The sequence below is a fragment of the Alteromonas aquimaris genome (assembly GCF_026183695.1).
Lineage (GTDB): Bacteria > Pseudomonadota > Gammaproteobacteria > Enterobacterales > Alteromonadaceae > Alteromonas > Alteromonas aquimaris.
The window spans coordinates 265,453-322,225 of sequence record NZ_JAPFRD010000009.1; the positions used below are offsets into that span (position 1 = coordinate 265,453).

Annotated in this window: 57 protein-coding genes, 1 pseudogene and 1 other annotated feature (2 of these 59 running past the window's edge); of the genes and pseudogenes, 25 read left to right on the top strand and 33 right to left on the bottom strand. The window is 45.7% G+C overall.

The window, feature by feature from the left end; translation table 11 throughout:
• The 4 genes from OPS25_RS07375 to fabB all read right to left on the bottom strand — a co-directional run.
• A protein-coding gene (locus OPS25_RS07375; RefSeq protein ID WP_265617027.1) for a FimV/HubP family polar landmark protein crosses the window boundary here: on the bottom strand, positions 1-2,442 show its 5' portion. It extends 1,239 nt beyond the left edge of the window; 2,442 of the gene's 3,681 nt are visible here — the first part of the coding sequence; it begins with the start codon at positions 2,440-2,442; its stop codon lies beyond the left edge, outside the window.
• Positions 2,443-2,858: 416 nt separating this feature from the next.
• The gene (locus OPS25_RS07380; protein WP_265617028.1) at positions 2,859-3,875 is read right to left on the bottom strand and encodes an aspartate-semialdehyde dehydrogenase; all 1,017 of its coding nucleotides are present in this window, start codon (positions 3,873-3,875) and stop codon (positions 2,859-2,861) included.
• Between the two features lie 75 nt (positions 3,876-3,950).
• Positions 3,951-5,102 (bottom strand): 4-phosphoerythronate dehydrogenase, encoded by a 1,152-nt coding sequence (locus OPS25_RS07385; protein ID WP_265617029.1) that lies wholly within the window; start codon positions 5,100-5,102, stop codon positions 3,951-3,953.
• Positions 5,103-5,192: 90 nt separating this feature from the next.
• On the bottom strand, positions 5,193-6,407 hold the full coding sequence (fabB, locus tag OPS25_RS07390; protein WP_265617030.1) for a beta-ketoacyl-ACP synthase I: 1,215 nt from the start codon (positions 6,405-6,407) through the stop codon (positions 5,193-5,195).
• Positions 6,408-6,595: 188 nt separating this feature from the next.
• Here fabB and mnmC point away from each other — a divergent pair, with 188 nt between their 5' ends.
• Positions 6,596-8,560 carry a bifunctional tRNA (5-methylaminomethyl-2-thiouridine)(34)-methyltransferase MnmD/FAD-dependent 5-carboxymethylaminomethyl-2-thiouridine(34) oxidoreductase MnmC gene (gene mnmC / locus OPS25_RS07395; protein ID WP_265617031.1) on the top strand — a complete coding sequence of 655 codons (1,965 nt, stop codon included), beginning with the start codon at positions 6,596-6,598 and terminating at the stop codon, positions 8,558-8,560.
• A 3-nt stretch (positions 8,561-8,563) separates the two neighbouring features.
• Here mnmC and OPS25_RS07400 read toward each other — a convergent pair whose 3' ends face one another.
• From OPS25_RS07400 to OPS25_RS07425, 6 genes are all read right to left on the bottom strand, one after another.
• Positions 8,564-9,637, bottom strand: coding sequence for a FlgO family outer membrane protein (locus tag OPS25_RS07400; protein ID WP_265617032.1), 1,074 nt, complete (start codon positions 9,635-9,637; stop codon positions 8,564-8,566).
• Positions 9,638-9,679: 42 nt separating this feature from the next.
• On the bottom strand, positions 9,680-10,513 hold the full coding sequence (locus tag OPS25_RS07405; RefSeq protein WP_265617033.1) for a FlgO family outer membrane protein: 834 nt from the start codon (positions 10,511-10,513) through the stop codon (positions 9,680-9,682).
• 5 nt (positions 10,514-10,518) lie between these two features.
• Complete coding sequence (locus OPS25_RS07410) at positions 10,519-11,181, bottom strand: FlgO family outer membrane protein (protein WP_265617034.1); 663 nt, start codon at positions 11,179-11,181, stop codon at positions 10,519-10,521.
• Positions 11,182-11,370: 189 nt separating this feature from the next.
• Positions 11,371-11,646 (bottom strand): YfcL family protein, encoded by a 276-nt coding sequence (locus tag OPS25_RS07415; RefSeq protein WP_265617035.1) that lies wholly within the window; start codon positions 11,644-11,646, stop codon positions 11,371-11,373.
• A 21-nt stretch (positions 11,647-11,667) separates the two neighbouring features.
• A complete protein-coding gene (locus OPS25_RS07420) occupies positions 11,668-12,807 on the bottom strand; it encodes an ATP-NAD kinase family protein (protein ID WP_265617036.1) in 1,140 nt (379 codons plus the stop codon).
• The gene (locus tag OPS25_RS07425) at positions 12,804-13,295 is read right to left on the bottom strand and encodes an elongation factor P hydroxylase (protein WP_265617098.1); all 492 of its coding nucleotides are present in this window, start codon (positions 13,293-13,295) and stop codon (positions 12,804-12,806) included. Before OPS25_RS07425 ends, OPS25_RS07420 begins: the two co-directional genes overlap by 4 nt.
• A gap of 193 nt (positions 13,296-13,488) precedes the next feature.
• On the opposite strand from OPS25_RS07425, the gene OPS25_RS07430 reads away from it, so the two are divergent.
• The 4 genes from OPS25_RS07430 (at position 13,489) to OPS25_RS07445 (ending at position 16,415) form a co-directional block, all read left to right on the top strand.
• Positions 13,489-14,202 (top strand): FFLEELY motif protein, encoded by a 714-nt coding sequence (locus OPS25_RS07430; protein ID WP_265617037.1) that lies wholly within the window; start codon positions 13,489-13,491, stop codon positions 14,200-14,202.
• Positions 14,189-14,647, top strand: coding sequence for an acyl-CoA thioesterase (locus OPS25_RS07435; RefSeq protein WP_265617038.1), 459 nt, complete (start codon positions 14,189-14,191; stop codon positions 14,645-14,647). Before OPS25_RS07430 ends, OPS25_RS07435 begins: the two co-directional genes overlap by 14 nt.
• Positions 14,647-15,756 (top strand): retropepsin-like aspartic protease family protein, encoded by a 1,110-nt coding sequence (locus tag OPS25_RS07440; RefSeq protein WP_265617039.1) that lies wholly within the window; start codon positions 14,647-14,649, stop codon positions 15,754-15,756. The genes OPS25_RS07435 and OPS25_RS07440 overlap by 1 nt, the downstream gene beginning before the upstream one ends.
• Positions 15,757-15,854: 98 nt before the next feature.
• Positions 15,855-16,415 carry a type 1 glutamine amidotransferase domain-containing protein gene (locus tag OPS25_RS07445; RefSeq protein ID WP_265617040.1) on the top strand — a complete coding sequence of 187 codons (561 nt, stop codon included), beginning with the start codon at positions 15,855-15,857 and terminating at the stop codon, positions 16,413-16,415.
• A 74-nt stretch (positions 16,416-16,489) separates the two neighbouring features.
• Here OPS25_RS07445 and OPS25_RS07450 read toward each other — a convergent pair whose 3' ends face one another.
• Positions 16,490-16,813, bottom strand: coding sequence for a four-helix bundle copper-binding protein (locus OPS25_RS07450; protein ID WP_265617041.1), 324 nt, complete (start codon positions 16,811-16,813; stop codon positions 16,490-16,492).
• 230 nt (positions 16,814-17,043) lie between these two features.
• Between OPS25_RS07450 and OPS25_RS07455 the strand changes: the two genes are divergently transcribed.
• Positions 17,044-17,394 carry a DUF2306 domain-containing protein gene (locus OPS25_RS07455; protein WP_265617042.1) on the top strand — a complete coding sequence of 117 codons (351 nt, stop codon included), beginning with the start codon at positions 17,044-17,046 and terminating at the stop codon, positions 17,392-17,394.
• 253 nt (positions 17,395-17,647) lie between these two features.
• On the opposite strand, the gene OPS25_RS07460 is transcribed toward OPS25_RS07455, so the two are convergent.
• Positions 17,648-18,334, bottom strand: a complete 687-nt coding sequence (locus OPS25_RS07460) for a hypothetical protein (RefSeq protein ID WP_265617043.1) — start codon at positions 18,332-18,334, stop codon at positions 17,648-17,650.
• Positions 18,335-18,344: 10 nt separating this feature from the next.
• Entirely contained in the window at positions 18,345-18,677 is a 333-nt protein-coding gene (locus OPS25_RS07465; RefSeq protein ID WP_265617044.1) for a PadR family transcriptional regulator, read from the bottom strand.
• 334 nt (positions 18,678-19,011) lie between these two features.
• Here OPS25_RS07465 and OPS25_RS07470 point away from each other — a divergent pair, with 334 nt between their 5' ends.
• Positions 19,012-20,712: a serine hydrolase gene (locus tag OPS25_RS07470; RefSeq protein ID WP_265617045.1), complete on the top strand. Its 1,701-nt coding sequence runs from the start codon at positions 19,012-19,014 to the stop codon at positions 20,710-20,712.
• A 47-nt stretch (positions 20,713-20,759) separates the two neighbouring features.
• Here the strand turns inward: OPS25_RS07470 and OPS25_RS07475 are convergent, their stop codons facing one another.
• A complete protein-coding gene (locus OPS25_RS07475) occupies positions 20,760-22,799 on the bottom strand; it encodes an NADPH-dependent 2,4-dienoyl-CoA reductase (RefSeq protein WP_265617046.1) in 2,040 nt (679 codons plus the stop codon).
• A gap of 122 nt (positions 22,800-22,921) precedes the next feature.
• On the opposite strand from OPS25_RS07475, the gene OPS25_RS07480 reads away from it, so the two are divergent.
• Positions 22,922-23,539, top strand: a complete 618-nt coding sequence (locus OPS25_RS07480) for a TetR/AcrR family transcriptional regulator (RefSeq protein WP_265617047.1) — start codon at positions 22,922-22,924, stop codon at positions 23,537-23,539.
• A gap of 32 nt (positions 23,540-23,571) precedes the next feature.
• Here the strand turns inward: OPS25_RS07480 and OPS25_RS07485 are convergent, their stop codons facing one another.
• A complete protein-coding gene (locus OPS25_RS07485) occupies positions 23,572-25,194 on the bottom strand; it encodes a GMC family oxidoreductase (protein WP_265617048.1) in 1,623 nt (540 codons plus the stop codon).
• Positions 25,195-25,327: 133 nt separating this feature from the next.
• On the opposite strand from OPS25_RS07485, the gene OPS25_RS07490 reads away from it, so the two are divergent.
• From OPS25_RS07490 to OPS25_RS07500, 3 genes and pseudogenes are all read left to right on the top strand, one after another.
• Positions 25,328-26,056: a DUF1439 domain-containing protein gene (locus OPS25_RS07490; protein ID WP_265617049.1), complete on the top strand. Its 729-nt coding sequence runs from the start codon at positions 25,328-25,330 to the stop codon at positions 26,054-26,056.
• A gap of 105 nt (positions 26,057-26,161) precedes the next feature.
• Positions 26,162-26,292 (top strand): annotated as a pseudogene (locus OPS25_RS07495) (IS110 family transposase); the annotation flags it as partial.
• Positions 26,293-26,477: 185 nt separating this feature from the next.
• Positions 26,478-26,621 (top strand): TA system antitoxin ParD family protein, encoded by a 144-nt coding sequence (locus OPS25_RS07500; protein ID WP_265617050.1) that lies wholly within the window; start codon positions 26,478-26,480, stop codon positions 26,619-26,621.
• Between the two features lie 242 nt (positions 26,622-26,863).
• Here the strand turns inward: OPS25_RS07500 and OPS25_RS07505 are convergent, their stop codons facing one another.
• From OPS25_RS07505 to OPS25_RS07515, 3 genes are read right to left on the bottom strand one after another with little or no spacing between them, the layout of a single operon-like run.
• Positions 26,864-28,303 carry a wax ester/triacylglycerol synthase domain-containing protein gene (locus tag OPS25_RS07505; RefSeq protein WP_265617051.1) on the bottom strand — a complete coding sequence of 480 codons (1,440 nt, stop codon included), beginning with the start codon at positions 28,301-28,303 and terminating at the stop codon, positions 26,864-26,866.
• 11 nt (positions 28,304-28,314) lie between these two features.
• Entirely contained in the window at positions 28,315-28,974 is a 660-nt protein-coding gene (locus tag OPS25_RS07510; RefSeq protein ID WP_265617052.1) for a TetR/AcrR family transcriptional regulator, read from the bottom strand.
• A complete protein-coding gene (locus OPS25_RS07515; RefSeq protein WP_265617053.1) occupies positions 28,975-30,183 on the bottom strand; it encodes a DUF445 domain-containing protein in 1,209 nt (402 codons plus the stop codon).
• Between the two features lie 206 nt (positions 30,184-30,389).
• On the opposite strand from OPS25_RS07515, the gene OPS25_RS07520 reads away from it, so the two are divergent.
• Positions 30,390-31,841 (top strand): DUF3336 domain-containing protein, encoded by a 1,452-nt coding sequence (locus OPS25_RS07520; RefSeq protein ID WP_265617054.1) that lies wholly within the window; start codon positions 30,390-30,392, stop codon positions 31,839-31,841.
• A 112-nt stretch (positions 31,842-31,953) separates the two neighbouring features.
• Positions 31,954-33,384, top strand: coding sequence for a hypothetical protein (locus OPS25_RS07525; RefSeq protein ID WP_265617055.1), 1,431 nt, complete (start codon positions 31,954-31,956; stop codon positions 33,382-33,384).
• 310 nt (positions 33,385-33,694) lie between these two features.
• Here the strand turns inward: OPS25_RS07525 and OPS25_RS07530 are convergent, their stop codons facing one another.
• The 4 genes from OPS25_RS07530 to fadR form a co-directional block, all read right to left on the bottom strand.
• A complete protein-coding gene (locus tag OPS25_RS07530) occupies positions 33,695-34,312 on the bottom strand; it encodes a hypothetical protein (protein ID WP_265617056.1) in 618 nt (205 codons plus the stop codon).
• A gap of 74 nt (positions 34,313-34,386) precedes the next feature.
• Entirely contained in the window at positions 34,387-34,746 is a 360-nt protein-coding gene (locus tag OPS25_RS07535; RefSeq protein WP_265617057.1) for a phasin-related domain-containing protein, read from the bottom strand.
• 89 nt (positions 34,747-34,835) lie between these two features.
• Positions 34,836-35,216 (bottom strand): VOC family protein, encoded by a 381-nt coding sequence (locus tag OPS25_RS07540; protein ID WP_265617058.1) that lies wholly within the window; start codon positions 35,214-35,216, stop codon positions 34,836-34,838.
• A gap of 95 nt (positions 35,217-35,311) precedes the next feature.
• A complete protein-coding gene (fadR, locus tag OPS25_RS07545; RefSeq protein WP_265617059.1) occupies positions 35,312-36,022 on the bottom strand; it encodes a fatty acid metabolism transcriptional regulator FadR in 711 nt (236 codons plus the stop codon).
• Between the two features lie 316 nt (positions 36,023-36,338).
• Between fadR and nhaB the strand changes: the two genes are divergently transcribed.
• The 3 genes from nhaB to OPS25_RS07560 are packed head-to-tail and all read left to right on the top strand — an operon-like array spanning position 36,339 to position 39,008.
• Complete coding sequence (gene nhaB / locus OPS25_RS07550; protein ID WP_265617060.1) at positions 36,339-37,925, top strand: sodium/proton antiporter NhaB; 1,587 nt, start codon at positions 36,339-36,341, stop codon at positions 37,923-37,925.
• A 19-nt stretch (positions 37,926-37,944) separates the two neighbouring features.
• Positions 37,945-38,463 carry a disulfide bond formation protein DsbB gene (gene dsbB / locus OPS25_RS07555; protein ID WP_265617061.1) on the top strand — a complete coding sequence of 173 codons (519 nt, stop codon included), beginning with the start codon at positions 37,945-37,947 and terminating at the stop codon, positions 38,461-38,463.
• Positions 38,460-39,008, top strand: coding sequence for a GNAT family N-acetyltransferase (locus tag OPS25_RS07560; RefSeq protein WP_265617062.1), 549 nt, complete (start codon positions 38,460-38,462; stop codon positions 39,006-39,008). Before dsbB ends, OPS25_RS07560 begins: the two co-directional genes overlap by 4 nt.
• A gap of 195 nt (positions 39,009-39,203) precedes the next feature.
• On the opposite strand, the gene OPS25_RS07565 is transcribed toward OPS25_RS07560, so the two are convergent.
• From OPS25_RS07565 to OPS25_RS07585, 5 genes are all read right to left on the bottom strand, one after another.
• A complete protein-coding gene (locus OPS25_RS07565; protein ID WP_265617063.1) occupies positions 39,204-39,725 on the bottom strand; it encodes a protein tyrosine phosphatase family protein in 522 nt (173 codons plus the stop codon).
• Between the two features lie 248 nt (positions 39,726-39,973).
• Positions 39,974-40,519: a hypothetical protein gene (locus tag OPS25_RS07570; RefSeq protein WP_265617064.1), complete on the bottom strand. Its 546-nt coding sequence runs from the start codon at positions 40,517-40,519 to the stop codon at positions 39,974-39,976.
• Between the two features lie 450 nt (positions 40,520-40,969).
• Positions 40,970-41,563 (bottom strand): acyl carrier protein phosphodiesterase, encoded by a 594-nt coding sequence (locus OPS25_RS07575; protein WP_265617065.1) that lies wholly within the window; start codon positions 41,561-41,563, stop codon positions 40,970-40,972.
• 515 nt (positions 41,564-42,078) lie between these two features.
• On the bottom strand, positions 42,079-42,435 hold the full coding sequence (locus tag OPS25_RS07580; protein ID WP_265617066.1) for a hypothetical protein: 357 nt from the start codon (positions 42,433-42,435) through the stop codon (positions 42,079-42,081).
• A 49-nt stretch (positions 42,436-42,484) separates the two neighbouring features.
• Entirely contained in the window at positions 42,485-42,817 is a 333-nt protein-coding gene (locus tag OPS25_RS07585) for a hypothetical protein (protein ID WP_265617067.1), read from the bottom strand.
• Between the two features lie 199 nt (positions 42,818-43,016).
• Positions 43,017-43,142, top strand: a sequence feature (His leader region).
• A 36-nt stretch (positions 43,143-43,178) separates the two neighbouring features.
• Here OPS25_RS07585 and hisG point away from each other — a divergent pair.
• From hisG to lepB, 9 genes are all read left to right on the top strand, one after another.
• A complete protein-coding gene (gene hisG / locus OPS25_RS07590) occupies positions 43,179-44,081 on the top strand; it encodes an ATP phosphoribosyltransferase (RefSeq protein WP_265617068.1) in 903 nt (300 codons plus the stop codon).
• Between the two features lie 9 nt (positions 44,082-44,090).
• Positions 44,091-45,395, top strand: coding sequence for a histidinol dehydrogenase (gene hisD / locus OPS25_RS07595; RefSeq protein ID WP_265617069.1), 1,305 nt, complete (start codon positions 44,091-44,093; stop codon positions 45,393-45,395).
• Positions 45,392-46,471 carry a histidinol-phosphate transaminase gene (gene hisC / locus OPS25_RS07600; protein ID WP_265617070.1) on the top strand — a complete coding sequence of 360 codons (1,080 nt, stop codon included), beginning with the start codon at positions 45,392-45,394 and terminating at the stop codon, positions 46,469-46,471. Before hisD ends, hisC begins: the two co-directional genes overlap by 4 nt.
• Entirely contained in the window at positions 46,471-47,541 is a 1,071-nt protein-coding gene (gene hisB, locus OPS25_RS07605; RefSeq protein ID WP_265617071.1) for a bifunctional histidinol-phosphatase/imidazoleglycerol-phosphate dehydratase HisB, read from the top strand. Before hisC ends, hisB begins: the two co-directional genes overlap by 1 nt.
• Entirely contained in the window at positions 47,541-48,143 is a 603-nt protein-coding gene (hisH, locus tag OPS25_RS07610) for an imidazole glycerol phosphate synthase subunit HisH (protein WP_407080221.1), read from the top strand. Before hisB ends, hisH begins: the two co-directional genes overlap by 1 nt.
• On the top strand, positions 48,140-48,889 hold the full coding sequence (hisA, locus tag OPS25_RS07615) for a 1-(5-phosphoribosyl)-5-[(5-phosphoribosylamino)methylideneamino]imidazole-4-carboxamide isomerase (protein ID WP_265617073.1): 750 nt from the start codon (positions 48,140-48,142) through the stop codon (positions 48,887-48,889). Before hisH ends, hisA begins: the two co-directional genes overlap by 4 nt.
• Positions 48,859-49,653 (top strand): imidazole glycerol phosphate synthase subunit HisF, encoded by a 795-nt coding sequence (gene hisF / locus OPS25_RS07620; protein ID WP_265617074.1) that lies wholly within the window; start codon positions 48,859-48,861, stop codon positions 49,651-49,653. The genes hisA and hisF overlap by 31 nt, the downstream gene beginning before the upstream one ends.
• Positions 49,654-50,286, top strand: coding sequence for a bifunctional phosphoribosyl-AMP cyclohydrolase/phosphoribosyl-ATP diphosphatase HisIE (hisIE, locus tag OPS25_RS07625; RefSeq protein ID WP_265617075.1), 633 nt, complete (start codon positions 49,654-49,656; stop codon positions 50,284-50,286).
• Positions 50,287-50,391: 105 nt separating this feature from the next.
• On the top strand, positions 50,392-51,030 hold the full coding sequence (lepB, locus tag OPS25_RS07630; RefSeq protein WP_265617076.1) for a signal peptidase I: 639 nt from the start codon (positions 50,392-50,394) through the stop codon (positions 51,028-51,030).
• Between the two features lie 3 nt (positions 51,031-51,033).
• Here the strand turns inward: lepB and soxR are convergent, their stop codons facing one another.
• From soxR to recR, 6 genes are all read right to left on the bottom strand, one after another.
• Positions 51,034-51,471, bottom strand: a complete 438-nt coding sequence (gene soxR, locus OPS25_RS07635; RefSeq protein WP_265617077.1) for a redox-sensitive transcriptional activator SoxR — start codon at positions 51,469-51,471, stop codon at positions 51,034-51,036.
• A 238-nt stretch (positions 51,472-51,709) separates the two neighbouring features.
• The gene (locus tag OPS25_RS07640) at positions 51,710-52,840 is read right to left on the bottom strand and encodes an alanine racemase (RefSeq protein ID WP_265617078.1); all 1,131 of its coding nucleotides are present in this window, start codon (positions 52,838-52,840) and stop codon (positions 51,710-51,712) included.
• The gene (locus OPS25_RS07645) at positions 52,840-53,238 is read right to left on the bottom strand and encodes an MAPEG family protein (protein ID WP_265617079.1); all 399 of its coding nucleotides are present in this window, start codon (positions 53,236-53,238) and stop codon (positions 52,840-52,842) included. The genes OPS25_RS07640 and OPS25_RS07645 overlap by 1 nt, the downstream gene beginning before the upstream one ends.
• A gap of 116 nt (positions 53,239-53,354) precedes the next feature.
• Complete coding sequence (gene adk / locus OPS25_RS07650) at positions 53,355-54,002, bottom strand: adenylate kinase (protein WP_265617080.1); 648 nt, start codon at positions 54,000-54,002, stop codon at positions 53,355-53,357.
• A 191-nt stretch (positions 54,003-54,193) separates the two neighbouring features.
• A complete protein-coding gene (gene htpG, locus OPS25_RS07655) occupies positions 54,194-56,116 on the bottom strand; it encodes a molecular chaperone HtpG (protein ID WP_265617081.1) in 1,923 nt (640 codons plus the stop codon).
• Positions 56,117-56,204: 88 nt separating this feature from the next.
• On the bottom strand, positions 56,205-56,773 hold the 3' portion of the coding sequence (recR, locus tag OPS25_RS07660) for a recombination mediator RecR (RefSeq protein WP_265617082.1). Its footprint extends 31 nt past the window's final position; only the last 569 of its 600 coding nucleotides appear in the window; its start codon lies off the right edge, out of view; the stop codon is at positions 56,205-56,207.

The following is a 56,773-nucleotide window of genomic DNA, read 5'->3' on the forward strand; positions in this document are numbered from 1 at the left end:
CTCTTCTGGCTCTCGCACAGAATCTTCAATATCCGGGGCTACTTCCTCTGTAATGTCGTCAGCCTGCTCAAGTGTTTCATCTTCCTGTCCCGCTGCTTCCTCGCCCGAGCTGTCCTCTTCTAGCTCTCGTTTAGAATCTTCAGCGCCTAGGCCAACTTCCTCTGTACTTTCATCAGCCTGCTCAGGCGTTTTTTCTTGATCATGTTCGAGGAGGTCATCTTTATCATTTTCTGGCGAAAACTCTTGCCCTTCGAACGAATCGTTTTGCGCGAGGCTCTCGTCTTCGAAATCAGCGTCCGATTCATCAAGTTCATCGCCTTCAAGTTCAGTTACTAATTCATCTGAAAGCGAGTCCAACTGATCTTCAGCTTCTGAGCTTTCTGCTTGCAGTTCAGCAAGCAGTTCATCAGCAAGCGGATCATTCAGGTCCGTTTCCTGGCCGGAATCGACCTCATTCTCTGCCTGTAATTCAGCTAGTAATTCATCAGACAAGGGATCATCGATTTCTTCGCTTTCAATTGCTGGCTCTTCGCTACCAGCTTGTTCTGACTGCGTTGGTTCAACTTCTTCAGCATTATCTTCCTCACCAGAGGTTGGCTCCCCTTCCAGCGCAGCGTCACCTTCCTGCAGTTCAGCAATAAGGTCATCGGAAAGCGGATCGTCAAATTCGTCTGCATTCGCCATGTCCTCTACATTGATTTCATCCAAATCGTCAGAGAGTGCATCAAGATCCTGAATAGCTTGAGGAGAAGGCGGCGACACTTCCGTTTCGTCATCATCAGTCCCGTCTCTGTCCTCGAGCATGTCTTCAGACAACCCGCCCATCATTTCAAGCTGCTCTATTTCGCCAAGGATCTCATCAGTTAATCGCTCCAGATCCTGATTTTGCTCGTTAATTTCTTTGTCGAGCTTCTCAAGCATATTTTCGTCAACAGCATCATCGCCTAACTGCTCTTCGAAGCTAGGTTTTTTTTGTTCTTCTTCGAGCAATTCGTCAATGCTTATTTCGGGCTTCTCGTCATCGTCTAGTTGAGGGGCAGCTTTTTCCTCCACTTCAGCGGATGGAGCCTCGGCTGATTCAAGCTCAGGCTCAGGATTGGTATCTGCTTCTTGATCAACTTCAGTTCCGTCTTCAGACTCTGATTCATCGGCTGTTTCCTCAAAGAGTTCGTTGCTGTCATCTTCAAACTCACCGAGATCGCCGGCAATATCATCTTCAGATAAATCTATTGCTGAATCTTCTTCCTCATTACCTATGGAAGAACTACTTAAATCCTCTTCATCAAATAAACTATCCAGCTCATCTTGTTCGAGCGAATCGTTACCCTCATCGAAATCGGTTTCGTCATCAGGGACCAACATGTCGTCATCAAGATCAGCGAAGTTTTCAAGTTCATCATCCAACGCATCTTCAAGTTCGTTTGACAATACATCATCTAACAAATCGTCATCGTTAAACAGTTCATCTTCTGACAGTTCTTCGTCATCAAAATCATCCACCAGCGAGGGTACGGAATCGTCTGCGTCGACAGCAGGCTTCGGTTGGGGCGGCGGTGTGGTGACAGCCGGCGCTGCCTCGGCCGCAGGTTGCTTACGTAAAAGGAAATACCCTAACCCACCAAGCAATAACAGTGTGATGATACTGGAACCAAGTATGAGCATGGTCGAATTAGAACTGCCAGAGGATTCTACTGGGCGTTGAACAGGCTGCTGCTCTCGCTGCTGCTGGATCAACTCAAGCAATTGCTTTTGCAGAGCGAGTTGCTCATCCATTTGGGCCTGAACATCTTCTTTTACCTGGTCGCGAAGGGTCTGAAGATCCTCATTAACTTTTTCCACTCGTTCATATAATTTGCGATTATCGTCAAGGATGGAGCGCACACTCTCCAATGACGAGGCAAACTGTTGCCTCAAATCGTCAAACTGACGGGATTGTTGTGCATCGAGGCGGGTGATTTTTTCCTCTATCGCAGATTTAGTAGTACTTAAATCTTCCTGGTTAACTAAAGGCACAGGTGGCTTTAGATTCCGAACACTGGTGCCGGGAACATTTGGCATGCGGGCGAATTCGGCATCATCTTGTTCTGCACGCTGGCGAGCTTTTTCTTTATCTATTCTTGCCGCATAGCGTTCTGAAGGTAATCGTAACGTTTCACCGTCAATCAGTAAATTTAGGTTGTTTTGTTCAAACGCATTCGGATTGAGTTCGTAAATGGCCACCATGACCTGATACACACTCAGGTTGGGGTTCTGGCGATAGCGATCGGCTATGCGCCACAAGGTATCCTGTGAGTCTATTGGCCCGTACACCACACCGGAGAATTGCTCCGTGGCGTCTTTTGGTCCTTTAAGGGGAGTCTCCCGTTCTTGCCCAGCAGATAAGGAAGGTACCGCCAACATTAACAACGTTAGTAGCAGCAAGCCGGTTAAATGCAATTTCATAGCGTTCCTATATGCCCTTAAGCGTCATGAGTAAGTTTGCCTCTTACCCAATCTGGCGGCCTCACTCGACATTGATTAAAGAGTGGGCAGCATTGTTGTTATTCTAACGTGTCGATAATCACGCGTTCTCAACATCGTTTTCCTGACGTTTAACTCTTATAGTGTGTTGTCATTCATTAGTTACCTGATTTCTTGCTCTGTTCAGGTGACAATATTTTGTCTTTTTACCTAACAACAAGAAAACAATGCAATTTATAATCCAGCTTGGTTATTTACCTTTACCAAACAAACTATAAACCACTTAGTGCCACCAATCTAGATTGGCTTCAATTTTCTCTCTAATTCATTTTTAAAGTGAATACAAAATGCCGCATCAATGCGGCATTTTTCTTTATCTATAGACCTTATCGGCCGGATTAATAAAAATCTTTGAGCAGAGTTTCTGCAATTTGCACACTATTTGTAGCAGCACCTTTGCGAATGTTGTCAGACACTACCCACATATTTATCCCGTTAGGGTGAGTAATATCGTTGCGGATCCTACCGACGTGCACCCAATCGTTTCCGCTGGCATTCGAAACCTGAGTAGGGAATTGTTCACGCGTTTCATACAGTTTTACCCCAGGCGCATTAGCGAGCAATTGCTTTACTTCTTCTGCGTCAATTGGCTGACGCGTTTCAATGTGCACCGCCTCACCGTGGCCATAAAATACTGGTACCCGCACAGCCGTCGCATTTACCAAAATACTGTCATCACCCATTATCTTCTGGGTTTCCCAAGACATTTTCATTTCTTCTTTGGTGTAATCGTTATCTAAAAACACATCAATTTGCGGTATCACATTAAAAGCGATCTGGCGACTGAATGACTCCGATTTAGCTTCGCGCGCATTCAACAAGTCAGCGGTTTGTTTAGCGAGTTCTTCCATGGCGCTCTTCCCCGCCCCTGAGACCGACTGGTAAGTACTCACATTAATCCGCTCGATACCCACCGCATCGTGAATAGGCTTTAATGCCACCAACATTTGGATGGTAGAGCAGTTCGGGTTGGCAATAATATTGCGATTACGAAAATCCGCTAAGGTATGGGCGTTCACTTCCGGAACGACTAACGGAATGTCAGGTTCATAGCGAAACTGTGAAGTATTATCGATTACAACACAACCTGCTTCGGCTGCCATAGGCGCATATTTTGCAGAGACTGAACCACCTGCAGAGAAAAAGCCAAACTGAGCTTGCGACCAATCGAACGAATCGGCATCCAGCACCTCTATTTCTTCCCCTTTAAAAGTCACGGTGCCACCAGCAGAACGAGCACTAGCTAACGGATACAGCGTTTTGACCGGAAATTTTCGCTGTTCAAGAATTTCCATCATGGTTTGACCAACTAATCCGGTGGCGCCTAACACGGCAACATCAAACGCTTGTGACATGTATCTGATTCTCCTAACTATTAACTTTAAATTTGGTATTTCGGCGATATGAACACTGTAATGATGAAAGCGTGTTCACCCCTCGTATAACATAAAGCCTATCGCTTTTAATTGTGCTTGCACATGTTTATTTATCTGACCACGCACACTAAGTGTACATGAGCTGATCTCACGTCTTATACGATACGCTTTGCGCAGCGCGGCAAATTGATTTGATTGTGCCATGCTTTGGCGGAAATGTTTATCATCTTCTCTGATATCATATATTGGCAATAATAACGTTCGCCAATCGGCCATCGTTAGCTTATCTGGCCCGATATCGTCAGCATTAACGATTATGGGGGGGATCACGGGAAGAAATTCATCAAGATGCTTCTCAATTGGCCGGCTAAGCTGGCTGCACACTTGTTCATAAACCATTTGTGTTCCACGCAGCTTCCCTTCCACACTATGCCCTGCAATATGTGGCGTGGCTAGAAAACAGTAGCCTATAAGTGAGGTATCAATATCGGGCTCATTATCAAAAACATCGAGTATAAGCGTCGGGGGCGCTGCTTGCTGCATCCGCTGCTTTAACGCGCGTTCATTAATCACTTCACCACGTCCAGCGTTCATCAGTATTTGGTGGTCTTTAATCGCTCCCAGTTCCGCCATGCCGATTAGATGATGTGTCGCATCTTCTCCGCTCGTGGTAAACGGCACGTGCAAAGAAATCACATCACATTCAAGCACCTCAGCAAGGGTTACCAGTTTTCGTTTGTCACCGCGTTTTTGCAACGGCGGATCACACAGTTTAACGTTGATCTCCATTGCCGTTAACAATGTCGCAAGCATGCTTCCAACATTGCCTGCACCCACAATGCCCACCGTCGCATTTGCCAGATCAATTCGATGTTGTGCATCCGCTATAAGCAAAGCGCTGATCACCCATTCCGCGACGCCCCTTGCGTTGCACCCAGCGGCCGATTGCCAACGGATGCCGGCCTGTTTAAGAAAAGCCTTATCCAAGTGATTAGTGCCAGCCGTAGCGGTTGTCACAAATTCAAGCTGGGAATTTTTACCTAACACTGTTTCATTAACAGTAGTGGTGGAACGTACTACTAATATTGACACATCGTTTAGATGCGCTGCTGTAAGTTTACCTGCAGGAAAACTACTGACCTCTCCCAACCCGGCGAAATACTCCTGCCCTTTTGGAATACTGTCTTCAAATAATATTTTGATCATTTAACGGCGTGTAAGCTGGCGTGGTAGATAACTAAAAAAGGAATGCTAGCGCATATCGGGTGATATGCGCCAGAAGTATTGTATGCTTTATCAGGCTGAATAGCGTCTTAGCACTAAGGTTGCGTTGGTGCCTCCAAAGCCAAAGCTATTAGACATCACCTGATTTAGCGTGGTCTCGCGGGTTTGCGTGACAATATCCAGTCCTTTGGCCGCTTCATCAAGATTATCAATGTTTATAGACGGAGCGATAAAGTTGTGTTGCATCATTAGCAAGCTGTATATCGCTTCGTTCACACCTGCCGCACCCAGTGCATGACCGGTCAATGATTTTGTCGCACTGATAGGAACACCTGACTTACCAAATACTTCTTGAATAGCAGCCAACTCCTTCACATCACCTACCGGAGTCGAAGTGCCATGCGTATTGAGGTAATCAATGGGTCCTTCGATCCCCTGCATCGCCATCTTCATGCAACGAATGGCTCCTTCACCAGAAGGTGCAACCATATCAAAGCCATCCGACGTGGCGCCGTAGCCCACTACTTCACCATAAATCTTAGCGCCACGCGCCAGTGCATGTTCCAGTTCTTCCACTACCACCATGCCACCGCCGCCGGAACTGACAAATCCATCCCGATCTGCATCATAGGTGCGGGAGGCGACAGAAGGATTATCATTATATTTGCTGGATAGAGCCCCCATCGCATCAAACTGGCTCGACAACGACCAGTGTAGTTCCTCACCACCGCCGGCAAACACTACATCCTGCTTGCCTAGCTGAATAAGCTCAAGGGCGTTACCTATACAGTGTGCGCTGGTTGCGCACGCAGACGCGATAGAGTAATTGATCCCTTTGATTTTAAATGGTGTGGCAAGACATGCAGAGACCGTTGAGGCCATACAGCGAGGCACCATATAAGGCCCCATACGCTTGACACCTTTTTCACGCAAAATATCCGCTGATAGCACCTGATTCTCAGAAGATGCGCCGCCTGAACCCGCAATGATGCCGGTACGTTCGTTTGAAATATCAGCTCCTTCCAGGCCTGAGTCGGCGATTGCCTGCTCCATTGCCACGTAAGCATACCCTGCGGCATCGCCCATAAAGCGCATGGCTTTACGATCAATATGTTCTTTCAAATCAATATTGATATTGCCCCACACCTTACTGCGTAAGCCCATTTCGGCGAACTGTTCTGAATAGGTAATGCCGGACTTGCCCGCTTTTAACGAAGCCAGCACTTCATCTTTGTTGACACCTATACTGGACACTATGCCCATGCCGGTGATAACTGCTCTTTTCATAATCTACCCTTATATTGCTGCCGCCTATGGTAACGATTTTCGTTACAAAACTGGTCTGCTCTTTACCCTTTTGCGCTTATTTTCAACAAAATTTAATTTTAATCGCACAATCCGCTTTCAGGACTACCATCGCAGATCATGCATCGGTATGATCAGCCCTTTCAGTACAGCAAAACCTGAGAGAGTGTGTGAAGTCTACTTACGCCAGCGTGCATTTCAACCAAATTGGTACACCCGTTGCCGATAATTTTGATGATGTCTATTTTTCAAACGACAGTGGCATGGAAGAAACTCAATACGTTTTTTTGGCCGGAAATAATTTGCACGAACGCTGGCAGAATTGGCGTCAACCCACTTTTGTTATCGCTGAAACCGGGTTTGGAACCGGCTTAAATCTTTTAGTGGTTATGACCGCATTTCGTGAATTTCGCAAAGCGAATCCTGACCACCCGCTCACTCGGCTTTATTTTATTACGACCGAGAAGTTTCCATTAAGTCAGCAGGATATGGCCCATGCATTGTCACGTTTCACCGCGTTAACCGAGGCGGCTAACACCCTACAAGCCCAATATCCTTTTGGCCTGAACGGCTGCCACCGCCTTCTTTTTGATAACTTTGCTACCACCGTCGACCTGTGGCTTTCCGATGTACACGACGCCATGTCCGACTGGCAGGTTCCTGAGCATGGTTTAGTTGACGCGTGGTTTCTGGATGGTTTTGCCCCAAGCAAGAACCCGCAAATGTGGACTGACGAGCTTTTTATCAATATGGCCAGATGTTCCAGACAACATGCAACATGTGCGACGTTTACTGCCGCCGGATTGGTCAAACGAGGCTTACAGGCAGCAGGCTTCACAGTATCCAAACGTAAAGGGTTTGGGCGCAAAAGAGAAATGATCACTGCGGTTTTTACCTCACCAAAGACTAACGGCAACTCACCCACAAAAACTAGGCCCACGAGCGTTACTATCATCGGCGGGGGTATCGCCGCCGCCTCGCTTGCGTATTCCTTGAGCCAGAAAGGCATAAGCACTGCTCTTTATTGCGCTCACGAACCTGCAGATGGCGCATCAGGCAACCCTCAAGGTGGCCTATATCCGCAGCTGCATGCTCAACCCAGTATCGCCAGCCAGCTACAGGCCCACGCCTTTTTGTTCGCCCGCCGTTTTTATCAGCATGTCAGTGATTTAGCTGAATTTAAACATGACTTTTGCGGAGTCTTGCAACTGGGCTTTAATGAGTCAGTGCGCCAACGTCAGCAGCGGTTGCTAGAAAATGGAATCTGGCCGCAGCAGCTTATTCGGCCGGTTGATGAACTAGAAGCAGAACACATAGCTGGAATACCTTTACCTTACTCAGGATTACACATTCCGTTGGGCGGTTGGATAAACCCTCCCTCGTTAATTGATTCATTACTGAACCTCGCCCAGAATACGGGACATCTGACTGTACATCGCCATCATCGACTTGTGCACCTCAAGGAGCACGAAGGTCAAACCCAGCTCGGTTTTGACAATGGCCACGCAATAGAAGCTCAGTGCGTAGTGCTGGCGACAGGGCATGAATTAGCTGATTTTGAACAATGTGCCGATCTTCCTTTACGCGCCGTTCGCGGTCAGGTAGAAGCCGTGGCTACACAAGCACCATTAAACCAATTAAAAACCGTGTTATGTCACAAAGGTTACCTGACGCCGGCCTTTAAGAACCGACATGCACTGGGTTCAACATATGTAAAACGGGATACGGCTACAGATGTGCGGTTAGCAGAAAGCCAACAAAATTTGGCTTTACACCAACAAGCTTTAAAAAACACTAAATGGATTAATACGTTGTGCCATGATGGTAGCGCACGTGCAGCCATTCGCCTTGGCGTACCTGATCATCAGCCACTGTGCGGGCCGTTGCCAGAGGTGAACAAATACCATCAGTGGTATCAGTCGTTGCGTAAATACAGTGATGATGTGCCTGAAACGGTGGCCCAGCGGAACATCTACGTACTAAGCGCACTGGGTTCCCGAGGTTTAACCACCGCCCCGTTGTTGGCTGAATCGTTAGCCTGTCAACTATGCCACCAGCCAAGTCCGTTAGGTCGGACGCTGGCAAAAGCGGTCAATCCAAACCGCTTTCTATTAAAGGAACTGAAGCAAAAGTAGCAATTATGGTGCGGATGCGTGACCAGTATAAAGCGAAGTAACTATAAATGCGGGAATATGAACGCTCGCACTGGCGACCACTCGCTTTGAACTTACCGTGACAATGCGGGCATTCACCCTCACCCCACGCGAATCTTCGATCATGGTACCGGTGAGAATATGGTCCATCTGCACCGATTGCGCCAGTCTTTTGCCACTGCGACTCATGGCGATATCCCCACGCGGTGTTACCCTGATTCCGTCAGTCACTTTAAAATCGACCACACCCACCCCGTATGCCTGTAGCTCAGTCATTAAAAGCTCCGCAAGCTGGTTGCCTAATATGGTAGTGTCGTTTAAGGCCGTATTGAGTCTGACAAAGCTAGTTATACCTACAAGCTCCTCGGTATTGAGTCCCATCGCTTTATCCATCAGCTCCATGGCTAGTTGGGAGGCGTAGTCAGCCACTTTTTTGTGGGTTTGGCGGGGATAAAAGCCACTTCGTAGCGGATCCTGATAGCCGCGATAAGCATAATGTGACTCATCTTCCTCTGGCGCTACCTCTCGTGCTGGTTTTTTATGTTTTTTAGAGTGATGTTCCGTCGCCGCGTTGTTTTCTTTGTGATTCGTTGCTGGTTTACGTTGACTCGCGTTTGGCGCAGATTCATGCTGGGTTTTATCAGAGGAGGCGTTCACTACTTCCTGCGCCGGCTTACTTTGAGCTGGTTTTGTAGTCTCCTCACTATGCGCGGGAGCCGCTTTTTCTTCTATCTGGACGGCCGCAGATGGCTCGCTCTTTGTATGGGCGATTTCTTGTGACGCATCAGGCTTAACTGTGCCGGGTGTTTTTTCTTCTTTTAGCACAGAAGCATTAACACTTTGTTCCTGTTGCCTTTGCTGGCGATCCTGCGCGGCAGCGCGCAGTTCATCCTCATCAACCCTTTTGCTGGCGGCGCTGTCTGGTGATTGCACCTGGTTTTCTTCAGGCTGTGGATCAAATAGATACGCCACAGCTTCTTTGAACCTGTCACTTACCGTCGCACACCCAGAAAGGAGTATTGTTGTGCTTAACAGTAACGAAATTCTAATGTTCATCATACAACCACTTCCCAGCTTTCACTTTTTACTTTTCATGACGCGTTATCCCCGACTGAATCGTACACCATCCTTGCCACCATTAGGCATAGTGCCATCGGTGGGAATGAGTGCATCGACCACATAAAAAGGAACCATCATCTGCGCACTAGCTACCACCGCCCGGGAATCCATACCAATAATTCGAGCATTGATTAACATTCCTCCCTGATGGCGTGTCATGGTACCAGTAAGCACATATTCAATCGGCAATGAACTGTTCAACTCAAGATAGTCTCTGGACAGGGCAAAATCGCCCTTTTCGGTAATTCGAATATAGTCAGTAGTTTTAAAGTCTAATACCGGAATTCTGAACTTATGCAACTCATGTATAAACGATTCTGCCATTTGCTGGCCTAGTAAGTTGGTGCTTTGCAGATCAGAATCCAGTAAGGCGAAGTGAGTAACGGCAACCGGCGTTTTGTCACTGACATATTCCATGTTGCTGATAAGATCTTGCGCCAAATTTTTAACATAGTCGCCAATATGTTTGGTTAGCGGCCTGCCTTTGTAAGAATTCTGCACATTCGAATACAAACGAGGCTTACCTACCGCACCAAAGCTGTCGCGGCTATCTTCGCCCTCATCGTAATCAAAATCGTTATTGTATCCGCGGTAATTGCGATCTGCTGCCGTGATATCTACCACATTGGTCGCAGCCGGCTGTATATCTTCAGGAGGCTCAGTGAGTATTTGCTGATTTTCCGTTTGGGGCTCTTGGGCCACCTCTTCTGAATCTTCACCTAAGGCCCACTTTTCCACCTTATCCAACACAGCGCAACCTGTGGTGAGTGATAATGCACAAAAGCCTGCCAGTGCAAATTTAGATTGCCGTTTCATTCCCGTTACCCCTTAATCTCACTACGGTAAAGCCGCCCGTTACGTGTGGTCACATGTTCCTTCTGCCAAAAAACTTCAGCAGGAAAAAAACGTGTGGCGGCTGATATGATTTCTTTACTGTTTGCGTCAATGATTCTTGCGTTGACCATAGCTCCGGATTCCTGCTTTACCACAGTGCCTGTAATATAATAATCCACACGGTCAATAACGGAGAGTTGATCAATATTACGGGTCAGGACCCGCTCTGCGTGATCAGTCATGATGATATTATCGGTCAGTTTGTATTCTTGCGCCAAAAATCCGCGCTTGGTAGCTTCGGTAACCAGGCCTTGCTCTAACTGATGCCCCAGCAACATGAGAGGATGCTGATCATCATTGTTGTATGCCATCGTAGTAACGGGTACAAAACCTGTAACCGCGTACCTTACTTGCCTGCTGGGACGGAGATTGGCGAAGAGTTCGTTCGCCAGTGTAAAGGTGTAATACTCCACATTTCCCAACGCCGACACAGGTTCACCCGTGGCCGTTACCGCTTTTTTCACCGGGGCGGGATTAGGTTCTGAACCATAAAAATCAGGCAACAGACCGCAACCTGTTACTACCAGCCCGCTAAACATCGTGGCGGTGATCAAAAGAAAATTTCTTAACATACGTTGTCGGTTAGCCATGTACTACCTAAAGTTATTCCCGAACTGTCGCCGAAATGAGTGCGACAAGTCAGTCAATTTGCTGACACTTATAGGGGATACGGCAAAAAACGTACCACACTGTCTAGGGAGGATTATAAGAGGGTATAACAGAAGTAATCGATGAAAGGCGGCAAACCCCTGCCAGCCATTTGCCGCTAGACAGAAAAGCTAAGACGCAATTAGTTCCTCCCACAGTTTGGCGACCTTTTGCTGATCATGAGATTCCAGTTCCCCCTGCGCAAATGCCTGCTGTAAGCTAGTACGAATATTTTCATCAAGTTCTGTCGTGCCCGCTTGGGGTAAAGCCAGTAATTTACAGGCGACAAGATCAAAATGTCCGCGTAAATAACTAGCCACAAATAATTCATCATCACTGCCGTTATCCACCACAGCATCTAATTTGGATTCAATCGCGTCAAGCTTAACTTCTAAATGATTTGACATATTGTGCTCCTATACAACTTATCAGATAGCGGGGTAGATCACTTTATCGTGATAACCCGTGATAACCGAAAAACTTCCCGCGAGGGCATCGTCCAGCTTCGGGTCGGAGGTATCCAGACGCAATGGGCGTCCCTCCAACTCCTGTAACTTTTGTTTGGTCGCCACTACCAGAATATTTTCTTTACCAATACTAACAATAAATTCAGGACTTAATTGCTGATTACCTCGTCCGAATAAGTGCCCTTGCCCACCAATGGCGGTAATCACCAATTGCGTAGGTTGCTGTGCGGTGAGGTTTAACAGTTCGGTAGCGCTGACATCACTGGCAATAATAGATTTGTTTTTTATAACATCGACCCCTAACAAGGTATTAGGCAATCCTAACTCATCCATGATGGCGGCCACCGTGGAGCCGGATCCCATCACAAAATACGTTTCTGGATGGTCGTCCATCCACTCAGCGATATGCGCGGCGATATCCAGTAACACTAGCTCTTCACTCTCTCTACCGCCCATTTTGACCGATTGCAGATAGACCAGATCATGCGGCACTCGCATTTCTCCGTAATGCTTCGCGCGGACTTTCCCTTGGCGAAACGCGTTTTCATCGATATCGCGTACTTCGCCTTCTTGCTCGCTAACCAATTCACCGCGCACCATTTTGGCTGCTATCTCACCCGCTCCAGTGGGGGTAACGGCATACACGCCAGAATGGATCTTACATCCTGCGGGTACGCCTAAAACCGGCACCCGTCCGGCTACACTGTGGTAAATATTGCGCGCCGTCCCGTCGCCACCAGCGAACAAAAGCAGATCGACCCCGGCATCGACCATCGCCAACGCCGCTTGTTCAGAATCTTCCCCTTCCGTTTGCTCGTGTTGCGGTTGAAACAGAACGTTGTATTTCAGTCCCACTTCCTTACAAACCGTTTCGCCCATTTCTCCCGCAGCGGTGAATATGTCCAGGTTATCACTTAATTCCGTGAGTTTTTCCAGCGCTAGACGCATTTTCACGTTGGCTTTCTTTTCCGCCCCCTGGGCCAGGGCTTTTTCTCGAATATCAGCGCCGTCACTACCTTTAAGGGCAAGCGCTCCCCCAATCCCAGCGAAGGGGTTCACCAGTACACCTAATCGAAATATTTTGTGGTTATCATTGCTCATGCCGGTATTTTTTCGCCTCCCTTACCAAAGGTATGCTTTAGCGCATCGATAAATAGCTGGGCGCGGGGGGGAAAACCATGTTGCTCGTACCAACAAAACTGCTTCAATACTGCATCCGTAAAAGCGTCGCGATCAGGTTCTGCACCATTAAGATTATCTGTGCTAACTGAAAATTTTCTTCCCACCGCCAGCGTAAAGGCTCGTTCAATGGCCTGTGGCTTGACTTCTACTTGTTCAAATTCTTTTTGTTGTTGCCGGTTACGACCGTCTGGACAATACCAGTACCCATAATCTTCCATTTTCCTGCGCGCCTCTCCGGCAATACACCAATGCGCCACTTCGTGTAATGCACTGGAAAAATAGCCATGAGCGAATACCACCTGATTATAAGGTTTCAGTTCGTTTGCTGGAAGGTAAACAGGCTCATCCTCACCCCGGATAAGTCGAGTATTAAATCCGGCGAAAAACGTTTTATCGAATAACGCCATTAACGCGTCAACAGCTAGCGTTTCTTCATCTAACGGGCGGAAAGTTTGCGGACAAATATTCACAATAACGATAAATTCTTTAAAATATGGAAAAAGGTAGACCACGTAAAACAGGTTGCGAAGTCTATCAGATTACGGCATGTTGAGTCACTTACACCGTCACTATTGTCCAAAGCAAGCAAAAGGTTATCGTTTGAATCAGACTGTCCAACCGTTGATACAACATTTACACCGCCTCAACGCTAAACGCGAATTGGTTGAGCGTATGGGTCAACTAGACAACATTCATCAGCTGCAGGCGTGGCAATGTGAACGTCTGCTTGCTTCGCATCAGGATTTAGCGCAACAAAAACGTTATCAGGATGCGATGAGCTTTTTCGTAGATGAACTATATGGACCGAAAGATTTTAGTCAGCGAGATGCCGACATTGCTCGCGTTATTCCTAAGTTAGCGAAGGTGTTGCCCGATAAAGCCATGCTTGCCCTTGAAGATGCAATAGCACTGAATGCCCTGTCATTCGACTTAGATCTTGAGGTGACCGAAGCGCTGGAAGGTCAGGAAATTAATCGCGATACTTATGCTGTCGCTTATAGGAAAGTAGGGCGCCAGGCGGACCGGCAGAAGCAACTGGATTTAATTTATGATTTAGGCATGCAACTCAATGATGTGATCAAGATTAAAGGTATCGGGATGCTGATAAAATTCGCCCGTCGTCCGGCTAAGATTGCTGGTCTTTTGACCCTGCACGAGTTTCTTGAACGCGGGTTTAATGCATTTAAAGTCATTGGTGATGTGCATGGTTTTGTTGACCCGGTAATTACGCGGGAAAAAGAGCTGATGGAAACCTTATTAAGTCCTGATACGGATCTCACCCAACACAACCCGTTGCCTCATGTCAAAATCTGAGTACTGGAAGTACCCATCTCCTTATGTCGAGAGGTGGCGTATACAACAATCACATCTTGACCATTACCAGCATGTAAATAATGTGGCCTACTTGTCCCAACTAGAAAGATTGGCCTGGGCGCATTCCAATTCACTGGGTTTGCACTTTACCGACTACGCCGAATTGGATCGGGGCATGGTAATTCGTCGTCATGAGCTAGATTATCTCGCGCCCTGCCATTTAGGTGATGAATTAGAGTGTGCCACCTGGATTGTTGCTTGCCAACGGGCATTGTCACTTACCCGCGAGTTCCAGTTTTATTGTCCTCGACGCACACAGACGGTGTTTACGGCCAAAACCCAGTTTATATGTGTCAGCATGACCACGGGCACCCCTAAACGCATGCCTGAAAAATTTCAACGCATTTATGGAAGTGCCTGCTTGGAGCAGGCAGAAGTGGGCTAATGAAATTAGCACTATTGCTAGCACTGATTGTTTCTGTGACCGCGAATATCTGGTTATACCGTCAGTGGCAAAGAGCGTTTGAGCGAATTCCCGTTTCACTGGAGCACTCACTGACAATCAGTGGCGAACACGCACCAGAAACCGAAAGCAACCTTCCTCACAGTGACACCTCTGTGGCGGTTTCGGCGGTAAACGCTTCCAATATGGCTGCGTTGAAAGCGATGTTTGATGACGGTCAGTACAATGCGCTTCGCGATGAACTTCAGCAACGGTTACGAAAACATCCAGACGATATTGAGTTACTGTTACTTGAAGCCGAGTTGATGATGAAAACAGAGCCACTCAACGAGGCATTACTACATTACTCTTCCCTACTAAACCTGCCTTTCAGCGCAGAGATTAAAGAGCGAATTAAGCAACGCATTTCTCACCTGTTGCAGCAAACCATAGCAGAGCTTAAAACCGCACAAAGCTGGGACCTTCTCGCTCTATTCTTAGAACCCCTGCATCAACAACTCCCGCCTGGTAAACAAATTGTATTGGCATTAGCCGAGGCCTACGGCCAGCAAAGGAAATTCACTTTGATGGAAGACACCTTGGCATCTCTACCAGCGCACGACTCTCACGTCTTTGCATTGCGTCAGCGATTAAAGACTGCCGCATTAGCCGGATCAGATGAGTTAGTGCAGGCGCAAGATTTCGACGAAAGCGAGTATCAGACCCTCCCCTTACGGCGAAAAGGTGATCACTATTTAATCGAAGTTTGGTTCGGCACTGTGGCAACCACATTGCTTATTGATACGGGCGCCACCACCACGGCGCTGACTCACAGTGTGATGAATGCCATCACTCGTCAGCAACACACTAATCGGATTGGCGTATTCAATTTGCGCACGGCTGCAGGTTTGGTTGAATCTGAGATGAATCAGGTGTTTGATGTGCTGCTAGGGGAATATAGTTTTCCAGAACTCAACGTGATGACGTTACAAAATGACGTTTTAGCTGGCGCCGATGGATTGCTGGGCATGAATGTCCTGCGCCATTTTGAATTTAGAATTGATCAGCAACGCTCTGTGCTGTTATTGAAGCTGAACCCAAGGGGTTCATAACAAATATTTAATCCTGCCACGACAAACTCTCCCCAGCCCCCCTGCGTATGATTTGACGACCCATACTACGATTTTTTGACAACAAAGGAGAGTTAACTATGGCAAAACTTGAGGGTAAACGCGTAGCTATCCTGGCCACTGATGGCTTTGAACAGGTGGAACTAACCCAGCCAATGAAAGCTGTAAAAGATGAAGGAGCCCAGGTACATATCGTTTCGTTGGAAGACGGGCAGATCCAGGGCTTTAATCACGCTGACAAGGCCGATACCTTTTCAGTCGACAAAACGGTCGATAGTGTTTCAGCCAGTGATTACGATGGCTTAATCTTGCCGGGGGGCGTGCATAATCCCGATTCCCTGCGCACCAACGATAAAGCAGTACAGTTTGTAAGGGACTTTTTTGCTCAGCACAAACCCGTAGCGGCCATCTGTCATGGTCCATGGGTATTAGTAGAAGCGGATGTGGTACGCGATCGCAAACTTACCTCTTTCCCGAGCATCAAAACCGACATTAAAAATGCCGGTGGCAACTGGGTAGACGAAGAAGTGGTGGTCGACCAAGGCCTGGTGACCAGCCGCGATCCCGATGATCTCGATGCGTTCTGCAAGAAAGTGGTGGAAGAAATTCGCGAAGGAAAACACGACAGGCAGACGGTTTAGTTACCTGCTATAGCATAAGCGAGAGCCACGGTAGTGGCTCTTTCGTGAGGAAAGTAATGTAGCTTTACGCATGGTTATCCGCAACAGGACGTTGCAGTTTGCTGACAGACGTCCATGCACTCACGACACGCTTTGGCGCATTCCTGACAATGTTCATGCTCCATATCCCCACAGGTTTGTGCGCAGGTTTCACATAACTCGGCACACAACTTACAAAATTTTTCTAGCGCATTACTTTCCCTTGCTGCGGCCATTGCGCATAATTGACACATAGCGACACAGTCGCGGCAGTGTTCAATACATGCACTGTCGCCTCCCATGTCCACCATTTTGGTTATGCAGGTTTCACACGCTACCGCACAGCGTTGACACGCTTCGATACATTTTTTCAGATCCATATCATTCTCCTTGTAGTGAAGGTTGACTTGATTCACATAAAAGGATTAATCGCTAAAAAGAATTTTTAAAGTGAATACCCTGCTGTTTTTGATTAAATATTTGTAAGACGAATAGTAGAAAAATAGATGAAGGAGCTGTCAGGGATTAAAAAAACAGTTTAGCAATGTTCACATTTAACGCATTTCGTTCATTATAAGATTATTAATATAGGGTTATTGGGCCGCCGGTATTGGCGGTATACCCTTACTTAACCATTTATCTGGCCAATCATTTGGTATGTTCAGTCCAACTTAGACTTCATTCACTCTCTCTCTTTGCATTAGGGGCTATTGTAGTCGGTGCTATAGTCATTTTGACCAAGAAAGGGACGCCTCAGCACAAGCTACTAGGATATGCGTACTTTGCTACCATGGCGCTATTGAATCTCACCGCCCTGTTTACCCAGTCGCTTTATAAATTTGGACCATTTCATTGGTTGGCGATAGCTTCGCTACCTACCGTTAGCGCCGGTATAGCTGTGCCTTTATTTTTCCGCCATCATCGTAACTGGCAATTGATCCATTTCGACCTGATGCTTTGATCCTATCTGGGCTTAATCGCGGCGCTGTTTACTGAAATTGCCGTGAGACTCCCTGTGCTCGAACAGATCACTGGCGGCGGTAGTTTATTCTGGCTGCTGGTAATATCTTCAAGTATGCTAACCTTCATCGTGTGGGGATATCTTACTAAAAAACAAAAGCGCCATTTTTTTTACAATGAATAAAAAATAAGTTTTTTGTCGATTTTAAGTGGTTGCTTTAAGGCGCAACCACAGCCACTTTTATAGAGGGTGTCTACAAATCAACCGACTTCAATTCCTTCAACAGTAAGTGGGTAAAGGGAAGTATCAGATAAAAAGCTGAAATGAGCATCAAAGCTAGAATTGGCCCAGCCTGGTTGAGTGCCACATCAGTCAATCTAAAATAAGTCACTCCACCAATGTATGGCAGCATTAATAGTGATGCAGCCAGAATCAGTTGGTATGTAAAGGACAGATGAAGCTGCTTCTTCAGCACTATAAACCCGCACAGGGCGATAGCTAACCACGCCATTGAAGGCAGGTGAATAAACATATCGAACGAAAGTCTGGATAGATTATTTTCGCTGATAAACTGCCATAAAGGAGCATCGAAAAAGAATTGATGAAAATTACCATCAGTCCAATACGCATTGTGAAATGACGCCGGATCGTCTGCTACCGATAAGAAAAGTATGGCGTGCATGATTATGCCTAACGTCAAAATGCTTATTATAGCTAGACCAAGTGATGCTAAGTTTTGTTTTGTCATAGTAAATCTCCAACACGTTGAAATAGTCTGAGACCAGAACCATTTATTTTTATTTAATAATGTGTCCGTAGAACGTGAATATTCTTCGGTTAAATCACCAGTAATATCGTCTTTGACTGAATCCGGTAAAAGTAGATTCAATAGCCACATCGGAAGTGTCGGTGGACAATGTTTTTGATTATTGTTGCTCACTTTGCATTCCTTATATTGTTTGTGAGACGGCTTGGAGGCCCCACAACTTTTCCAGGTTTTGCTTAGTGCGCTCAAGTTCCGCGATACCCTGAGACGTTACCTTAAAATAACGTTTTGCTTTACCACCCCGTTGTGCACTTGCTCCTGACTTTGTTGAAGTAAGAAGACCTTTTTTCTCGAGACGCTCAGTGGTGGCGTAAAGTGCTCCAATGGCCACTTCTCTGCCAATGATGTCACGTAGTTGTTGGCGAACGGTGACACCATAGGCGTCATCCCCAAGACTTAGCACGGTCAACATCACGATATGTTCAAATTCCCCTAAAAAGGTTTGTTTATTTGCCATTTATCTTTTTCCCAATGAATAATATCTACATAATAGATATTTACGGAATGTACACAACATAAAAAACTATATAATAGTATCTCAAATAATAACTATTAAATAGTTTAAATTGATTGGCTGCTGTTCTGTCATTTTTCTCGACAAAAGTTGAGATCTCTAAGCTTTTAATGTGCGCTACAACTATTCGTTGATTTCTCCCCAAAATCATTGCACTGTACCAATAAGTTAATGATTTTGTTATCAATGACAGGTACATGTCAGGGGAATGTCGTAACAATGTCGAGCCTGAACAGTTACTGTTATACCTCTAGTTAACTACCCCAAAGTAAACATGATGAAAAACGACATATTCGCAGAAAGATTGATTTATCAGAGAAAGTTGAAAGGCTATTCGCAGGAGAAACTGGCCGATTTAACCAACGTCACTGTTCGCACAATTCAGCGCGTAGAAAAGGGCGAAGTGCAACCGCAATTACGCACCGTAAAGTTACTCGCTGCTGCGCTGGAGATAGAGGTAGATGATTTACTACAGCTCAATGACCCCAGACAGGAAAGTTTGCAAAAAAAGTGGTTGCTGTTGATGCACGCCTCCCCGTTTATTGGTTTTGTGCTGCCGTTGCTGAACATCTTTCTGCCATTATTCTTATGGATCCATAAAAAGGACGACAATGTCATTTACGATAATCATGGCCGTGCAGTCATTAACTTCCAGATTTCCATGTCGCTCCTCTCCGTTTTAGCATTTATTGGATTAGTCACCATCGAAGGCTATGGGTTCTTTTTCTTTATCGCTGTCATTCCCTTTGTCATCCTGGTAATGCTGGCCAATGTGATATCCGTGTTGCATTCGCAAAAGTATTTTTACCCATTATCGGTTCCGTTTATAAGACAGAAGAGAAGTGCCACCTCATCAACCCTATTCCCGCTACTGCTAATGTCCACGCTTTCCATGTTGCTCCCCCCTACGTCAGAGGCAACAGAGCATCGCAAGACAACGTTTTCAACACAATTACAACAGTTTGAGTCGTTTTTACTGAATTATAAGAACAAGCATCACATCCCTGGCTTATCGGTGGCGATTAGCAAAGATGGCAACATGGTGTATCAGAAAGCTCACGGTGTGTCACATATCTCAGGGCAGGTTCCCGTCACCCCTGAGACCCCTTTTTGGATCGCGTCAGTCAGTAAGCTTTTTGTCGGCACGACTTTTTTATCCTTGGTAGATAACGGTGAACTGAGCTTAGACGACCCTATCAGTGCCATGCCCGAATTTAAGCAATACTGCGAGTGGTTGGCTGGTTCCGGCATTGTATTTGGGAAAAACCTGCAATGCGATCAGACGTTTAAGCTGAAGCATGCGTTAAACCACGTGGTAAATGGTAAAGTAGATTCTGCGTTTTCCTACAATTCAATTTTTTATTCTCGCTTGTCCCGCTTTTTAGAAGCAAAACGCGGCAATTCTATCGATGCGGCGAAAGGCCGACATAATGAGCTGGCACAGGCCATCACCGAAGCAATTTTAATCCCAGCAAAGATGAACAATTCTATGGCAGGGTTGTGGGATCCAAATCGGCAGGACGTGTATTTCAGAAAAGCGCGTGGCTATGGCATCGAAGATAACCAGTATGTAATGCGACGTGAGCCTCAGCGGCACATGGCGGGTGGTGCAGGCGTTAGCGCCACAGCCAGCGACATAATCAAATTTGATATGGCGTTAGAGGCCGGAACAATTTTATCGGCTAACATCAAAGCGTTGACCGAACAACCTTATAGAACAGAAAATGGCACCACTATCCCTTATGCCTATGGCCGTTACATCCAGTATGTGAATGATGAAAAAATTATCTGGCACGGTGGATGGGATGAAGAGGCAGGCTTCACTGCTGTTTATCTTAAGTTCCCACAAAGAAATTTGACGATAGTGGTACTCGCCAATAATGAAGGGCTGTGGTGGGGTAACCCTCTGGATAAGGCAGAAATCGAGAAATCGCCTGTCTTCCAAGCCGCTGCAAAGATATTTAACGCTTCTGATTGATAACCGAAAATTAACGAGCCAGAGTCTCACTCTGGCTCGTTAATTTTTTATAGTTCCGCCGCTAATCGGGTACCTTGATCGATGGCACGTTTGGCATCCAGTTCCAACGCTTCGTGCGCCCCGCCAATCAGGTGATAAGGTTTAGTTAACCCTTCTATTAGTTGACGCAAGGGCTCCTGTCCCGCGCAGATAATGACATTATCCACCGGCAATACCTGAGCTTGCCCCTCTACGCTGATGTGTAAACCTTGATCATCGACTCTCTGATATTCAACGCCAGCGATCATCTCCACTCCTTTCATTTGCAAGCCAACGCGGTGTGCCCACCCCGTGGTCTTTCCAAGCCCCGCGCCCACCTTCGTCGATTTACGCTGGAGCAAATAAATCTCACGAGGGGACGCCTCTGGTTGGGGTTGCATGCCCTCAACCCCAGCTCTGGCCTGCCAAGTCATGTCAATGCCCCATTCCTTCATAAAGGTGGGGATATCCTGACTGGGGGTCGATTCTCCATGAGACAAAAACTCGGCCGTATCAAAGCCAATTCCACCAGCACCCACAATGGCAACGGTTTTGCCTACTGGCTTTTTGTGTTTGATAACATCTAGGTAAGTCAGCACTTTTGGGCGCTGAATTCCTTCTATTTTTGGGATCCGCGGAGAAATACCAGTCGCCACGATCACTTCGTCAAAGTCGCCCTGATTGAGTTGCACGGCATCCAAACGCGTAGAAAGCTTAAGTTTCACACCGGTTAATTCAATTTGTTTAGCAAAGTAGCGCAAGGTTTCGTAAAACTCCTCCTTGCCGGGAATTTGCTTAGCAATATTAAATTGTCCTCCAATTTTGTCGTCGGCTTCAAACAGGGTTACCTGGTGGCCGCGCTGGGCAGCGGTGGTAGCTGCAGCAAGCCCTGCTGGTCCTGCACCTACCACTGCGATTTTTTTGCTTTCTCGGGCAGGTGTAATAATCAGTTCCAATTCATGACAGGCACGGGGGTTAACCAGACACGAAGTTAACTTGCCATTAAATACATGGTCTAAGCAGGCCTGATTGCAGCCAATACACGTGTTAATTTCATCGGCGCGTAGTTCCTTGGCTTTGATAACAAAGTCAGCATCTGCCAGAAAGGGGCGCGCCATGGATACCATGTCCGCATCGCCGCGCGCTAATACATCTTCAGCTACCTCGGGGGTGTTAATACGGTTTGACGTGATCACTGGAATGGACAGGGCTTGTCTGAACTTTGCAGTGACCCAGGTAAAAGCGGCACGCGGCACTTTGGTAGCAATGGTGGGAATACGGGCTTCATGCCAGCCAATGCCAGTGTTGATAATCGTCGCGCCAGCCTGCTCTATTTGTTGGCCCAACTGCACCACTTCATCATGACTTGAACCGCCCTCAACCAGATCCAGCATAGATAGACGGTAGATAATAATGAAATTCTCACCCGTGGCCTCCCGCACCCGACGCACTACTTCGATGGGTAAACGAATTCGATTTTCATACTCGCCACCCCAGGCATCTTCACGATGGTTGGTTCGTTTGGCAATAAACTGATTGAGAAAATAGCCTTCTGATCCCATTATTTCCACGCCGTCATAGCCTGCTCGTTGAGCTTGCTTAGCCGCGAAAATAAAATCCTCAATCTGCTGTTCAATTTCTGCATCGCTTAGCGCTTTTGGTTTAAACTTGTTAATGGGCGCTTGGATGGCCGAGGGTGCAACCAGTTTTTCAGAATAGGCATAACGTCCGGTATGCAGTATTTGCATACATATTTTACCCCCTTCCGCATGTACGGCAGCAGTAACTTCTCTGTGATGTTCAACAGCTTCTTCGCTATCTAAGCGGCGGGTTATGGGGTGAGTAGAACCTTCTTCATTGGGGCCGATCCCGCCCGTTACAATCAAACCGACACCCCCGCGTGCACGTTCCGCATAAAATGCTGCCATACGCTTGTGCCCACCAGGCATTTCTTCTAAGCCAGTATGCATTGACCCCATCAATACTCGATTCTTCAATTGCGTAAACCCCAAATCAAGGGGTTGAAAGAGATGCGGGTAACGCGGGTGCATTGGCGAAGATGAAGTCATACGAATTCCTTTGTTTTTGGGTCATATACGGTGGGTGAGAAAAAGGTCTGCACCACAACTGGACAGCGTCAAGATAAAGGGTTAAATTGACACTGTCAAGATTCATTTAAGGTGTTAGATTTATGGCAGGTGCTTCGCAATACCATCATGGGGATCTCTACAGTACACTTATTGACGCAGCCAGCGCGCGTCTGGAAAAGTTCGGTATCGAAGGCTTATCATTGCGAAAACTGGCAGAAGACGTAGGCGTAAGCAGGACCGCTCCGTATCATCACTTTAAGGATAAAAATGCGTTGTTAAGCGCCATCGCGGCAAAAGGCTTTGAGCAGTGGCATCAGATAGCCGAGGAAATTTTTGCGAACGAAAGTTTACCCGTTGAACAGCGTTTTAAAGATTTCATCCATGCTTATATAGGTTTCGCCACCACGCATCCGCAAATATACGAACTGATGTTTGGACAGACCTTGTGGGGCGAAGGTAAAGCGACCGACTCCTTACGTGAAGTCGCCTATCCATGTTTTCAATATCAGGTCACCATGACACGATTATGGCAAGAAAAAGGATTACTCCCTTCAGATCAACACGCGTTAAGGATGGCACAAGTCACCTGGGGTACGCTGCACGGCATTGCCCGATTGATTATCGATGGAATTTATGCCGACGCGTCGCACATTGAAGAAATGTGCGACTGTGCGGCGGCGCTTTTTATGCAACACCACGCCACTTCCGCTACTGGTTAAAAGGTGGTGCATGCGCTGCCAGTATTCGCCGCTTAAGCAAAAGCGGCCTGTTCCGCTTTAATCATATCGACCGCTTTTTCGGCTATCATGACCGTAGGGGCGTTGGTGTTACCACCCACCAGTGAGGGCATGACTGAGGCATCAACCACCCGCAAGCCTGCTACTCCACGCACTTTCAATTCTGGCGTGACTACCGCCATGGGATCATCTTCCCGACCCATTTTGCAGGTACCGACCGGGTGATAAATGGTTTCGGCTTTTTCGCGGATAAATGACAGAATCTCAGCGTCGGTTTGGACTGTTTCGCCAGGCAGCCATTCACTCCCCTTAAACTGTGCGAACGGCTCAGATTGAAGGATGTGACGCGCCAGTCGCACGGCTTCAATCATCACCTTTCTATCGTGTTCTTCAGCCAGATAATTAGGCTCTATCAACGGATGATCAGCGGGATGGTTGCTTTGTAAACCAATAAACCCTTTACTTTTCGGATACAGGCAACATACGTGCAAGCCAAATCCGTACCCAAACACAGAACGACGACCGTGATCGTTCAAAATTGCCGGCAAAAAGTGAAACTGGATGTCAGGCCCCTGCGTAGCCAGTGAAGAACGGGCAAACCCCCCTGCTTCGGCAATATTGGACGAAAATAGGCCTTTACGCGCGAACAGATATTGAAACATACCTTTGATGTAACGGGGTAAGGCAGAGGTGGCAACGGCGTAACCCTCATGGGCTTTGCAGCGAAATTGCACTATGGCGTCCAAATGGTCCTGCAGGTTCTGGCCGACGCCAGGCAAATCCGCTACCACATGAATTCCATGTTCCATCAGGGTTTCTTTTGGCCCCACTCCAGAAAGCATCAACAAATGGGGAGAGTTCACCGCGCCGCTGGATACCAGCACCTCACGGTTTGCCAGCAGGCGGCTGACACCGCTTTTAGAGCGAATTTGTACGCCCACAGCCCGGCCATGTTTGATAATAATTTTATCTGCCATGACATGGGTCATTATGGTCAAGTTAAGGCGCTTTTTAGCTTCTTGCAGATAGCCTTTAGCAGTGGAGCAACGCTGACCATTTTTCTGCGTCACGTGGTAATAGCCCAGGCCTTCCCGCTCATCACGATTGAAGTCATCTAATTTTGGTAATGAAACCGCATCTGCGGCAGCGACAAAAGCGTCGGAAAGCACACTGGTGTGGCGCAGTTTCTCGACACTTAACGGGCCGCCTACGCCATGAAATTCGTCACTGCCACCGAAATAGTTCTCGGCTCGCTTGAAGTAAGGCAAAACAGATTCAAAGTTCCAGCCTGTCGCACCCTCTTCCTCCCAGCGGTCATAATCCTGCATTTGTCCACGAATATAGCACATGGCATTAATGGAACTACTGCCACCTAACGTTTTACCTCGCGGCCAGAACATTTCACGTTCATTTAAATGCGCTTGCGGTTCAGTATGATACCCCCAACCAATCCCCTCAAAACGACTGAGTAACGATAAACCGAAAGGAATATGGATAAGCGGATTGGCATCTTTGCCCCCGGCTTCCAAAAGACATACTTTCATGGCAGGGTTTTCGGATAATCTGGCGGCAAGAACCGCACCTGCCGAACCACCACCTACAATGATGTAATCAAATTGTTCAACAGATTCTTGCATAGACTTTCTCGCTGACTAACTGCTCTTACCACTTTAGCAAATTTTACCCACTTCGAGGTAGCGAAAATATGAATGAACAGGTATTTTGTGTTAAATCGAAGGACCAGTAACAAAATGATCGTAACAGGACCGCATGAAAGCGTTGAATTGGCAGGATAAGTTAAAAGTAATAGGCAGCGCTCTGCTAATTAAAATGGGTAAACTGCCGTACGATAGATTCACCGAGGAAGAACTTAACGATCTTCTACCTGAATACTTCCCTGTTAACATCCCACTGGCGCTGCCAGCGGTGAGCGCAAGCGTAGAGTTACTGGAAGGCAGACTAAAACTGGATGCGCAGCCTGGACGCATTACCTTACAGCTACTTGCTGGTATTCATATCACGGCCGTTGCCTCAACGCTTTATCGAGCCCACCTGATGATCACAGTGAGCGGTAGGCCTGATTACAACCCTCAAACCCATGTACTGGGTTTAGTGCAAATTCGCGTTGACAGCATCAACCTGGTTAATGATGAATATGCGTTAATAATGGATGCACATCACTTAATGGATAAAATTTTGCCTCTGACTATCCCCAAATCTATGGGCCGCTTAGTCGGCAGTCCACTGTTCGGCGCATTGAGTATGGTCACCGGCGGCACCAGCGACCTAGCCCGCAACTACTTTAGTATGTACCTGGAAGGCAGCAAACAGCGCATCCTTGATTACCACCGCCCGCAAATTGAAACAGCGTTACTCGATAACTTGGCTAACTACCCAACAGAATATGTCATGCGTGAGGATCACTGGCGTGAATATGTGTTTCGCCGCTGGGGTAAGCGGGTAGCAGTTGAAGAAGGTGAATTGCGTTTTTTGTTTTAGTTTGGTGTTGATGGCCAGTTTGATTGTTGCTTGGTTAGTTTTAGATCGGCTTGCTGCCCATTGCATACCATCGCTATTCGCGAAGAGTTTTTCTCACGTCACTGCAACCCCGTAGTCAAGGAATACTACAGAATACTAGTCAGCGCTGGGCCCCCAGAAAAGTAGCATTAATAGCCTGTGTCAGAAAGATGGTTATAGCGCTGAATTCAATGCTAAGAGATGGGGTAATGTGGTAAGCGCTAAAGGCTGTAAATTAGCTATTGTTGCCATCGTCTTTTTTTGCGCAACTCGCTACACCTGTAGCGCCTTGCTACAATAAATCCATTCTTTAGAGGAGATATCTTATGTCTAATGTAAGTGTAAGGCTAGACCATGATTTTGTAGAAAAAGCGTCTATTATGGAAAAGCGCTAAATCGCACAATGCCTAAACAAATAGAACGTTGGGCAAAAATTGGTGGAATGATGGAGGACAATCCAGGTTTGCCTTATGAATTTGTAAAACAAGCAATCATATCGAAGGCGGAAAAAGATACTGGGAAGTTGGAGCCGTACGAATTTGGCTAAAATGACTAGTGTTTTACAGACAACGAGTTTCAAAAAGGCGGTAAAGAAAATGCATCAAAACCAGAAAAAGGATTTAGATAAAGCTAAAAAAAACTTATCGATTGAATCGACCCTAATTTCCTAGAAGTCCATTAGACAGGTAAGCCGTCCGAGTCAAGTCAGCTTAACCTTTTAGCGCAGTTGTTGGCGTGGCAAAAATGAGGCAGCCGCTATCCGCTCAGAGTCGCCATCCTACTTCATTCCTACTCATCACTCACAATGGAAAGCGGCGTATCGTTGCTATGCTCGCCGATATCTTCGATACTAAGTGTCGGGTCATCCACGCTGGCTTCGAGCATTTCAAAGGCTTCAACGAAATAGTCAGCTAAGGGCTGCAATGACTTGATGTTTTTATTGCAACAGACCATGCCTACATTGGCTTTGCCGGCATAGGTCATCAGGGTAATGTTAACCCCGCCGCCAGGTGTCATGGTAGAAATTGGGTAGCATGCAAGTAGTTTACTGTCTTTTAAATAGCGTTGTTCCTGTGGGCCAGGTACATTTGATACCAACAGATTTGCGATTGGCTTTATCAGCGACGATAAACGTAGCAATTCAAACACCAGCGCGATGGACTGAATAACGATGGTGTAAGCGCTGAACGAGCCAGGGTGGGCGTGTTGGGCGGCGAATTTGACAATTCGATGATTAATTATGATCTGGCGTAAGCGTAAATAGGGATCTTGTTCACCGTGGGCCAGTTGCACCGGCACGATCGCAATTTTATTTCCCGACGTTTTGTCACCCGGTTTGCGCAGATTAATCGGCATATTGGTGTATAAGGCTTTTTTGAAAACATGGCCATTATCCTGCAATAGGCGATGCACGCCAATATCAAAGGCACATAACAACACTTCATTAGCCGTTGAGCGGGTGCGTTTTGCCACTGCCCTAACCCGTGCAAAATCTAATTCCATGGTAGCCACCGCCCTCCCCGGCTTGACCTGGCCGGTTAATACAGTCTTTGTACCCGTAAAGGGCACAGGCATGTAATGGCTATTAATGCGAATGATCTTTAAAAACAGGCGCACAAAGATGATGATAAGATCCAGCGCAATATGGAAAAAGTTTTTGATACTTTCCACTACTCTGCGCCACAACTTAGGTCTTGGCCGACGTTTGCGCATTCGTTTGACCGCCCACACGGGTAAGAAACTTTCGTTTTTCGGCTGAGGTAAATAGCCTGCCTGAAACCAGCGAACCAAGGTAGCCCCATCGCCATACAGGTGATGTACCCGGGCATAAATAGCAAACAGATTACTTTTACCATCGTAAATAAAGTGGTATTGCCACAAGGGCTTATCTGAATCCAACCGCGACTCGTGGATACGTGCAACAAAATTATCCAGCGCTACTTTATCGTCAATTGCCTCTACTTGATGCAATTGCACATGGTAGTCCATTTGCATTGACTTAACGGGTTGCAACCCCATGGGGTATCCGAATATTGCCTTAACGCGGCAATTAAACGGAGGGCATGCGCGCGAAAATGCTTTAACGTCTTCGTAAAGCTGGCGGATATAACACGCTCCCTCCACCCCCTTAGGCATTTCCAGCAATTGCAAGCAAGCCACATGTTTTGGGTTGGCATCAGATTCGGTTAACCAAAATGATTTATCCAAAAATGAAAGCGACTTACCCATCCGGTTAACTCCTAACTTAAGTCGGGAAGATTAGAATTAAGGTGGCTCACACTATGCGACTGAATAGCGTTGAGAATATGTTTAATGGCTGATTCGGACAGTTTTAAGCGGGGTAACAGGTTTACCATCATTAAAGAGAGTACGTGGTAAAGTCTTCCTTCCGTATTTTGTTGCATAAATGGCTTACTGCTTTGGCTCGCCTGTGTCATTAGCAACGTCAGCGATTCAACTAACAAAGGACGTTCATAGCTGGACAGCATTATTTCGTCTGTACTTTGTAACCTTTTAAAAATAGCATCAAGTTGACCATCCAGCGCTTTTAGCAATAGCTTCTGCGGTGACTGTATGGAGGGATATTTTTCGACAAGGTCTGCTGGACTTCGATAGAGAAAGCGAAATAAGTCGAGCTTCTCAATTAAAATATAGAAGTAATAAAACAGATCTTCGGCGTGAATATTTTCCACCAGCGAGCGATTAAGTGAGCTAAGAAGTTGCTTTTTATGTAATGCCATCAAAGCATCGATGATTACTTCTTTCCCTTTGTAATGGTAATAAAGATTACCAGGGCTGATATCCAGTTCCATCGCAATATCCACACTGGTGACAGCGTTTTCTCCTTGCTCATTAAAGAGTTCCAGGGCGGTTAATATAATTCGTTCAGCGGTTTTCATTTATATAAACACCAGGTAAAGCTGAGCAAAGCCCGCCATCATGCCAAGCATTGCTCCCACGACAATTAACTTCCATTCATCTTGTTGGTATGCGGGGCGCAAGACCCCTTCAAATTCTGATGACGAAAGCGCCTGCATGCGCTGACTTAAATCTTCCCCCACCCTTAACGCCCCGTTTGCATAATCATAGGCGTAATGCAGATATTTTTCTGAATTATCGAAAATTAACCGTACCGCCAGTGCTTTCATTTTATAAAAATTATCAGATCCTACCCCTAGCGCGAAGTAAGGTTGTGCCACTGCAATGTAACGTTCTATTGCATCATTAACATGCAGCTCAATTAGCTCCAGTAATTGAGCCGATCCCGAGCCATGCAGAATAATATGAGTGATGTTTTGGGGAGTAATAAGTTTGCGCTCGATGATGTCCGCATACACGATAGACACTTCGCGCTGACGTTTGAGAAACATACCCTGTATGATAAACGGACCAATTCTAATCGGGTTCTTGGGTTCAAATATGATTTTAATGGCAATCCAGTTTGTCAGATATCCTACTAACAAGCCGCCTAACGGCAATATCCACCAGACCTGATAAAAGTGCCATAGCAGCATCGTAGGCAGACCGAAAAGAAAGCCGAAATAAAAGCCGGATTTTATGATAAATGGAAATTCCCGCGCACCGGCTGTTAAAAATATTTCGTTGATAAGTTCGGGGTTATTCACCAGTTGTTCGACAACCAGCTCTTTTATATCGAGGATTTCACTTACATTATGTTGAAAATCTTCCACCATCTTACGCACCACGTGCGGCAAGTCATTTTCGATGCGTTTATAAACTAAATTCTTACCCTGCACGGGCAAAGAGGCCCAAAGTTGAGGGGCTGACTCCTGCATAACATCATTGATGACCCGTCTGACAACTTGATGAAGACGTCGCTCGATCGCTTGGGTAAGGGCTGCCGGTTCAATTCGTTCAGCCAGTTCTTCTACACTTAGTAGTTTACCCAGCACCAGCTCAACTTCAATTTCAGCCATTTGACGACGTTTAGCCGGGATCAACCCTTGCCAGCCAAAGATAGGTTTGATCCCGACAAACTCAATCGGGTAAAACATCATTTTTACTGCCAGATAGTTTGTCCCCCAGCCAACAATAGCGCTGATCAGCGGGATCGATAACAACGTTAGCGTTTCAACATTCCAGTCCATTTATAGCGCAGTCACTTTATACAATTTATTGTCAAACCTCATCCTGAAGGCTACTGGCTGCGTAACCAATAATCAATCTTTAATGTAATTAACGTTATGAATTCTGAGGTTTTAGACACAAATGCCAAAATTAGATAGTGGTTTCTAAATGATTTACCTACACTTAGCGATCGCCCAGCTTCCCCACTCAGTATCAGGAGGGCTTTATGGCTTTGTTTGACCGCCGCCTCGCCAGCATTGAAGCGGCTATTGAAAATGCACGCTCGTACGCAGAATACCATGAGGCCTGTCTGGCTCATGACGCCATTTCGGGCGCGGATGAGTGGAAAGCAAAAGATCCCTGTCGCGAATACGATTATCGCTTGATTAGAAAGCGCGTTCAGCGGATGCAATTGGCGCGTAGCAAAGGTGATAATATTGCGTTAATGTCCATCATTCATGAGGGATTACATGGGAATTTAGGTAACATCGCCAACCCCGCGCTTTACGGTCGTTGCAAAATTGGCACAAAAAACCTTATTGAAACATTCCTGCATGAAGTCGTCATAGCGTTGGACAGTATCTTTGATGCCAATGATGATGAAATCGACTTTTATTATAAACTGTCGTTTTTTGAAGAAACTGCCCATGCTTTTGGCCGAAGTTGCTTAATGCTTTCAGGTGGCGCGGGTTTAGGTTTTTTTCACGCTGGGGTGGTCAAGTCTCTGAATGAGCGCGATTTGTTACCTACCGTAATTTCAGGAGCCAGCGCCGGTTCCATTATAGCGGGCATGATTGGCACACGTAGTCATGACGAATTATTAGAAGCGCTCAGCGCAGAATACATTCACGAGCACTTTCAACAGTGGCGACACTGGGCAGGCTTTGGACAAAAGAGTTTGTTAGATAGCCGGGCATTGGAAAACGCGTTAATTACGCTGTTTGATGTAATGACCTTCGAAGAAGCATTAAAGAAGACCGGGCGTCATATCACCGTCTCCGTCTCACCTTCTGATTTACACCAACATTCCCGCTTATTGAACGCCAAAACTTCACCGAATGCTATTATCACTCAGGCCGTCCGCGCATCTTGTGCGGTTCCCGTTTTATTCAGTCCGGTGCAGTTAAGAGCAAAAACTAATAAAGGCGACATTGTTCCGTATATCCCCAACCGACGCTTTGCAGATGGCTCCCTGATGGCCGATTTGCCCTTTGAACGGTTATCTCGTTTATATGGTGTCAACCATAGTATTGTGAGCCAGACTAACCCGTTAGCCGTACCCTTTTTGTCATCTAATCGTACCCACGCCACATCCTTGTACGATCTGGCATGGCGACACGTGGGTCAATTGGCCAAAGATAACAGTATTTTTGCGTTTGATGTAATGGAGCGGTTTATTTCGCACAAAGGTGCAAAATTGGCGATCCATAAAGTGCGCTCTATTATCGATCAGCAATATGTGGGTAATATTAATATTTTGCCCGAGAAGCAACTTCGGAACGTTGCCCAAGTTTTGGCAAATCCCAGTTTGAACAGTATCAGGCAACTAATTGAGAGTGGCGAGCGGGCCACCTGGCCGCAGCTGGATGTAATCGCTCGTAATACCAAAATCAGTGAGACATTAAGGTATTATTTAAAATTGTTAAAGCGCAGAGAAGCTGAGTTACTGGGCCATTGACAAATCAAATTTGGTAGATACTTTTACTGAATAATCAGGAAATAATGCCATTTATCAAACAATTAAAGTAAAGTTAACGTGCTACAGAAGTACGTTGAGGAAAAAAATCGCGGTGAGCAAAAAAGTAGAAAGTCCGGATAATATTTATACCCAACAGGTAAAAAACCTGGTGGATTTAGTCTATCCACAGGAGTCTGGGCAAGGTTCCGTGTATGAGGACGCCCGTCATTTTTTCACCGTTACCCCCTCCTTAGAAGATCACGCCCATGATTTAAAAATGCAAATTGGCAGTGTGCGCCCCTCTCAAAAAGAGAGTGACAAAGCCGCTCAACTAAAGCAAAAGCTCAAAAAAGCTCAACTCAAACTTGAAGAAGAAAGACTCGAGCGGGTTGGCCGTATCCACGAAGTCGCGAGAAAGTTACTGGATTTATGTGAAGGCGATAGCTACGAAGAAACGCAACTATTGAGCGCCAAGTTTCTTGGTACGATCATGCTGCAAACACGCGGTAAGGTGGCCGGTTTTCAACGTTTTCATCAACGATTAAAGCCATTATACAAGGCAGTACTCACATTACGTCTGACCGATAAAATGTTCCAGGAACAAACGGTCAAAAACCCTTACCTCATTGAACATAAAAACGCGTTAAGCCGTTTCGACGGCGACAGCAATGTATTAGAAAAGTGGCAAACAGGGTTAGCTATTCCGCTCATTTGCGCGGCAATTCTGCAGGACATCGGCTTACAGAGCCCAGATGTACTCTTACTGTTGCGCGGTGCTGACAATGAATTAGATGAATTTCGAGTACTTGAGGCAGAACAACGCAAAGCCCTATTAAAATATAATTATCAATACACGATGGATTATCTTAAAAAAGGGTTAGGTATTCCTAAATACGTGGGTAATAATAAAGAAGAACGAGATGAGTTTGTTGCGCATCATAAGGCGGCGAACCAGTTTATGCATACCATTGCGAAAGATGCGTTCGTCAGTAAATCCGGTTTAGGCGAGTTACTCAAGATACCCCAGATTTATGCATCCATCGTGTTATCCACGAAGCCAGATTACTCACGGAAGGAACTCCCAAAAGGGTATTTGTTAATTGAGCAACTAGCTAAAAAAGGTGCTTTAAACGAAAAGCTGGCAGAAGCCTTCATTAAAATTGTAGGCTATTTTCCGCAAGGCTTTGGCATTACCTTTATTCCAGTTAATGAACGCGGAGAAGAAAAAAACCAGTATGAATGTGCTGTCGTGAGTCGACTTAACCCTTCACACCCTGCCGAGCCTATTTGTAGGGTAGCCACGCGAAATTTGACGTATATCGCATCTGGAAACGATGAAGTGATTCAACGGGCGCGAAATTTATTTTTTGCGGCAAATCAGAAAAAGTTGATGCGAATAGGTAAAGACAGATTAATTGAAATTATGAGCCAGCTTTCAAAAGATTTTGACCCTGAAAATATTGAACAGTTAGTTCCCCCATTTTGGGAACCAAACGACTTCTTTTCGTTCAAGAAAAATCAAAATATGTGGAATAAAGGCTAGTTTCACCCGTTTACCCACTATGCTCCTGCAACCTTTGTGCAAGACGATAAATTGTATCGATAAGAAATGGGTAACGCCAGGCGCTAATGTTATAACCCCCTCGCCAATTCTACACAAAGAAGGTAGATAGCTACGCCACTCTTTCATCTCTCCAATTAATGGGAAATCGCACCCATCGGGGTCCTGAAAAGATGATGCGCTAAAAATCAATGGCGACTTTATTTAGCGCAAATGGCTAGTACACGTTTGCCTTAGCATTCGGTATTCAGCGACAAATCACAGGCATGGCTTGTCGCTGACTTGAATCAAATTATTTTTTAGTTGTGGGTTTAGCTGTGGTCCGTCGGCTTGCTGGTGGAGCTTTACGTCGGTTAGCAACAGCCCGGGATTTTGGTGAAGATGTTGTCTTAGTAACCTTGTCTTCCGTCGGTTTTTTTTGTTCAGACGAAATTTGTTTACTAGGTGCCGTTTGTTTTTCTGTTTTTCGAACGGTTTGTGCTTTCACTGCTTTTGGTTTTTCTTTTTCCGCAGCACTTTTGGCCTCTTCAGCCGCTTTGGCTTTTGTAGCTGCTTGCTTAGCGGCCAGTAATGCAACGTGTTCAACCAACGCGTCCACTTTAGCGGACAGCACATCAAGCTGGGCTTCGCGTAGACGTTTTTGTGAACGACCAGGGGTCATTGCCGTAACGATTGGGTTATGGGTTACCGCGTCATGTAACGTCCCCAATACTGCCTGAGGATTAAGTGTAGCGCGCATTCTTGCTTCGATGGCTTCACCCTTATGCTGAAGTTCATCAAACAGTTGATGGGATTCATCGATTCTATCATTCACGGTAGCAGTCACCTTTGACAATTGCGCTGCCAGCAAGTCTGCACCTGCCTCGAACCAGCCAAGGAAAGGGGATGGACGTTGTTCAGAATTTCTCATACATGCTCCAAAGCTAAATTGACAAAGATTAACGTTTAAAAGTGAAAAGCCCCGGCTGGACCGGGGCTGTAGAATTACTTGTTAGCTGCAAGTTTAGCTACGGCTTCTGTAAGTGCGTCAATCTTGGCAGATAATTCTTCTATTTTCTGATCAGATTGCTCTACGTCCAGCCCTAACTTTTTTCTAACTTCACTAACACGAGACTCTACGTCATTCGTAGTCGCTTTAAACTTACTACGTGCGTCGTCTTCAAGTGTTTCACCTTTTTGTACTAAGTCGTCAAACATTTTGCTAGCTTCTTCGCTTAACTTTTCGTAACGACCTTGTGCTTGTTCCACACTCTTACCATACGCACCTAAACCTGCTAACCAGATTTTACGCGCAAAGTCTTCAGCTTCGTTGAATTTACCTTTGATACTATCAGTCTTAACCATGGGGATTTCCTCACTCATTAACCAAGTTGGTCAAAGAATAACCTTCCCAATTAGAAACCGCATACTAAAAGCACAAAAATTTTGATTTTTTATTGGAGGGAGTGAAGACCTATCGTATTGCCTTCAGTGTCTTTGAATATTGAGATGAATCCGTATTCACCGATGGACATTTTCGGGCGCTGAACCTGGCCACCCGCCTGATTCACTCGGCTCTCTTCCAGCGCACAGTCGTTACACGAAAAGTACACAATGACGCTGTTGTTACCAGCACAAACGTCAGGGATTTTCACTAGCGCTCCACCCGCTCCATACTTATCCATGTCAGAGGGAAAGGAATGCATAATGACTCCTTCATTGGTGGGGTCTGTTATTTGTTCAAGACTTACCGCAAATACCTGTTGATAAAACGTCTTGGCTCGCTCCATGTCATCAACGTATATTTCAAACCATCCCACGGGATTACCTTGCATAATATTCTCCTGATGTCAGTTTTCTGTACATCAAGATATAGCAGATAATTTTTCATTCCACCCATAATAAAAAAGTGCCTTACAGCACTTTTTTATTAGTCGACCAAATCTTTTGGCATCTCGTCTCTCACTTCCTGCCAAACTTTGCCACTTTCAATACCATAATTGCGCACCACATTCGGTACCGCATCGTGGTCACCCTTTTCTGCAACTTCAAGCAGTTCAGAATAGTACTTTCGTGCAACATCGCGCGCACTTTTATGAGAGAAGAAATACCCACCGATACGAGAATACAAGCCTCTGAAACCGTTCATCATCAACACAAATACATTATTGTTTGATGCCAGCGCGAGATCATGGTTTATCTGATAATCGAGTTGCGCGAACGCTAGCCCGTCCTCTTCACAATCTTTATACCGAGCAATAATTTCTACCGATTTCTCAGGGTTATTACGAATGGCTCCGCGAATGAAGACGGCACTTAAATTTGTGCGCGCTGCTAACAAATTGTCTACTAATTCAGGAATACCTTCTTGGTCTAAACGAGCCAGGGTTTCAAGAATATTCAGGCCGCAGGTCTCCCAGAAATTATTCACTTTAGTGGGTTTGCCATGCTGAATCGTCAACCAGCCGTCGCGCGCCAGGCGTTGCAATACTTCACGCAAGGTGGTGCGAGTGACACCAATCAATTCGGATAGCTCTCGCTCAGCAGGTAGTATCGTTCCGGGTGGAAAGCGACCACTCCAGATCGATTCGACAATGTATTCTTCAGCAAATCCTGCTGGACTTTGAGCTTTGTAAATCATAACTGTCTCATTTACACCTTATTGTTTTTGTCGAACTGATTGTACCAGATGATTTTTTTTTGTCACAACCTTATATTGCAGATTAATTTCACACTATGGGCTGAGCGCACCAAAGTACGGAAAAATATCAGGCATAACCCACGGTTTTTGAACGCGTTTGACTTCCTACGCTCCAAAAATTAAGTTAGTCTTGGCCTTGCACGTATTAATTTTAAATAATGTGTAGAATAACAACAATGCTGCTTTTCGGGTCCATTCTGGTTCTCAAAAGCAAAAATAGAATAATTACGCGTCGCTGCGTTAAGGGCTACTCAATATGCAAATGTCAATGTCTGTTGCACTCTATCGCAACTTTCTAGGGCACGCACCCGACTGGTACAAAAAGACCATTCTTGCGTTTTTAATTATCAATCCTTTTCTATTTATGCTGAACCCATACATAGCGGGCTGGGCCCTGGTTTTGCAGTTCATTTTCACCTTGGCTATGGCGTTAAAATGCTATCCACTGCAACCCGGTGGTTTATTACTTATTGAAGCCTTGTTCATAGGAATGACTTCGCCAGACCATATGCTGCATGAAATTCAGCTTAACTTAGAAGTCGTGCTATTGCTGGTGTTCATGGTTGCCGGCATTTATTTCATGAAAGATTTATTAATGTTTCTGTTTACCAAACTGGTTATACGGGTAAAAAATAAGTTAATCCTCTCAGTGGCGTTTATTGCAGCGTCGGCCTTCTTATCTGCATTCCTGGACGCGTTGACGGTCATTGCCGTGATTATTAGCGTGGGCCTGGGTTTCTACACTATCTATCACAAAGTGGCGTCTGGAAAAGAGTTTCAGGCCGAGCACGATCATGACCATACTTCAGATGACGCTGTACCTGAATTAGGCCGTGGTGATTTAGATAATTTTCGTGCTTTTTTAAGAAATCTGCTTATGCACTCGGCGGTGGGTACAGCCCTTGGTGGCGTAATGACCATGGTGGGAGAACCGCAAAACCTGATCATTGCTGATAAGGCCGGTTGGGATTTTATTGAATTCTTTCTGCGCATGAGCCCAATTACGATCCCGGTATTTATTTTTGGTGTTTTAACCACCATGCTGCTTGAAAAGGTAAAGTGGTTCTCTTATGGCGCACAGATGCCCGACAACGTGCGCGCGATTTTGGCTAATTACGACAAGCATAATGATGAGACAAGAACGCCCAGAGATACCGCCAAACTGATGGTACAAGCCCTCATTGGTATTTGGCTGATTGTAGGTCTTGCCCTGCACATGGCTTCAGTGGGACTGATCGGATTATCTATCATCGTCTTGGCAACATCTATGAGCGGGGTTATTGAAGAGCATGCCTTGGGTAAGGCGTTTGAAGAAGCACTCCCTTTTACAGCCTTATTATGTGTCTTTTTTGGGATCGTGGCTGTCATTATCGACCAAGGGCTATTTTATCCGGTGATCAATTGGGTACTAACCTTTGAGGGCAAAACACAGTTAGTTATGTTCTATTTAGCCAATGGCGTGTTATCGATGGTCAGTGATAATGTTTTCGTGGGCTCAGTGTATATCACTGAGGTTGCTGCGGCATTAAAAGAAGGCGTGATCACACGCGACGAATTCGACATGCTTGCTGTCGCAATTAACACGGGTACCAATCTACCCAGCGTAGCCACGCCAAACGGCCAAGCAGCGTTTCTATTCCTACTTACGTCTGCCATCGCACCATTATTGCGATTATCTTACGGCAAGATGGTGTATATGGCCCTGCCCTATACTGTGGTGCTTACTATCGTGGGCTTAGCCGCTACCTATTTTAATCTTTTGGATATGACAGAAATATTATATGAGATGCAGTGGATTGAACACCATACAGCGGATACAGTCTCTGGTGATGCGAGCCACTAAACAAGCGAGGTTGCGATAAATGGTAAAGGGGTTAAGTCGCTGGGCTGGTCATCGTTCATCGTGGTTGCTACTTTTTTTAAGTGCGCTCGCATTGATATTGACAGCCCTATATTTCCAATATGAAAAGGGGCTTGCCCCTTGTATAATGTGTATCTATCAGCGCACGGCCATGTTTGGCATTATGCTGGCAGGCCTTCTGGTTGTATTGCTTAACACCTTGCCAACCCGCGTAGTTGGTTTTGCTGGCTGGGGCATATCCTCAGGCTGGGGCTGGCTGCTTGCACGCGAGCATGTGGATATTCTGCATGCGCCTAATCCATTTTTTGCCAGTTGTGAAATAGTTCCAAACTTTCCATCGTGGGCGCCTTTGCACGAATGGCTACCAGCCGTTTTCGCTGCAAAGGGAGACTGTTTAGAGGATAGTTGGCGCTTCATGGATAAAGGTATGGCTGAATGGATGATGATCATTTTTGCGGTATATTTCGTTATGTGTATCACCTTTTTACTGATCAGGTTAGTGGGTAGCCGTCGATTTTGATAGATCTTTCCATTTTGCCAAGCAGGCTGCCGGCGATACAGTCGTCGGAAGGCCCCTTCACTATCGAACGTATTGCAGCAAAACATGTGGACACGTTGTGTGAGGCGGGTCAACATTCCATTGAATATGTGCGCCCTTGGCTGGGCACCAGTTTGTGCCCGGTAACGATACCCGCTGCGAAGCAATGCATTGCTTCGCTGGAATTAAGTCGACAGCAAAACTATGGCATTGCTTATTTGTTGTTGTCTGAATTTCAATGTTTGGGAATGGGGGTAATTAATTACATCCATCCTCTTCATCTTAATGCCAACTTAGGTTTTTGGATTAGGCCTGAAGCTTCGGGTAAAGGATTAGCTGTGGCGTTAAGCCAGCGTTTGATTAAATTGGCTTTCGAACAGATGAAGCTGGTTCGGCTAGAGTTGCTGGTGGAACCTGCCAACCAAGCCAGCTTAAGGGTCGTGCAAAAACTCAATGCGGAAAAAGAAGCGCTTTGTCGCAAGCGTGTATTGGGCAGAGATGCCCTGCTCTTTAGTTTGACTCGTTAGCCTTCAAGAAGGGGTTGATATAAAACCTTGACGAATGAAGACCAGGCCTATTGGGGGTCGTCGGATATCCCTAACTGCAGTCAATTTCTGAGAGCTGGTGTGATTGAGGGTGATCATCGAAGAAACTCTACAATTTATCTTCCAAGTGATTTCCCCTCAATTAAGCCCCACTCATAATACTAGGCGCAATTATCTTTATTCAACCAACTCTTTTAACTTTTCCCTCACCACCGGCTCTAATCGGGTGAGGCCCCATTGCTTCCCTGTTGTGATAGCAGCGTCAATATCCTGATGTTCTACACCTTCGTTTAGAGCGACTAGTGCCCCCACTCTATTGCCGCTAGCGCAATGCACCAGGATGGGTTCACCACGGTTTTTCGCCAATGCCATCTCAAGTTTTGCCGCATTTTCCTGATTAATATCCTCTGGCCCAGCTACCGGTATATGATGATAACGCATGCCTAAGGAGTTAACGTAGGCTTTCTCATCCCAGTCCTGCTCTGAACGGGGCCGCAAATTAACAATATGTTTAACCCCTGATTCTTTCGCCTGCTTAAGCTGTGCTTTGGTGGGCTGGCCTGCAGAGTAAACGTTTAGCTTCGGATTTTTAATATTGCTAATTTCTGTCTGAAGGAGTGCATCTTCAGTGCTATTCGCCGCCATTACTCCAGCAATAAAACAAAATTGGAAAAAACTTATAAGTAGAAGTTTTCGCATCGTTATCATCATGTAAGGCCCCTGTTGTTTGAGTTAATGTAACTCGATTTTTTATACGTAGTTTGGCTGGAAAGCGTTTTGTAAAAAATAGCTGGTAAAGTATAGCAACTGCTTTGGCGAATAAAGAATTGAGCTCTTCGTTTGGCTGATTTTCAAACCGCGATTTACCAAAATCCTCCTCACCCGCCCCTATCGTGTCGGTCTCGGTAACGATTGACAATTAGCACTAGAAGGAACTTAATTGCGAATTAATTGTATGCAGCATCCCCGCGATCAACCTTGATCTCTGCACTGTCGATAAGCGTAAAATATTCTGTTGTTTTATCTAACTTAAGCTGCACTGACAAGGTGATAAATTCAGCTTCTGCGGACATTGCTTTAAATTTAGTTGCCACTCCAAATGCCACCGAGCCTTTTTGTTGAGTGCTCATCATCTTTTGCACATCACTTAAGTTGGCGTAAGCCTCCTCTGGCAGTTTAAAAGTATACTCGGTAAAAGAGGTGGCGGCAGAAAACCATCCTCCTTTCTGTGTTTTCTTAAGCTCTTGGGTTAGTACAAGAGGAAATCTATGCGTTTGTGTTCCCCGCGTAGTGTCAATATCGACGGTGAGTACTGTGTCTTCGACTTGCAGCGTAAAAGGGCTTTCCAGCTCCACTTTAGCCTGTAACTCAGAAGGATTTAATGCTGTTAAATAGCTTGCATTCCAGTCTTTAAATTTCAGCATTGTGGTGAGAGGGATGTTCGCACACCCAACCGAACTTAATGCAATTAAATATAGCAATATCCTTATCATTATTTTATTTCCTTATTCGTGGCTGCGCCAGTATGCTAGACGCTTCGTACAACATATACACCGACTAAATTAACGTTCGAACAATATACTATATCTAACACCCAGTTCACTGACCATTGTAATTGGCTGAGTATATTAATATGCCTAATTACTTACATCGCACTCCAGACCGTGGAGGTGTTGAATGATCAGCTCGGTATTACTTAATCGGCTGTAGTTCATATCGAGCATTCAAGCGCTTGGTGGGTTGAGACTAAAAGATAGCACTTACCTGGATGTGATTTTTCGTTTAAACGTGGATGCCGCACATTTTAGTTAAGACCCTCTTACTTGGAAACATCGCTAATTAGGTAAGCTTAGAAACCTGCACAAAGCCATAATACCAGTAAACATACTGCAGGAATTCTGGCTGGCAAGTAATGGGAAAAATGAGGTTTGCACGCACTTTTACTACCTAGCCGGTTGCTCAAGTGCATTTTGCTCAACATGGTTGATTAGCCGGGGAAAAAAGTCTAAAAACACTGTGTTTAATTCATGGTAATGGCGGTGAATATCTTCTACCGCACCTGAAAAAGAATTGGTAAAGCGGATGTTGTCGGCAATATTATCCAGGGCTAAGCCAACCCCATCCAGCGTCTCGTAGGATTTAAACCAGTCGTTTTTGGTTATGCTGATAACAGTCCGTTGCATCCTCGGTGGCATATCTGCAATACGAGCATTTAATAGCTGAAAACCTTTACGTTTAAATGTACTAAGTGACTGTTCATGAAAATCGCACCAATGTGCAATCAAAAAATGATCAAACAATACATCGATAGCGATACCTGCAAATCTTTTCCGTTTGGCAGCAAAATAATCTTTCGCTTGTCTTATCGCAGGGTCGTTATCGGTAAATTTATCTACCAAATAGTGATTTTCCAGGCCCCTTTTAACAGGGAGAGCTATCCGCTTAACCTGTCTTTTTCCACCAAAGTCACCAAGCAGGTTTCCATAAAAGGAATCTGCGGTTGGTTGTGCCAGATAAAGATGAGCGAGATAGTTCATACTGTACCTTACCTTTGTTCAGACTTTTTTAATGTAAGACATTTGATAAAACCTACAATCTCGTAGAATCAGGCCTTTTACTGACGCAGACTGCGCTGCAGCTAAGGAGTTTACTTACCATAAAAATGTTTTTTTAAGCTGCTCTTATATTTAAATTACTGAGCATTGATGTTTAGGAGATAACAAACACAAAATTTTAGCATAACGCGAAGCATAGGATACCCGGCCAGTCTGAGATCGATGCATGTGTTGTTGCACAGCGTGGAATATTGCGCGCGAGTAAGGGTGACGAAAGGATCACTAAAGTTAACGGTAAGGTATAAATATCGTTCGTTACAAATTATCAGGAACATCCGTGTTCTCAAAGTTCAGCTAATTACTATCGAAGTCGTTTTCATATTTACAATGACAGTAGGTATTTAAGAAAGTTTACTGTGAGTCGGAATGGCCTGGTTGGCTAGCCTCTCCTAAGATTCGGTTTGAGAAATGGATGCTTTATTACCGACGGGATATGGTTAGGAAGGGGATCTTCCGCCTTCGCGGAAGATGACCAATGGTAGCCGATGACAAATGGTAGCCGCTGACCAATGGTAGCCGCTGACCAATGATAGCCGATGACCAATGATAGCCGATGACAAATGGTAGCCGATGACAAATGGTAGCCGATGACAAATGGTAGCCGATGACAAATGGTAGCCGATGACTAATGGTAGCCGATGACCATTGGTAGCCGATGACCATTGGTAGCCAATGACCATTGGTAGCCTATGACTAATGTTAGCCGGTGACCATTGATAACCGGTGACCGCTGTTCGTGGAAGGTGATGGCTGGTCATTTGAGAGGCCACTGTTCGTTGGGAAAATACGCTCATTCCGCGAAAGGAGGCCTTACACACTTATTTATTAACGTATCGATTCGCTTCAGACGTATATGTCTAATCGGTGTTTTTTATCGCCCGATGGAGTTTCATCTGCCGCCTTCTGCGCATCTTTTTCTTTATTGTTTTCTTTCTCTGACTCAGGTGGATGATCACCTTTTTTTTGTTTATCCTGGCGGCGATGAGGCAAGTTTTCTTCTATTCGTTTGTACTGCTCTCGCTCAGAGACTTTGCGCTCATTGTCGTGAACTTCTTTTTCCTGCTGACTCAATGCTTCCGTCCGTGCCTCGGCACTGACTTGTTTCACCCTGTCATCAGGTTTGATAACCGCTCTACCTTGGCGGGGAATTACAGAAAATAATAAGTCATCACTCATGGCTACACCTTTAGCTACTCGCTTTTTATACGTAAAAAAGCGGTACTCATATCAATTTGAACTTAAATAGACTAAATAGTTTCGACTAAAGAGGATAAACAATGCGAATAAAAACTTGTCAACTCCCCCCTATCTGGTTTATGTTATCGACAGACTTATCAAATTATTTATTTTTATCCATGAATTTTTGCGCAATTAATCATCACCACCATCATATAGCATAACCTTTCGGTTTGTGCTGGAAGGTCTATTGTTTCCTTCCAGCGGCGTAAAAAGCATTCAGTTTATCAAGCCCCTAGAAGGAAACTTCTGGGGGTTTTTGGTTTTGCGCGTCAGGAAACTTTAAAAGAGGATGGCGACAATGAGTGAAAGTGGAAGGTTACGTATTGCAGTGCAAAAGTCAGGGCGTCTAAGCGATGACAGTATTGCGTTACTAAAGGCGATAGGTATTAAGCTTAATATCAGAGATCGCCTGCTAATTGCCCATTCAACCAATCAACCGATAGACCTACTCCGTGTGCGTGATGATGACATTCCTGGGTTAGTGATGGATGGGGTGGTGGATATTGGCTTTATCGGCGAAAACGAATTAGAAGAAAAAATGCTCGAACGCCAGGCCGCTAACAAACCAAGCGAATTTGAAGTACTCAGACGGCTTGACTATGGCGGTTGTCGGCTATCCATTGCAGTGCCCAAAGAGGCCAGTTACACGGGCATAGGCTCTTTAGAAAAAAAACGCGTCGCTACCACATACCCTTATCTACTCGAACGTTACTTTGCGGAACAGAAAGTCAATGCTAAAGCGGTAATGCTCACAGGTTCAGTTGAAGTAGCTCCGCGAGCGGGCGTTGCTGACGCCATTTGTGATCTTGTGTCAACGGGAGCAACACTTGAAGCCAATGGCTTAGTCGAAAAGGATGTGATTTTTCGCTCTAAAGCAGTGTTAATCCAGCGCGCAGACGGTGAACTGAGCGATGCTAAATCAACCTTAATTAACCGTTTAATTCCCCGCATAGACGGTGTGATGCAGGCAAAGGAAAGTAAATACATCATGCTACACGCACCCAAAGCTTATCTTGAACAAGTGAAAAGTCTCCTTCCAGGAGCCGAGAATCCCACGGTCCTGCCGCTTGCAAGCAATGACGACCTGGTGGCTGTGCACGTTGTGAGTTCGGAAAATCTATTCTGGGAAACTATGGAAAAGCTTAAATCGTTAGGCTGCAGTTCCATATTGGTCATGCCAATCGAAAAGATGATGGGATAGGGGTACGTTATGATTGTATGGAATACCCTAACCTACGACCAGCAAAAGCAAGCGCTATCACGTCCGGCGCAGGCATCGGCAGATTCCGTTAAAGAAAAAGTAAGCGAAATTATCCGAGCAGTGAAAGCACGGGGCGATGAAGCAGTACTGGAGTATACGCGTCAGTTCGATTGCCCCTCTCTGACAAGCCTTACTTTATCCACAACACAGTTAGCCGCCCTCGCCCAACAGGTTAATCGTGAAACACGCTTAGCCATCCAGGACGCATACACGAATATAAAGCGTTTCCATTGTGCGCAGGAGCAGCCCTCAGTAGTTGTAGAAACTCGTCCGGGGGTGGTGTGTGAACAACACACCAGTGCTCTTGAATCGGTCGGACTGTATATTCCTGGAGGCAGCGCTCCCCTGCCCTCAACCGTTTTAATGTTAGGCGTGCCTGCGCAGATAGCGGGGTGTGACAACAAAGTGTTATGCACCCCTCCTAATGCCCAGGGCACGATTGCTGCAGAAATTGCCTTTGCTGCCTCACTTTGTGGTATAGAAAAAGTGTACCTGTGCGGTGGCGCTCAGGCTATCGCTGCAATGGCCTTCGGCACCCAAACTATTCCTAAAGTTGATAAAATTTTCGGACCCGGAAACCGTTTTGTTACCGAAGCCAAACAACAGCTGAGTCAACGCACTGATGGCGCTTCGATGGATATGCCGGCCGGTCCGTCAGAAGTACTGGTAATTGCTGATGACCAAGCCAACCCTGAATTTATTGCGGCCGACTTGCTCTCTCAGGCCGAACATGGGGAAGATTCACAAGCGATTCTGGTATGCTCAAGTCAATACGTGATTGAGCAAACCCAGGCAGAGGTCGAAAGACAATTACAAGTACTCGCCAGACAAAATACTGCACGGGCGGCGATGAATAACGCACGATATATTCTCACTGACTCGGTACTGGACGCAGTGAAAGTGAGTAATCTTTATGCACCTGAACACCTCATCGTGCAAACTGATGATGCCCGCGCGCTCCTCCCGCAGATTAAAAACGCAGGATCAATTTTCTTAGGTGCCTGGTCTCCAGAATCAGCAGGCGATTATGCGTCTGGCACCAATCACGTGTTGCCCACTTATGGTTTTTCCCGCACCTGTTCAAGTCTAGGCTTAAGTGACTTCGTAAGACGGTTCACGGTGCAGGAAATTTCGCAACAAGGATTAACACAACTTGCAGAGACTATCTGTGTGTTGGCCGCCGCGGAAGGTCTGGATGCTCACAAACGTGCCGTTTCGATCAGAGTGCAATCGTTGCAAGAGGCAGCTAAATGAACTTACTTATCTCAAAATTATTGAATCCGAGTTTAAAAACGTTGACGCCTTACGAATCTGCACGTCGCTTATTAAGCGGAGGTACCGATTGGTTAAATGCAAACGAATCTCCATTTTGTAATGAAATTCAAGTTGAACTATCCCAATACAACCGCTATCCAGATTGCCAGCCAAAAGAGTTAGTGCAGGCCTACGCTAGCTACGCTCAGGTCGGCAGTGACAACATCCTGGTGACACGCGGAGCGGATGAGGGAATAGAGTTACTCATTCGAACCTTCTGTGAATATAAAAAAGACTCAATATTGATTTGTCCGCCTACTTACGGGATGTATAAAATTAGTGCGCAGACCTGTGGAATTAATACTGTGGAGGTGCCTTTAAGAGAAGATTTTTCGCTTGATGTGGAGGGAATTAAGGCAGTAGACGATGTTAATCTTGTTTTTCTTTGCTCGCCCAATAACCCGACGGGTACCTTGCTCAATGAGGCCGACATCACTGAGGTTTTAAGTCATTTTGCCGATTCAGCATTCGTAGTTCTTGACGAGGCTTATGTAGAATTTTCCACTCAGCAGAACTGGGCAACTATGCTCGAAACCTACCCTAATCTAGTGGTGTTACGAACATTATCTAAAGCGTTCGCGCTGGCAGGCTTGCGCTGCGGATTCACCTTAGCTAATCAGGAAGTTATTCAGTCGCTGTTAAAAACCATAGCACCCTATCCTATTTCTGCGCCTGTAGCACAGCTCGCCCAGCTGGCGCTGACGGAAAATGCTATTACGCAAATGCGAGAGCAGGTTAATTACCTCATGTTAGAACAAACACGGGTAAGACACGCTTTAGCGAACGCCCCGGGTATTACATTGAAGGGCGGCAACGCAGCAAACTTCATTCTCTTTCATTACACCTATCGCACCCAACTAATGCAATATCTGATCGAAAACGGGATGTTAATTCGCGATCAGTCTAAACAATTGGGGCTGGCAGACTGTTTGCGCGTAAGCATAGGTAGTCGCTCTCAAAATGATCGCTTTTTATCTTTACTTAATCACTACTTGACTAAATCTGGAGACGTCTAATGAACCAGCAAGCCATACTTTTCATTGATCGGGATGGTACCTTAGTGGAAGAGCCCCCCATTGATAAGCAATTGGACCGGCTGGACAAACTGGTTTTTGAACCCGACGTGATCCCTGTTTTACTTAGGCTAAAAGAACAGGGTTTTCGGCTGGTGATGGTTAGTAACCAGGATGGTCTCGGTACAGCCAGTTTCCCTCAGGAAGATTTTGATGCCCCGCATAATATGATGATGGCGCTATTTGCAAGCCAAGGTGTCACTTTCGATGAAGTGCTAATTTGCCCTCACTTTGAGCAAGATAACTGTAGTTGCAGAAAACCTCGTCTGGGACTGGTTAAAGACTACTTGCAACAGGGTCGCGTGGATTTTACTCGCTCATTTGTTATCGGTGATCGGGAAACGGACATGCAATTAGCGGCCAATATGGGTATTACGGGGATTCGTTACGATCGTGCAGGTAATCCCTGGTCAGCTATTCAAAACCAACTGCTTGCTACAGAACGTACTGCAAAAGTGCGGCGTACCACCGATGAAACCGATATTTTGGTCGCCGTAAATTTAGATAGTGCCGAGAAGTCCTCGATTGAGACCGGTGTAGGGTTCTTCGATCATATGCTGGACCAAATCGCCACCCACGGGGGCTTTGAACTACAGGTTTCAGTAAAGGGCGATTTACATATTGATGATCATCACAGTGTCGAAGATACCGCTTTGGCGCTGGGTGAAGCATTAAAGAAAGCGCTCGGAAATAAGCGTGGAATAGGTCGGTTTGGTTTCGCGCTTCCTATGGATGAATGTCGTGCAGAGTGCGTGATGGATATTTCTAACCGGCCCTATCTTAAATTTGACGCGACATTCAGCCGCGAGCAAGTAGGTGGAATGGCCACTGAAATGGTACAGCACTTCTTTTACTCACTAGCGCAAAGTATGGGTTTATCTCTTCACTTGAGTACAACAGAAGGAAATGCCCACCACCAGGTAGAAAGCTTGTTTAAAGTATTCGGCCGCGCGTTGCGCCAGGCCATTACCCGACAAGGCAATGAATTACCCAGCAGTAAGGGGGCACTGTGATACAGCAAAAAGTCGTCATTATAAATACTGGTTGTGCCAATATCTCATCTGTACGCATCGCCCTTGAACGACTCGGCAGCAGCGTGTTGATAACCGATGATGCGCGTCTGATCCAACAAGCAGATAAAGTTCTCTTACCTGGGGTGGGAAGTGCTGCTACTGCAATGAAAAGCATTGCTCAAAAAAACTTAATCAAGGTTATTCAGCAACTTTCCCAACCTGTATTGGGGGTTTGTCTGGGAATGCAGCTACTGGTATCGCGCTCTGAAGAAAGTAAAGACGGCTCGGTTTCGTGTTTAGATCTTATCCCTGCCGACGTGGTGCGCATGCAAGTTGGCGCGCTCCGACTTCCTCATATGGGATGGAATACCGTTTCTTCTATTGCGCAAAGTGCGCTATTTAATGGGATCCCCGACCATACCTATTTTTATTTCGTGCATAGTTTTTGTGTCAAACCTTCACCCTATACCCTGGCAAGTTGCACCTATGCACAGCCGTTTTCAGCAGCGCTGAGAAAAGACAATTTCTATGGCGTGCAATTTCATCCTGAACGTTCCGGTGAAGCCGGCGCACAACTACTAAGGAATTTTTTAACCTTATGATTATACCAGCGATTGATTTAATTGATGGAGAAGTGGTTAGACTTTTCCAAGGCGATTATCAGCAAAAAACCGCCTACACCTCCTCCCCTTTAGATGTACTTAATCGCTATGCGGATGAAGGAGCTCAATGGTTACACATTGTCGATCTGACTGGCGCGAAAGATACAAGCAAACGTCAGCTCTCTTTGCTTAGTAAGCTGACTGCTGCAAAGCGTATGAAGTTTCAGGCGGGTGGTGGCATCAGAACCGAGCAGGACATTGAGCAGTTAATCCAAAGCGGTGTAGATCGAGTGGTGATTGGCTCGTTGGCCGTCAAGCAACCTGATCTGGTAAAGAGCTGGCTGCGGCGCTACGGCTCGGAGCAAATTGTACTGGCACTTGATATCAATATTGACGATTCAGATCAAAAATGGCTGGCAGTTAACGGCTGGGAGCAAAATTCAGGGGTACAACTGGAACCATTGTTAGAGGGTTATCTGGAGGCAGGGATTAAACATGTGTTATGCACAGATATCAGTCGCGACGGCACGCTGGCTGGTTCCAACGTTAAACTTTATACACAATTATCACGGCAATACCCCACCATCGAGTGGCAAGCATCGGGCGGTATTGGCTCCTTGCAAGATATACAGGCATTAAAACCAGTAGATGTTGGCGGTGTAATTTTGGGTAAAGCATTGTTAGAAGGAAAGTTTTCAGTAAAGGAGGCTATTGCATGTTGGCAAAACGCATCATCCCCTGCTTAGATGTCCGTGAAGGTAAAGTAGTAAAAGGCGTGCAGTTTCGGAATCATGAAATTATCGGCGACATTGTCCCGCTGGCCGAGCGGTATGCATCAGCTGGTGCAGACGAACTGGTGTTTTATGACATCACAGCGAGCTCTGATGCGCGAACGGTAGACAAAAGCTGGGTAAAACGTATAGCCGAGGTGATAGATATACCGTTTTGCGTAGCCGGGGGCATAAAGTCAGTAAAAGATGCTGCTCATATTCTGGAAATGGGCGCTGACAAAATTTCAATTAACTCGCCTGCGCTACTCAATCCCGGGTTGATAAACCAGCTGCATGATGAGTTTGGCCAGCAATGTGTAGTGATTGGCATTGATAGCTTCTTTAACGAGGAAACAAATACGTATTCTGTCTATAAGTTTACTGGTGACGAAACGCGCACGCAGCAAACCCTTTGGAAAACTTTAGATTGGGTTCAGGAAGTACAGCAACGGGGAGCCGGTGAAATTGTATTAAACTGCATGAATCAGGATGGCGTTCGCCAAGGATATGATATTTCGCAATTAAAAGCTGTTCGTAATGTGTGCACTTTACCGTTGATTGCCTCAGGCGGCGCCGGCGAAATTCAACATTTTAAAGATGTGTTTACACAGGCAGATGTTGATGGGGCCTTGGCTGCTTCTGTTTTTCACAAAGGCCTCATTCAGATAAACAATTTAAAACAGACCTTATCCGAAGCAGGCATTACGATGCGTGCCCCCTTCCTAAAAAAGGATTGCTAGATGAAACTTAGTACTAACAATATTGATAAACTAGCCTGGGAGAAAATGAATGGATTGCTGCCAGCTATTGTACAAAACGCGAATTCTGCACAAATACTTATGCAGGGTTACATGAATGTGGAGGCGTTACAGCAGACACTTACAACAGGTAAGGTAACCTTTTTTAGTCGCGCAAAAAAACGTCTTTGGATGAAAGGAGAGAGCTCCGGACACACACTTGAACTTGTCGAAGCCACGTCTGATTGCGATGATGATGCCATATTAATATTGGCCAAGCCCAATGGACCGACCTGTCATACGGGAACCGTAAGCTGTTGGTACGATAGCCCCCTTGCAGATGTCACTTTTTTATCGGCTTTAGAGGAGCTTATTGCTTCCCGTAAGTCCGATGCGCCAGAGTCAAGCTACACAGCTTCTCTATACCAGCAAGGCATCAAGCAAATTGCACAAAAAGTAGGAGAAGAAGGGGTTGAGACAGCTCTGGCGGCAGTAGCCGGTGATACCGCCGAATTGAAAAATGAGGCAGCGGATTTACTGTATCACCTGATGGTATTACTGCAAGCATCAGATACATCTATGGCTGAGGTTATCACAGTGTTGAAAGGAAGGCATACAGGTGCACATGCCAGCTGATTGCCCCTTGATCGTCTGATTCTTACATGTTATCGCAAAATAATGGTTTTCATTATTTTGCGACCTTACATATAGTAAAGATCATTCAAGTAAAAGGAACAAAGCATGTCGACAGTGAAGAAGTTATGGCAAGCCAACTGGTCATTTATTCTGTTTATAGGATTGATGTTGGTTTTCAGAAGCAGTATCGCCGACTGGTATCACGTCCCTTCAGCTTCAATGGAGCCGAACTTAATAGGTGGAGACCGCATATTTGTCAACAAAACCGCTTATGCACTAGAAGTGCCCTTCACCGATATAAAGCTTTTTTCAACAGGTCACGTTAATCGTGGCGACATTGTTACCATCAATAGCTCAGCGGCTGACGAACACTTGGTAAAACGGGTCATCGGCTTACCCGGTGATAATATCGCGATGGTAGATAACCGATTGTTTATAAATGACTCACCTGTTAAATACCAGCTCATCACTCAGTCTCTTCGCAACGAAGCGTTGGAAGAGACATTTTATACCGTGCAAATAACGCAACAGTCTCATCCGTTATCTTCATTTGGTCCAATCACTGTGCCTGCTGGACACGTTTTGGTGTTAGGGGATAATCGGAACCACAGCGCCGATTCGCGTGTATATGGCTTTATTCCAATTGCTGAACTTCAGGGTAAAGCATTAAAAATAGTGGCCTCATTCGACAAAACGAAATACTGGCTACCCCGTTCTGACCGCTGGTTTAAGCCCTTAACGTAGTTCTTATTCGTCTTGTAAAAGAAAGACTGGACCACTGCCTTTTTTTGCAGCTTCATCGTGTGGGTTATACAACGGGCACCGTTGCATTGATAAGCAACCACAGCCAATACAACCGGTAAGTGAATCACGAAGTTTTTGCAACAGGGCGATTCGCTGGTCAAGTTGCTGTTGCCAGTGAGAGGCCAAGCGTTCCCATTGGGCATGGCTAGGAGCGCCATATTTCGGCAGCGACTCAAACACAGATTTTACTTCTTCCAGCGATATACCAAGTTGCTGTGCTACCTTGATCAGGCTGACCCGACGAATTATATCTCGCCCATAACGACGCTGATTTCCCGTATTTCGTGCGCTACTGATCAAGCCCTTGCGTTCATAAAAGTGCAATGCAGAGACATTTACCCCACATCGTTTTGCTACTTCCCCTACTGACAAATTTTCCATAAACAAAACCTTGACCTAAACATTAGTTGAGGTTTTAGCATGCTTTTGCACTTTATAAAAGTCAAGACAATAGAAAGCAAAACATACAACTTAAGGAGTTCAATTATGGACGTTACTCATCCAGGATTTGATAGCAAACAGTCTTCAGTCAGCTTTAAAAAAGCGTACCCCACCTGGCAAAGAAGAGTATTTAAACTTTTCATAGCAACCATGACATTTAAATAATAAAAATTAATGACTACCAGCCATTGACGCGCTGCCATGTCGCCTCAATGGTGTGGTCGTCAGACGTGACATAATAGTGGGCATACTGCGCCCCCGTCGAACAGGCATGTATTGGCAGAATTCGTATTATATCGCCGAATTGAAAGACCCTCTGGGGATCAATACCTTCTTTGTGTCTGATGATGCCATGTTCTTGATTAGTAGACTCTACAACCCATCCCGGCATTAACGCGCCATGGCTGTCGCATACCAGACCGTAGCCACAATCATGGGGGTGGTCGTGGGTACCTGTATCTCTGGATAGGGCCATCCAACCGGCATCCACCAATAACCCTTTACCGTCGCAATGAAAACCAATAACTGTGGTCAATACACTCATGGCAATATCGTCATATGTGCACAGGTTTAAACCGGCCATCACACAATCAAACGTAGCGTATACGCCTGCACGTAATTCGGTAATACCCACAGGACAAATAGGAGCAAATACAGTAGGGGTCGAGCCTACCGACACCATTGCACACTTAATGCCCTGATCCTGCAAACGTTCGGCAGCGAAAGTCACTGCTTCGCACTCTGCTCTTGCTATTTGGCATTGTTGCGCTGTGGTGAATGCCCCATAGGAGGCACCAGCGTGGGTTACTAAACCTTCAAAATGCAGGTATTGTGAAGCAGCAATTTCGTTGGCAATATCTACTAACTCGGGAGAATCCGGTTTAACTCCTGCGCGATGGCCATCCGAATCGATTTCGATGGCCACAGGCATAGTATGCTTAATTTGCTGAGAAGATGAAGATAACGCTTTTATCGCGGCCAACGAATCCACCACCACGGTGAGTTTCACCCCTTTCTGTAATAGCGCATCCACCGTTGGGACTTTATTCGGAGTGAGGGTAACAGCGTATAGAATATCTGTGTATCCGGCTTCGGCAAAATACTTCGCTTCCGCTAATGTTGATACCGTAATGGGCATTGGTAAGGGTGCATATATACTTGCCGCTTCAACACTTTTTAACGTCTTCACATGTGGTCGAAGGGCAACCTGCTGCCGTTCGCCGATATCGAAGAAACGCCTTGCATTCTTTTTAAGTTTTTCCTGATTGATTATACAAGCAGGAGTAATGACGTCGCTTAACGATTTCATTACACAACTAAAAAATGAAGTTCAAACAGATTGGTCGCAGCCAGGATCAACATAGATAAAAATGTCATGATCATACCCACAAAGCGCTGCCAGCTGGCGCCGTCATGATGACGTAAACCATATGCGTGCAAAACACGACCAAAAAGTAATGCGTTTGCACCAAGATGCATTACCCCGTCCCAATGACTGATACTTTCCAGGCACGCTAACATGATGAGTGTGATGGGTACATATTCATTGAAGTTAGCATGAACCCGCGAAATTCGCATCAAATCGTGATTTCCGCCATCACCTATACCAATCTGTGCTTTGCGCCTTATTGCGATAACAGCCAGAGAAAGATACAAGTAACAAAGCCCCAGTAAGCTCGCGTAAAAAGCAGTGATCGGTAAACTCATTGGCACGTCCCCCAGTGCACGATTTCTTTACTATTAAACGTAGTTTTCACTACCTTGGCAGTCAATGAAGTATAAAAGACGTAAAAAAAGCCGCATCAGCGGCTTCTTTATACATGTCAGGCTGTTAATTCAGCAGCTAGTTTTTCTTTTACTTCGGCGACAGGTTTGGTGCCGTCAATCTTATGATAGGCGCAATTTCCAGATTGTGCTTCATTTTGGTAATAACCAATCAAAGGCTCAGTCTGCTCATGGTATACACCTAAACGTTTGCGCACAGTGTCTTCTTGATCATCATCTCGAACAATCAAATCCTCGCCTGTCACATCGTCTTTACCTTCGTTTTGAGGCGGATTAAATATCACATGATATACACGCCCCGATGCAGGGTGCACACGGCGGCCAGCCATCCGTTCGACAATAACATCGTCAGGCACATCAAATTCGATAACATGATCGATAGCGATACCCGCTTCTTTCATCGCGTCTGCCTGCGGAATAGTACGCGGAAAGCCATCCAGAAGAAATCCCTCTTTACAGTCTTCCTGAGCAATGCGCTCTTTTACTAAACCAATAATGATGTCATCGGAAACTAATTTGCCTTCATCCATTACCTGTTTGGCTTTCATCCCCAGTTCAGTGCCAGCTTTGATAGCAGTACGAAGCATATCGCCGGTTGAAATTTGCGGAATACCAAACTTGTTCATTAAAAACTGTGCTTGCGTTCCTTTTCCGGCTCCTGGTGCGCCGAGAAGTATCATTCGCATGAGTGCATTCTCCACTTTAAATATTTCTGTCGGCACTTTACACACTCCGCGCAAATGTGACAAGCGAAAGAAAGATATTTCCCACCCCAAACTAAACCATGCCTTGGCTTAAAAAAATATGGTTTTATACCGTAAAAATAAAAATGGGCCAAAGAGGCCCATTTCACACAGTTAAACCATCGTCTTTTTGCTTATTTAGCCAAGTTGATTAACAAACTGTTCAAATTACGCACAAAGCTCGAGGGGTCTTTTAAACTTCCTTGCTCAGATAAGGCTGCTTGATCAAACAGCACTTCTACCCACTGCTTGAACATTTCTTCATCTTGCAGTTCAGAAAGCATTTTGACTAACTGATGTTCAGGATTAAGCTCAAAGTGATACTTAACATCTGGCACCTGTTGCCCTGCAGCCTGCATTAGTTTTACCATTTGCGTACTCATACCATGCTCATCAGCAACGATACATGCCGGAGAGTCGGTTAAACGGTGAGTAAATTTCACGTCCTCAACGCGCTCACCTAATGCCGTTTTGGCGCGCTCTAAAACTCCCTCGACTTCTTTTTCCGCTTCTTCCTGTGCCTTTTTGGTGTCTTCATCTTCCAAGTCACCTAAATCTAAATTGCCTTTAGAAATAGACTGGAACGATTTTTCCTTATATTCGGTAAGGTGCGACATCAACCATTCATCGATTCGCTCACCCAACAGAAGCACTTCTATACCTTTTTTGCGGAAAATCTCAAGATGCGGACTCGTTTTGGCAGCTTGATAGCTATCCGCGGTCACATAATAGATTTTTTCCTGTCCCTCTTTCATGCGACCGATGTAATCATCTAAAGAAACCGTTTGTGCGTCAGAATCGTTATGTGAAGAGGCAAAGCGCAATAGGCCAGCAATCTTTTCACGATTACTGAAATCTTCCGCGGGGCCTTCCTTCAGTACGTTACCAAATTCATTCCAAAATTTCTGATACTGCTCTGCGTCATTTTTCGCCATTTTTTCAAGCATTTGCAGAACACGTTTGGTGCAGCCCTGACGAAGAGCCTGGGTAATTTTGTTATCCTGCAGAATTTCGCGCGAAACATTCAGTGGAAGGTCGTTTGAATCGAGTAACCCCTTCACGAAACGTAAGTAGGTTGGCATGAATTGTTCCGCATCATCCATGATAAATACGCGCTGAACGTAAAGTTTAAGACCATGGCTTTGTTCACGATTCCATAAATCAAAAGGCGCTTTACTTGGAATATAAAGTAAGCTGGTGTATTCAGTTTTACCTTCAACCTTGTTATGGGCCCATGTCAGCGGATCGGCAAAATCATGAGAAACATGCTTGTAGAACTCTTTGTACTCTTCATCCGATATCTCTGACTTATCACGCGTCCACAGCGCTGTAGCTTTGTTGACGCTTTCCCATTGACCAGGCTCAGCGGCGATTTTCTCACCATCAGGACCGTCACGTTCAGGCACTTCATCTTTCCACATTTGTACTGGAATACTAATGTGATCAGAATATTTGCTTACGATTGAACGCAAACGCCAAGTATCTGCAAATTCTTTTTCATCTTCACGAAGGTGAAGCGTAATTTCTGTTCCGCGTCCAGGTTTGTTGATATCGGCAACAGTGAACTCACCTTCACCATTAGAAATCCATTCAACACCTTGGTCGGCACTTTCGCCCGCAGCGCGCGTACGGACCGTCACCTTATCGGCGACAATAAAGGCAGAATAAAAACCAACGCCAAACTGGCCGATTAATTGAGAGTCTTTCGCCGAATCACCCGATAATTTACTAAAGAAATCTTTAGTACCAGATTTGGCAATCGTCCCAAGATTGGTAATGACCTCATCACGCGTCATTCCAATACCATTGTCGGCAATAGTGATTGTACTGGCCTCTTTGTCGACGCTGATTTTTACGTTTAGTTCACCGTCATCTTCATATAACGCATCATTCTCCAACGCCTTAAAACGAAGCTTGTCTGCAGCGTCAGCAGCATTCGATACGAGTTCTCGAAGAAAAATTTCCTTGTTCGAGTACAAGGAATGGATCATTAAATTGAGAAGTTGTTTAACTTCGGTTTGGAAACCGTGGGTTTCTTGATGGGCTGCTTCAGCCATAAACCAGATTCTCCTAGCTAAATGGAAATACATTCAAACAGGGAAGTAGGGACTGAAGTGCTAAATTTCAATGCTTAGAATGAAATTTTTATATAGTACGGCGTCCTGAGAAAGCATGGGTAAGCGTATTCCCATCAATATATTCAAGCTCACCGCCAACAGGTACGCCATGAGCGATACGGCTTGCTTTAACGGCATATTTAGCACATAACTGACCGATATAGTGCGCCGTTGCTTCGCCCTCTACGGTAGGGTTGGTGGCAAGAATTACTTCCTCTATAGGTTTTTCTTTAAGCTGAGATTCCAGAATAGTGAGCCCGATTTCTTCCGGCCCAATGCCATCAATAGGCGAAAGATGCCCCATGAGCACAAAATAAGTCCCGTCGAATGCCATAGTCTGTTCCACAGCCAACACATCTTGAGGGCTTTCCACGATACATAAAACTTTAGATTGACTACGCTGCGGATGAGCGCAAATGTCGCATAATTCTTTTTCAGTAAACGTTCGACACTGGCGACAATGGCGAATATGCTCCATAGCATTATGCAAAACTGCGCTTAGTTTTAATGCACCCTGACGGTTTCGTTCAAGCAGGTGAAATGCCATTCGTTGAGCACTTTTTTTGCCGACTCCAGGAAGACAGGTAAGCGAGTCAA

Coding starts and splice junctions, on each gene's coding strand:
- OPS25_RS07380 (WP_265617028.1), bottom strand. CDS start 3,875: ATGTCACAAGCGTTTGATGTTGCCGTGTTAGGCGCCACCGGATTAGTT.
- OPS25_RS07385 (WP_265617029.1), bottom strand. CDS start 5,102: ATGATCAAAATATTATTTGAAGACAGTATTCCAAAAGGGCAGGAGTAT.
- fabB (WP_265617030.1), bottom strand. CDS start 6,407: ATGAAAAGAGCAGTTATCACCGGCATGGGCATAGTGTCCAGTATAGGT.
- OPS25_RS07400 (WP_265617032.1), bottom strand. CDS start 9,637: ATGATGAACATTAGAATTTCGTTACTGTTAAGCACAACAATACTCCTT.
- OPS25_RS07405 (WP_265617033.1), bottom strand. CDS start 10,513: ATGAAACGGCAATCTAAATTTGCACTGGCAGGCTTTTGTGCATTATCA.
- OPS25_RS07410 (WP_265617034.1), bottom strand. CDS start 11,181: ATGGCTAACCGACAACGTATGTTAAGAAATTTTCTTTTGATCACCGCC.
- OPS25_RS07415 (WP_265617035.1), bottom strand. CDS start 11,646: ATGTCAAATCATTTAGAAGTTAAGCTTGACGCGATTGAATCCAAATTA.
- OPS25_RS07420 (WP_265617036.1), bottom strand. CDS start 12,807: ATGAGCAATGATAACCACAAAATATTTCGATTAGGTGTACTGGTGAAC.
- OPS25_RS07425 (WP_265617098.1), bottom strand. CDS start 13,295: ATGGCGTTATTCGATAAAACGTTTTTCGCCGGATTTAATACTCGACTT.
- OPS25_RS07435 (WP_265617038.1), top strand. CDS start 14,189: ATGTCAAAATCTGAGTACTGGAAGTACCCATCTCCTTATGTCGAGAGG.
- OPS25_RS07440 (WP_265617039.1), top strand. CDS start 14,647: ATGAAATTAGCACTATTGCTAGCACTGATTGTTTCTGTGACCGCGAAT.
- OPS25_RS07445 (WP_265617040.1), top strand. CDS start 15,855: ATGGCAAAACTTGAGGGTAAACGCGTAGCTATCCTGGCCACTGATGGC.
- OPS25_RS07450 (WP_265617041.1), bottom strand. CDS start 16,813: ATGGATCTGAAAAAATGTATCGAAGCGTGTCAACGCTGTGCGGTAGCG.
- OPS25_RS07465 (WP_265617044.1), bottom strand. CDS start 18,677: ATGGCAAATAAACAAACCTTTTTAGGGGAATTTGAACATATCGTGATG.
- OPS25_RS07470 (WP_265617045.1), top strand. CDS start 19,012: ATGAAAAACGACATATTCGCAGAAAGATTGATTTATCAGAGAAAGTTG.
- OPS25_RS07475 (WP_265617046.1), bottom strand. CDS start 22,799: ATGACTTCATCTTCGCCAATGCACCCGCGTTACCCGCATCTCTTTCAA.
- OPS25_RS07480 (WP_265617047.1), top strand. CDS start 22,922: ATGGCAGGTGCTTCGCAATACCATCATGGGGATCTCTACAGTACACTT.
- OPS25_RS07485 (WP_265617048.1), bottom strand. CDS start 25,194: ATGCAAGAATCTGTTGAACAATTTGATTACATCATTGTAGGTGGTGGT.
- OPS25_RS07490 (WP_265617049.1), top strand. CDS start 25,328: ATGAAAGCGTTGAATTGGCAGGATAAGTTAAAAGTAATAGGCAGCGCT.
- OPS25_RS07500 (WP_265617050.1), top strand. CDS start 26,478: ATGCCTAAACAAATAGAACGTTGGGCAAAAATTGGTGGAATGATGGAG.
- OPS25_RS07505 (WP_265617051.1), bottom strand. CDS start 28,303: ATGGGTAAGTCGCTTTCATTTTTGGATAAATCATTTTGGTTAACCGAA.
- OPS25_RS07510 (WP_265617052.1), bottom strand. CDS start 28,974: ATGAAAACCGCTGAACGAATTATATTAACCGCCCTGGAACTCTTTAAT.
- OPS25_RS07515 (WP_265617053.1), bottom strand. CDS start 30,183: ATGGACTGGAATGTTGAAACGCTAACGTTGTTATCGATCCCGCTGATC.
- OPS25_RS07520 (WP_265617054.1), top strand. CDS start 30,390: ATGGCTTTGTTTGACCGCCGCCTCGCCAGCATTGAAGCGGCTATTGAA.
- OPS25_RS07530 (WP_265617056.1), bottom strand. CDS start 34,312: ATGAGAAATTCTGAACAACGTCCATCCCCTTTCCTTGGCTGGTTCGAG.
- OPS25_RS07535 (WP_265617057.1), bottom strand. CDS start 34,746: ATGGTTAAGACTGATAGTATCAAAGGTAAATTCAACGAAGCTGAAGAC.
- OPS25_RS07540 (WP_265617058.1), bottom strand. CDS start 35,216: ATGCAAGGTAATCCCGTGGGATGGTTTGAAATATACGTTGATGACATG.
- fadR (WP_265617059.1), bottom strand. CDS start 36,022: ATGATTTACAAAGCTCAAAGTCCAGCAGGATTTGCTGAAGAATACATT.
- nhaB (WP_265617060.1), top strand. CDS start 36,339: ATGCAAATGTCAATGTCTGTTGCACTCTATCGCAACTTTCTAGGGCAC.
- dsbB (WP_265617061.1), top strand. CDS start 37,945: ATGGTAAAGGGGTTAAGTCGCTGGGCTGGTCATCGTTCATCGTGGTTG.
- OPS25_RS07565 (WP_265617063.1), bottom strand. CDS start 39,725: ATGCGAAAACTTCTACTTATAAGTTTTTTCCAATTTTGTTTTATTGCT.
- OPS25_RS07570 (WP_265617064.1), bottom strand. CDS start 40,519: ATGATAAGGATATTGCTATATTTAATTGCATTAAGTTCGGTTGGGTGT.
- OPS25_RS07575 (WP_265617065.1), bottom strand. CDS start 41,563: ATGAACTATCTCGCTCATCTTTATCTGGCACAACCAACCGCAGATTCC.
- OPS25_RS07580 (WP_265617066.1), bottom strand. CDS start 42,435: ATGAGCGTATTTTCCCAACGAACAGTGGCCTCTCAAATGACCAGCCAT.
- OPS25_RS07585 (WP_265617067.1), bottom strand. CDS start 42,817: ATGAGTGATGACTTATTATTTTCTGTAATTCCCCGCCAAGGTAGAGCG.
- hisG (WP_265617068.1), top strand. CDS start 43,179: ATGAGTGAAAGTGGAAGGTTACGTATTGCAGTGCAAAAGTCAGGGCGT.
- hisD (WP_265617069.1), top strand. CDS start 44,091: ATGATTGTATGGAATACCCTAACCTACGACCAGCAAAAGCAAGCGCTA.
- hisC (WP_265617070.1), top strand. CDS start 45,392: ATGAACTTACTTATCTCAAAATTATTGAATCCGAGTTTAAAAACGTTG.
- hisB (WP_265617071.1), top strand. CDS start 46,471: ATGAACCAGCAAGCCATACTTTTCATTGATCGGGATGGTACCTTAGTG.
- hisA (WP_265617073.1), top strand. CDS start 48,140: ATGATTATACCAGCGATTGATTTAATTGATGGAGAAGTGGTTAGACTT.
- hisF (WP_265617074.1), top strand. CDS start 48,859: ATGTTGGCAAAACGCATCATCCCCTGCTTAGATGTCCGTGAAGGTAAA.
- hisIE (WP_265617075.1), top strand. CDS start 49,654: ATGAAACTTAGTACTAACAATATTGATAAACTAGCCTGGGAGAAAATG.
- lepB (WP_265617076.1), top strand. CDS start 50,392: ATGTCGACAGTGAAGAAGTTATGGCAAGCCAACTGGTCATTTATTCTG.
- soxR (WP_265617077.1), bottom strand. CDS start 51,471: ATGGAAAATTTGTCAGTAGGGGAAGTAGCAAAACGATGTGGGGTAAAT.
- OPS25_RS07640 (WP_265617078.1), bottom strand. CDS start 52,840: ATGAAATCGTTAAGCGACGTCATTACTCCTGCTTGTATAATCAATCAG.
- OPS25_RS07645 (WP_265617079.1), bottom strand. CDS start 53,238: ATGAGTTTACCGATCACTGCTTTTTACGCGAGCTTACTGGGGCTTTGT.
- adk (WP_265617080.1), bottom strand. CDS start 54,002: ATGCGAATGATACTTCTCGGCGCACCAGGAGCCGGAAAAGGAACGCAA.
- htpG (WP_265617081.1), bottom strand. CDS start 56,116: ATGGCTGAAGCAGCCCATCAAGAAACCCACGGTTTCCAAACCGAAGTT.